This window comes from Bremerella sp. TYQ1 (genome assembly GCF_020150455.1).
GTDB classification, from domain to species: Bacteria; Planctomycetota; Planctomycetia; order Pirellulales; family Pirellulaceae; genus Bremerella; species Bremerella volcania_A.
This window is the reverse complement of record NZ_CP083740.1, coordinates 4,843,869-4,901,539: the sequence shown is the minus strand read 5'-3', so window position 1 is coordinate 4,901,539 and position 57,671 is coordinate 4,843,869. Positions and strand designations below refer to the sequence as shown.

Annotated in this window: 54 protein-coding genes (2 of these 54 cut by a window edge); 18 read left to right on the top strand and 36 right to left on the bottom strand. The window is 54.3% G+C overall.

Annotated elements, in window-relative coordinates:
* Positions 1-237: the final stretch of a BBP7 family outer membrane beta-barrel protein gene (locus tag LA756_RS19885; RefSeq protein ID WP_224436477.1), read on the top strand. 1,125 nt of this gene lie to the left of the window's left edge; 237 of the gene's 1,362 nt are visible here — the last part of the coding sequence; its start codon lies off the left edge, out of view; the stop codon is at positions 235-237.
* A gap of 135 nt (positions 238-372) precedes the next feature.
* On the opposite strand, the gene LA756_RS19880 is transcribed toward LA756_RS19885, so the two are convergent.
* Positions 373-1,278 carry an HDOD domain-containing protein gene (locus LA756_RS19880; protein ID WP_224436476.1) on the bottom strand — a complete coding sequence of 302 codons (906 nt, stop codon included), beginning with the start codon at positions 1,276-1,278 and terminating at the stop codon, positions 373-375.
* Positions 1,279-1,651: 373 nt separating this feature from the next.
* Between LA756_RS19880 and LA756_RS19875 the strand changes: the two genes are divergently transcribed.
* Complete coding sequence (locus LA756_RS19875; RefSeq protein WP_224436475.1) at positions 1,652-1,924, top strand: hypothetical protein; 273 nt, start codon at positions 1,652-1,654, stop codon at positions 1,922-1,924.
* Positions 1,925-1,940: 16 nt separating this feature from the next.
* Here the strand turns inward: LA756_RS19875 and LA756_RS19870 are convergent, their stop codons facing one another.
* The 11 genes from LA756_RS19870 to LA756_RS19820 form a co-directional block, all read right to left on the bottom strand.
* Positions 1,941-2,603, bottom strand: coding sequence for a response regulator transcription factor (locus LA756_RS19870; RefSeq protein ID WP_224436474.1), 663 nt, complete (start codon positions 2,601-2,603; stop codon positions 1,941-1,943).
* A complete protein-coding gene (locus LA756_RS19865; RefSeq protein ID WP_224436473.1) occupies positions 2,572-4,497 on the bottom strand; it encodes a PAS domain S-box protein in 1,926 nt (641 codons plus the stop codon). The genes LA756_RS19870 and LA756_RS19865 overlap by 32 nt, the downstream gene beginning before the upstream one ends.
* Before the next feature lie 64 nt (positions 4,498-4,561).
* Positions 4,562-5,005, bottom strand: a complete 444-nt coding sequence (locus LA756_RS19860) for a response regulator (RefSeq protein ID WP_224436472.1) — start codon at positions 5,003-5,005, stop codon at positions 4,562-4,564.
* Between the two features lie 42 nt (positions 5,006-5,047).
* Positions 5,048-5,494 carry a hypothetical protein gene (locus LA756_RS19855; protein ID WP_224436471.1) on the bottom strand — a complete coding sequence of 149 codons (447 nt, stop codon included), beginning with the start codon at positions 5,492-5,494 and terminating at the stop codon, positions 5,048-5,050.
* A gap of 12 nt (positions 5,495-5,506) precedes the next feature.
* Positions 5,507-6,577 (bottom strand): DUF1559 domain-containing protein, encoded by a 1,071-nt coding sequence (locus tag LA756_RS19850; RefSeq protein WP_224436470.1) that lies wholly within the window; start codon positions 6,575-6,577, stop codon positions 5,507-5,509.
* Positions 6,577-6,990: a hypothetical protein gene (locus LA756_RS19845; RefSeq protein WP_224436469.1), complete on the bottom strand. Its 414-nt coding sequence runs from the start codon at positions 6,988-6,990 to the stop codon at positions 6,577-6,579. Before LA756_RS19845 ends, LA756_RS19850 begins: the two co-directional genes overlap by 1 nt.
* Entirely contained in the window at positions 6,987-7,454 is a 468-nt protein-coding gene (locus LA756_RS19840; RefSeq protein WP_224436468.1) for a type II secretion system protein J, read from the bottom strand. Before LA756_RS19840 ends, LA756_RS19845 begins: the two co-directional genes overlap by 4 nt.
* Positions 7,451-7,873 carry a hypothetical protein gene (locus LA756_RS19835; protein ID WP_224436467.1) on the bottom strand — a complete coding sequence of 141 codons (423 nt, stop codon included), beginning with the start codon at positions 7,871-7,873 and terminating at the stop codon, positions 7,451-7,453. The genes LA756_RS19840 and LA756_RS19835 overlap by 4 nt, the downstream gene beginning before the upstream one ends.
* A gap of 17 nt (positions 7,874-7,890) precedes the next feature.
* Positions 7,891-9,135 (bottom strand): type II secretion system F family protein, encoded by a 1,245-nt coding sequence (locus LA756_RS19830; protein ID WP_224436466.1) that lies wholly within the window; start codon positions 9,133-9,135, stop codon positions 7,891-7,893.
* A gap of 38 nt (positions 9,136-9,173) precedes the next feature.
* Entirely contained in the window at positions 9,174-10,319 is a 1,146-nt protein-coding gene (locus LA756_RS19825) for a type II secretion system F family protein (RefSeq protein WP_224436465.1), read from the bottom strand.
* Between the two features lie 24 nt (positions 10,320-10,343).
* A complete protein-coding gene (locus LA756_RS19820; protein ID WP_224436464.1) occupies positions 10,344-11,399 on the bottom strand; it encodes a type II secretion system F family protein in 1,056 nt (351 codons plus the stop codon).
* A gap of 347 nt (positions 11,400-11,746) precedes the next feature.
* On the opposite strand from LA756_RS19820, the gene LA756_RS19815 reads away from it, so the two are divergent.
* The gene (locus LA756_RS19815; protein ID WP_224436463.1) at positions 11,747-12,142 is read left to right on the top strand and encodes a hypothetical protein; all 396 of its coding nucleotides are present in this window, start codon (positions 11,747-11,749) and stop codon (positions 12,140-12,142) included.
* 441 nt (positions 12,143-12,583) lie between these two features.
* A complete protein-coding gene (locus LA756_RS19810) occupies positions 12,584-14,314 on the top strand; it encodes a solute:sodium symporter family transporter (RefSeq protein WP_224436462.1) in 1,731 nt (576 codons plus the stop codon).
* A 104-nt stretch (positions 14,315-14,418) separates the two neighbouring features.
* On the opposite strand, the gene LA756_RS19805 is transcribed toward LA756_RS19810, so the two are convergent.
* The 8 genes from LA756_RS19805 to LA756_RS19770 form a co-directional block, all read right to left on the bottom strand.
* Positions 14,419-14,991 (bottom strand): RNA polymerase sigma factor, encoded by a 573-nt coding sequence (locus LA756_RS19805; RefSeq protein ID WP_224436461.1) that lies wholly within the window; start codon positions 14,989-14,991, stop codon positions 14,419-14,421.
* A 164-nt stretch (positions 14,992-15,155) separates the two neighbouring features.
* The gene (locus tag LA756_RS19800) at positions 15,156-15,521 is read right to left on the bottom strand and encodes a cupin domain-containing protein (RefSeq protein ID WP_224436460.1); all 366 of its coding nucleotides are present in this window, start codon (positions 15,519-15,521) and stop codon (positions 15,156-15,158) included.
* A 51-nt stretch (positions 15,522-15,572) separates the two neighbouring features.
* Positions 15,573-16,901: a prolipoprotein diacylglyceryl transferase gene (locus LA756_RS19795; RefSeq protein ID WP_224436459.1), complete on the bottom strand. Its 1,329-nt coding sequence runs from the start codon at positions 16,899-16,901 to the stop codon at positions 15,573-15,575.
* 33 nt (positions 16,902-16,934) lie between these two features.
* The gene (panC, locus tag LA756_RS19790) at positions 16,935-17,795 is read right to left on the bottom strand and encodes a pantoate--beta-alanine ligase (protein ID WP_224436458.1); all 861 of its coding nucleotides are present in this window, start codon (positions 17,793-17,795) and stop codon (positions 16,935-16,937) included.
* A 284-nt stretch (positions 17,796-18,079) separates the two neighbouring features.
* The gene (gene fba, locus LA756_RS19785) at positions 18,080-19,096 is read right to left on the bottom strand and encodes a class II fructose-bisphosphate aldolase (RefSeq protein ID WP_224436457.1); all 1,017 of its coding nucleotides are present in this window, start codon (positions 19,094-19,096) and stop codon (positions 18,080-18,082) included.
* A gap of 117 nt (positions 19,097-19,213) precedes the next feature.
* Complete coding sequence (locus LA756_RS19780) at positions 19,214-20,185, bottom strand: hypothetical protein (RefSeq protein WP_224436456.1); 972 nt, start codon at positions 20,183-20,185, stop codon at positions 19,214-19,216.
* 138 nt (positions 20,186-20,323) lie between these two features.
* On the bottom strand, positions 20,324-20,776 hold the full coding sequence (locus LA756_RS19775) for a hypothetical protein (protein ID WP_224436455.1): 453 nt from the start codon (positions 20,774-20,776) through the stop codon (positions 20,324-20,326).
* Between the two features lie 92 nt (positions 20,777-20,868).
* On the bottom strand, positions 20,869-23,976 hold the full coding sequence (locus tag LA756_RS19770; protein ID WP_224436454.1) for a PVC-type heme-binding CxxCH protein: 3,108 nt from the start codon (positions 23,974-23,976) through the stop codon (positions 20,869-20,871).
* A 265-nt stretch (positions 23,977-24,241) separates the two neighbouring features.
* Between LA756_RS19770 and LA756_RS19765 the strand changes: the two genes are divergently transcribed.
* Both LA756_RS19765 and ribD read left to right on the top strand, forming a co-directional pair.
* Complete coding sequence (locus tag LA756_RS19765; RefSeq protein WP_224436453.1) at positions 24,242-26,428, top strand: hypothetical protein; 2,187 nt, start codon at positions 24,242-24,244, stop codon at positions 26,426-26,428.
* 3 nt (positions 26,429-26,431) lie between these two features.
* Positions 26,432-27,535: a bifunctional diaminohydroxyphosphoribosylaminopyrimidine deaminase/5-amino-6-(5-phosphoribosylamino)uracil reductase RibD gene (ribD, locus tag LA756_RS19760; RefSeq protein ID WP_224436452.1), complete on the top strand. Its 1,104-nt coding sequence runs from the start codon at positions 26,432-26,434 to the stop codon at positions 27,533-27,535.
* On the opposite strand, the gene LA756_RS19755 is transcribed toward ribD, so the two are convergent.
* From LA756_RS19755 to LA756_RS19690, 14 genes are all read right to left on the bottom strand, one after another.
* The gene (locus LA756_RS19755) at positions 27,532-28,848 is read right to left on the bottom strand and encodes a DUF1501 domain-containing protein (RefSeq protein WP_224436451.1); all 1,317 of its coding nucleotides are present in this window, start codon (positions 28,846-28,848) and stop codon (positions 27,532-27,534) included. The two genes, ribD and LA756_RS19755, sit on opposite strands and share 4 nt — an antisense overlap.
* Positions 28,849-28,895: 47 nt before the next feature.
* Entirely contained in the window at positions 28,896-31,037 is a 2,142-nt protein-coding gene (locus tag LA756_RS19750) for a DUF1549 domain-containing protein (protein ID WP_224436450.1), read from the bottom strand.
* Between the two features lie 287 nt (positions 31,038-31,324).
* Positions 31,325-31,522, bottom strand: a complete 198-nt coding sequence (locus LA756_RS19745) for a CsbD family protein (protein ID WP_224436449.1) — start codon at positions 31,520-31,522, stop codon at positions 31,325-31,327.
* A 182-nt stretch (positions 31,523-31,704) separates the two neighbouring features.
* Positions 31,705-32,799 carry a PRC-barrel domain-containing protein gene (locus tag LA756_RS19740; protein WP_224436448.1) on the bottom strand — a complete coding sequence of 365 codons (1,095 nt, stop codon included), beginning with the start codon at positions 32,797-32,799 and terminating at the stop codon, positions 31,705-31,707.
* A gap of 364 nt (positions 32,800-33,163) precedes the next feature.
* Entirely contained in the window at positions 33,164-33,352 is a 189-nt protein-coding gene (locus tag LA756_RS19735) for a Rho termination factor N-terminal domain-containing protein (RefSeq protein ID WP_224436447.1), read from the bottom strand.
* Between the two features lie 59 nt (positions 33,353-33,411).
* On the bottom strand, positions 33,412-33,663 hold the full coding sequence (locus tag LA756_RS19730; RefSeq protein WP_224436446.1) for a hypothetical protein: 252 nt from the start codon (positions 33,661-33,663) through the stop codon (positions 33,412-33,414).
* A gap of 62 nt (positions 33,664-33,725) precedes the next feature.
* The gene (locus tag LA756_RS19725; protein WP_224436445.1) at positions 33,726-33,902 is read right to left on the bottom strand and encodes a hypothetical protein; all 177 of its coding nucleotides are present in this window, start codon (positions 33,900-33,902) and stop codon (positions 33,726-33,728) included.
* Between the two features lie 231 nt (positions 33,903-34,133).
* Positions 34,134-34,562: a hypothetical protein gene (locus tag LA756_RS19720; RefSeq protein ID WP_224436444.1), complete on the bottom strand. Its 429-nt coding sequence runs from the start codon at positions 34,560-34,562 to the stop codon at positions 34,134-34,136.
* A 63-nt stretch (positions 34,563-34,625) separates the two neighbouring features.
* Positions 34,626-35,330, bottom strand: a complete 705-nt coding sequence (locus LA756_RS19715) for an AIM24 family protein (protein WP_224436443.1) — start codon at positions 35,328-35,330, stop codon at positions 34,626-34,628.
* Positions 35,331-35,432: 102 nt separating this feature from the next.
* Positions 35,433-36,086: an RNA polymerase sigma factor gene (locus LA756_RS19710; protein ID WP_224436442.1), complete on the bottom strand. Its 654-nt coding sequence runs from the start codon at positions 36,084-36,086 to the stop codon at positions 35,433-35,435.
* A 113-nt stretch (positions 36,087-36,199) separates the two neighbouring features.
* Complete coding sequence (locus LA756_RS19705) at positions 36,200-37,222, bottom strand: hypothetical protein (RefSeq protein ID WP_224436441.1); 1,023 nt, start codon at positions 37,220-37,222, stop codon at positions 36,200-36,202.
* 201 nt (positions 37,223-37,423) lie between these two features.
* On the bottom strand, positions 37,424-39,478 hold the full coding sequence (locus tag LA756_RS19700) for a serine/threonine-protein kinase (protein WP_224436440.1): 2,055 nt from the start codon (positions 39,476-39,478) through the stop codon (positions 37,424-37,426).
* 93 nt (positions 39,479-39,571) lie between these two features.
* Positions 39,572-40,162 carry an FHA domain-containing protein gene (locus LA756_RS19695; RefSeq protein ID WP_224436439.1) on the bottom strand — a complete coding sequence of 197 codons (591 nt, stop codon included), beginning with the start codon at positions 40,160-40,162 and terminating at the stop codon, positions 39,572-39,574.
* A 289-nt stretch (positions 40,163-40,451) separates the two neighbouring features.
* Positions 40,452-41,306, bottom strand: coding sequence for a hypothetical protein (locus tag LA756_RS19690; protein ID WP_224436438.1), 855 nt, complete (start codon positions 41,304-41,306; stop codon positions 40,452-40,454).
* Positions 41,307-41,909: 603 nt separating this feature from the next.
* Between LA756_RS19690 and LA756_RS19685 the strand changes: the two genes are divergently transcribed.
* Positions 41,910-42,113, top strand: coding sequence for a hypothetical protein (locus LA756_RS19685; RefSeq protein ID WP_224436437.1), 204 nt, complete (start codon positions 41,910-41,912; stop codon positions 42,111-42,113).
* Positions 42,114-42,141: 28 nt separating this feature from the next.
* Here LA756_RS19685 and LA756_RS19680 read toward each other — a convergent pair whose 3' ends face one another.
* Entirely contained in the window at positions 42,142-43,143 is a 1,002-nt protein-coding gene (locus LA756_RS19680) for a DMT family transporter (protein WP_224436436.1), read from the bottom strand.
* Positions 43,144-43,242: 99 nt separating this feature from the next.
* Here LA756_RS19680 and LA756_RS19675 point away from each other — a divergent pair, with 99 nt between their 5' ends.
* The 11 genes from LA756_RS19675 (at position 43,243) to LA756_RS19625 (ending at position 56,327) form a co-directional block, all read left to right on the top strand.
* Positions 43,243-44,406, top strand: a complete 1,164-nt coding sequence (locus LA756_RS19675; RefSeq protein ID WP_224436435.1) for a hypothetical protein — start codon at positions 43,243-43,245, stop codon at positions 44,404-44,406.
* A gap of 237 nt (positions 44,407-44,643) precedes the next feature.
* The gene (locus tag LA756_RS19670; RefSeq protein ID WP_224436434.1) at positions 44,644-45,690 is read left to right on the top strand and encodes an ROK family protein; all 1,047 of its coding nucleotides are present in this window, start codon (positions 44,644-44,646) and stop codon (positions 45,688-45,690) included.
* Between the two features lie 93 nt (positions 45,691-45,783).
* A complete protein-coding gene (lepA, locus tag LA756_RS19665) occupies positions 45,784-47,595 on the top strand; it encodes a translation elongation factor 4 (protein WP_224436433.1) in 1,812 nt (603 codons plus the stop codon).
* A 110-nt stretch (positions 47,596-47,705) separates the two neighbouring features.
* On the top strand, positions 47,706-48,959 hold the full coding sequence (locus tag LA756_RS19660; RefSeq protein ID WP_224436432.1) for a hypothetical protein: 1,254 nt from the start codon (positions 47,706-47,708) through the stop codon (positions 48,957-48,959).
* Positions 48,960-49,119: 160 nt separating this feature from the next.
* The gene (gene lepB, locus LA756_RS19655; RefSeq protein ID WP_224436431.1) at positions 49,120-50,871 is read left to right on the top strand and encodes a signal peptidase I; all 1,752 of its coding nucleotides are present in this window, start codon (positions 49,120-49,122) and stop codon (positions 50,869-50,871) included.
* 23 nt (positions 50,872-50,894) lie between these two features.
* Positions 50,895-51,665 carry an LPS export ABC transporter ATP-binding protein gene (gene lptB / locus LA756_RS19650; RefSeq protein WP_224436430.1) on the top strand — a complete coding sequence of 257 codons (771 nt, stop codon included), beginning with the start codon at positions 50,895-50,897 and terminating at the stop codon, positions 51,663-51,665.
* A gap of 24 nt (positions 51,666-51,689) precedes the next feature.
* Positions 51,690-52,715, top strand: coding sequence for a bifunctional 2-polyprenyl-6-hydroxyphenol methylase/3-demethylubiquinol 3-O-methyltransferase UbiG (locus LA756_RS19645; protein ID WP_224436429.1), 1,026 nt, complete (start codon positions 51,690-51,692; stop codon positions 52,713-52,715).
* Positions 52,716-52,827: 112 nt separating this feature from the next.
* Positions 52,828-53,313 carry a hypothetical protein gene (locus LA756_RS19640; RefSeq protein ID WP_224436428.1) on the top strand — a complete coding sequence of 162 codons (486 nt, stop codon included), beginning with the start codon at positions 52,828-52,830 and terminating at the stop codon, positions 53,311-53,313.
* Between the two features lie 215 nt (positions 53,314-53,528).
* Positions 53,529-53,924 carry a BlaI/MecI/CopY family transcriptional regulator gene (locus tag LA756_RS19635; protein WP_224436427.1) on the top strand — a complete coding sequence of 132 codons (396 nt, stop codon included), beginning with the start codon at positions 53,529-53,531 and terminating at the stop codon, positions 53,922-53,924.
* On the top strand, positions 53,924-55,447 hold the full coding sequence (locus tag LA756_RS19630; protein ID WP_224436426.1) for a M56 family metallopeptidase: 1,524 nt from the start codon (positions 53,924-53,926) through the stop codon (positions 55,445-55,447). The genes LA756_RS19635 and LA756_RS19630 overlap by 1 nt, the downstream gene beginning before the upstream one ends.
* 91 nt (positions 55,448-55,538) lie before the next feature.
* Positions 55,539-56,327, top strand: coding sequence for a class I SAM-dependent methyltransferase (locus LA756_RS19625; protein ID WP_224436425.1), 789 nt, complete (start codon positions 55,539-55,541; stop codon positions 56,325-56,327).
* A gap of 19 nt (positions 56,328-56,346) precedes the next feature.
* On the opposite strand, the gene LA756_RS19620 is transcribed toward LA756_RS19625, so the two are convergent.
* Positions 56,347-57,671, bottom strand: the 3' portion of a protein-coding gene (locus LA756_RS19620; RefSeq protein ID WP_224436424.1) for a mechanosensitive ion channel family protein. It continues 517 nt past the right edge of the window; only the last 1,325 of its 1,842 coding nucleotides appear in the window; its start codon lies off the right edge, out of view; it ends in the stop codon at positions 56,347-56,349.

Genomic DNA, 57,671 nt, shown 5'->3' with positions numbered 1-57,671 from the left:
GACGCATCGCGAAGCCGCGTCTCGTTCCTCGGCGAGTTGGACCTCGGTGTCGACTACCGCATGTTCCAATGCTTCACCGTCAGTGGCGGTTACCGAGCCGTTGCCGTTACCGGCGTTGCCCTGTCGGCTGACCAGATTCCACAAAACTTTGAAGACTTCGCGATCATCGAATCGACGCAAGCTTCCAGTGACCTGATTCTGCACGGTGCTTACTTCGGCGGCGAGTTCGTCTGGTAAGCCAAATTCACGACCTGTTATGCCAAACAGAAAAAAGCCGCTCCTGCTGGGGCGGCTTTTTTTAGTTCTTGCTTGGCGAAACGGATTGTTTCGAGGTGTGGTCGCAGCAACTTCTCGGTTGTCAGCGTCGGCGAGTTACGTCGCCGCTTTCTCTTGGCTTTGCTGATACAGTTCAACAAGCGTCACTGACGGATTGCTCAGCTTGAGGACGGGAGCGAACTCTTCGTAATCCTTGTCGACTTTGTCCAAGGTTTCTGCAACCGTAGGACCGCCGTTCATGACTTTGTCGTGAGCTGCTTGGAAGCGTTCCAATTCGCTCCACGATTCATCGGCCGTTGCCGGTAACAATGCCGACAGAGCAACTGCAACGCGGCCAGGCTCTTGATTTGGATTCTCGAGATAGTCTTCCAGATCCAAGTGCGATTCGATCAACTCGGCGAAGGCTTCCGGCAAGCTCCAGCCACGAGCGATCACGCCGCCGGCTTCCGCGTGAGTCCAACCGAACGTATCGCGTTCCAGGTCGGACATGCGGGTTTGGCCTTCGCAGCGTCCTTCGATCAATGTTCGATATTTGTCGCCTAGTTCCTTGGCCAGCAGTGGAACGGCCATGTCTTGCAGCAATGCAGCGGCGAAGAGATCTTCAGCATCTTTCAAACCTAAATGCTTACCAACGGCACGAGCAAAGAGGCCGCGGCGAAGCGAATCTTGCCACAGGCTTTTAAGATCAAAAGGGCCGCTCTTAGGGTTGGGCATCAAGCTAAAGACAGCACTCCAGAGTGCAAAGTTCTTGATGGTACGAATGCCAACGAGCGTGATGGCGAGTTTTACGTTTGAGATTTCGCGAGAGAATCCGAAGTACGACGAATTTACAAACCGCAATACCTGTCCGGTCAGGCCAGGATCGGCTTCGATCGGTACCGCAAATTCGGCAGGGCCATTTTCTGGGTCCTGAGCAAGTTCCAAAAGTCGAATGGCACTTTGAGGCAACGCTGGCAACTGTGCCCCTGCAAGCAGATCTTTGAGAGAAGTATTCTGAGTCATTGTGATTTCCGTCCCGTCATTTCTGGAAGAGATATCCCCCGGTCGCTCTGTAATTCAATGCGAACCACACGTGAAATAAATAGGTCACTCCGCCCCCAAGAGCAAACGGGCAGGGACAGAAGAATCGCCTTTCCTGCGAATCGAACCGTTGTCGTCGAACCTCATGATTCAATTCCGCAACGAAGACCTATGCAACGTGTCGCAAAACGTCATCATCGTTTCTAGTGACGCTTGTCACAAGATAGACCGAAATCGCAGTCGGCCAACGAGTTAGAGAGAACTCGTACAAAAAAGACAGTTCCTGGCACGGCCCCTGCAAAATCGTTAAGGCAAAACCAATTTGCCTCATTGATTTCGCAGAAAAGTCTGCCAAGTGATGCGTCTCCTCCTGAGTAGTTTACTGATCCTGATTGCCTTGTGGCTGGGAACCTCCGTTGTCTTGCCAACGAGAGGTCCTGCGGCACAAGACGAAGTGACCGTCGTTTGGCGAAAAACGGACGAAGGCTGGCTCAGGGCAGAAGGCTGGCTGATCCAACGAGATTATCTGTACCAGGAGCCGAGCCCTCCTGTTTACCCCATGACGATCCTGCCGATGATCGTCACGCTAAGCATTGCAGCGTTAGTCCTGGGCCAGCCCCAGGACTAAACGCAGATCGAACAGACTATTCTTCTTCCTGCTCGTCGGTGGAATCGGGAATCGATTCGATCTCGGTACGCAGTTCTTCAATCTTCATCGCCAAGCGTGTCAGGTCGGGAATGTTATCCACTCCCATCTTCTTGAAGACATTGTGCCGTCGAGCCTCCACGGTCCGCAGACTCACATCCAGACGATTGGCGATCACCTTGTTGGCTTTACCAATCATCATAAGCTTCATCACGTCTCGCTCGCCGGCGTTAAGCTTTTCATAGTTCTCGCGTGCTTCGGCCGATTCCTGAGCCTCTTGCCGCCAACGTGCATCCAAGGCGATCGCCTCGTTTACCGCATCGATAATCTCTTGCTGTTGGCAGGGCTTTTCCAGAAACGTAATCGCCCCGTTCCGCATGGCCTTCACTGCGATTTGCATATTCGCGTGGGCGGAAATCAGGATCACGGGAATACGTTCTCCCATCTCGACGAGCTGCTCTTGAAGTTCAAGACCGCTCAATCCAAGCATCCGCATATCGGTGACGACACAACCGGGACGGCTTGCCTCGAACGATTGCAAGTATTGTTCAGCCGAAGCAAAGGTCTCAACTTGAAGCCCGAGCGAACGGATGAGCATTCCAATCGATTCCCGTGCCGCTGGGTCGTCGTCAATGACAAACACGGTCGGATTCGTCGGCATGGCCTGTAACCTGTTGGATGGAGGTAGGTAGCGTAAAGAAAAAGATCGTACCGTGCGGAGAAGCTGGTTCAACCCAGATCTTCCCTCCGTGCGATTCGATAATCGTTCGACTGATGGAAAGTCCCATTCCCATACCCGATTCCTTCGTCGACTGAAATGCCTCGAAGACATCGAAATTTGGGGGAATCCCAATCCCAAAGTCTCTTACCGAGATTTGCACCATTGGCTCTTCCTTGGTTTCAACCAGGGAAGCTCGAATCTCGATAACGCGTTGCGAATTGGTATCGTCTATCGCATCTGTCGCGTTGCTGATCAAATTGATCAGCACTTGTTCTATTTGAATTTTATCGACAAAAACACTCGGAGTCGAAGGTTCTATGTCCATCGTGACTTCGATGGCCTGCTCTTCCATCAGCGGCGTCAGCAATGCCACCGAGTCACTTAAGAGGTCTCTGATCTCGGAGGCCTCGACTTTAGGAGCCGTGCGGCTCACGTAATTTCTCAAGCGGCGAATGATTTCGGCGGCCCGACGTGCTTGCTGCCCGATCCGTGTCACACATTGCTGAACGCTAGGCTTGTCGATCTCATCGGCAGCCTTCAGCAGGTTTTCGCATGTACCTGCATAGTTAGAAATCGCATATAGCGGCTGATTCACCTCGTGTGCCAAACCGGCGACAAGTTCGCCCATGGCCGTCAGACGCAGAAAGTGAGCAAGCTCAGCATTTCGGCGGCGGATTTCCTCTTCGGCGTTTACCTTCTCGGTAATATCATGCACAACGCCGACAACGTGCGTGCTAAGACTTTCCGAAACATGCACAGGAGAAATCGAGATCTCGACCCAGCGATAGGCTTCCCCCTCGGTGTAAATCCGAATCGTATCGCGTGCCGGTTGCCTTGAATGAATGCCAGCGACGATTAACCGAAACCGAGCCTCGTAACGTGAATCGCATCGGATGACGTTGACCCCTTGCTGACGAACAGCGTCGCGTTGGCAGCCGACGATCTCCAAGAAGGCTTGATTACAGTCGACGATTTTCATCTCTTCGTTAGAAAGCTGGACGATAAAAATCCCATCACTGGCCGAGGCGATCGCGCGGTCGCGAATCCGCATCTCCGTCTCCGCTTCTTTCCGCAGCGTAATATCTTGAAAAACGTACTGCGTTGCCTCTTGGCCGTAGTAATCGACCGACGTCGTCATCAACTCGACATCCAGCAGCGTCCCATCGACTTGCCGCAGGACATATTCATTCAATTGTCCAGGCTTCCGATCGGTCGGGCTGGATTCGTGCGATTTATCGAGAGCTTCGACATCAGGAATTTGAAAAGCCTGGATCGTTTTGCCGACGACTTCCGAAGTCGAGTTCGCCCCCAGGCACTTCTGTGCCATGCTATTGGCTAGGACAATCTTTCCTTCACAGGCAACGACAATCGACGTGGGCGAGTGGTCGATCAACGCACGGTAGCGCTGCTCGCTATTTCGTAAAGCTTCTTCCGCTTCAACTTTTTCTCGCTGTAGATTCCATTCTCGAATCGATCGACGCGCCAAACGTGGCAGTTCAAAGAAGCCCGATTCTGATTTGACAACGTAGTCGATCGCGCCACGCTTCAGAACGTCGACGGCAGTTTTTTCGTCACCCTGGCTGGTGATGATCATCACCGGGTAACGTGCTTCTTTGCCCTGTGGTTCGATCAGGTCAGCCCCAAAGCCGTCAGGAAGCGATAGATCGACGATCACCAGGTCTGGCACCGATTCCGCGATTGCGGCCCTGGCATCTTTCAACGAGAAATGGGTCGTCAGCTCGAAGTCGTCTACTTCCGTTCGAAAGCCGCGCACAATCAGCCGCGCGTGAGCGGGATCGTCTTCGACAATCATCAAACGCAGCTTGGTTCCCATTCGTGCCCCATCTATGAAGAATAAGCGTGCTCTTCGAGCCTGCCAGGTTTCGCAGGTATCTGTGCTATGACTTCGACCCCGGAGACTGATTCATCTCGGTCCAATACTCGCCTACCGACCGCATAAGATTCACGAATTGCAGGTACTCGATTGGCTTGACGAGATAACTGTTAGCAAATCGATCGGTGGCGCCGCGAACATCCGAGTCTGCATCGGACGTCGTGAGAATAACAACGGGGATGTGCTTTAGCTCGGGATCTTCTTTTATCCGACCTAAAACCGTTAAACCGTCGAATTTCGGAATTCGCAGATCGAGAAGCACCAAGTGTGGCTGCGATCGGCGGTTCTCGTACTTTCCCTTGCGGAACAGATAGGCGAGCGCGGCTTCACCATCGCTCACATGTTCGATATCCAGCGACTCACCAAACTCGTTAAGCGTCCGCATCATCAGCTTCGCGTGGGCCGGGTTATCCTCGACCAACAGAACTCGACTGATATTGCTGACCATTACATGTCCTCTTTCAAATGCTTTCAAGCCGCCAAGCGATCATCACGCTTCGTCCGAATTCTCCTGCAATACTCTCACATATTCACCACGACGGCTTTGATTGCAGTAACGACGTTCAATCAGTATCGTCCCGAACGTAAGCAAAATCAACGTGATAAAGATCCAGGCCAAGTCACATAAAGCAGTTAACGCGGCAGGTACAGCGAGAAAAGGAGTACAAACAGCACCAATAACACTTCCCAGAATAAACCCGACAATCGCGCCAGGCCAAAAACGCTCGCGAATCCAACCGATGATCAAGCCGACGAATGCGCCGGTAATCACCATCGCCGCACTCCAGGAAACCCATTGCTCGGTCGCCACGGCCGAGCCATAGACTTCATTTGCTTGAAACGACTGAACAATCGGCATCGCAATGCGTGCCAGGATCGCCGAGAATGCGACTAGCAGCATCAAAAATATCAGAGGAAACGACTGGCCCCGCAGCATCAACAATCTTTCTTAGTACTCGCCGACTCGAAGCTGACCGTCGGCACGGTGGCCGAGTTGACGAAATGTCACCGCCCCGATCGTTTCCGAGACAAATCGCACGCTTCCATCACCTCGAGCGACATTTACGCCGCCGGGATGGTGACTTCCAATACCACCCACAAACAAAGTCGGATCGTTAGGCACCACACCAAATACACTTCGCTTCAGGGTCGGCAGAGGCAAATTCTTACCCTCAAAATCCATAAAGTCTTTTTCGGTGAACTGCTGCGGTTGAGCGTTGTCTTTCGCTTCCGCCGGCTTTTCGCCCTCTTCGGCTACTTCTTCCAGTTCCTCCTCAAAATCATCGACCGGCAAATCCATTTCGTTTGGTGTGACTTCCAGCGTCGAAAGCCATTCTGGGTCGGTATAAACATTGGGCAATGCGACTGCAGCACCACCATTGGGCGATGTGCCCGTATTGCGTAGTGTCGCCCTGGTTCCACTCATCCAGCCTAGATTGCTGGAGGGCGTAATATTGGACTCTGAAAGAAAGAGCGTAAACGCAATCCCATCGGTAAACTGATTCGCCGCTAAGGGCTTGTTCAAGATAAACGCCCCAGTATTCGACTCGTCGATAGGCAATTCGCAGTGATTATGAATGCCGTTGTAATGCGAGATTCCGACTCGATTATTCGCGCGACTTACGGGACTCGATGGACATTCCAAGACTTCCAAGCTTAAGTTCCGCGGACCGTTCTGGGCTTTGTCGTAGACGCCTTTGCTGAAATCGATATGTTCGTAGGTGGTGGTGTCACCCAAGTAAGGAAGGATCGCCGAGATCCAGTTTTGGTGATAACCCTTGGGCGCGTTTCGAATTGGCCCGGTGTCGTTAATCGTTCCGGCCGGAAAGTACTGATTCGCCGACTCATAGTTATGAACCGCAAGAATCAACTGGGCCAAGTGATTTTGGCATGAGATGCGCCTCGCAGCTTCTCGTGCCTGCTGAACGGCGGGAAGCAGCAAAGCGATGAGCACGCCGATGATGGCAATCACCACCAACAGCTCAACCAAAGTAAAACCGCGGCGTTTCCACGAATTCATTATTCTTCCTCCGACTCAGGGAGTGTGATTGTTTTTGTTCGCTGTTGACGTATGGTCTGACCGACCGACTCGCCTGCTTCGATGTCTACTTGAATCTCTCGGCGATTCGCTTCCTCGCCAGGAGATACTTTAACGACAACAGTTGCCGAGCCGCTTTGCATGTTGCTGGAAAGAGCAGCCTCCCACGTCTCCCCAGTGTAATTGGCATCGGATGCCAATCGAATTTTGGCAAGCTCGATTGCCGCCTCGCTTAATAAATCGATTTGTGGACCACTCGCTTTGCCTGATTCGCGTCGAGTTTGCTGTGCAACGTGCGTCAGGGAAGCCATGGCGATCATCGTCGCGGCAACCATGGCGATAAGGACCAGTACGCTGACAAAGCCGTTCCGATCATCTATGGCACACCGTTTCATGGCTGCCCTCCGATCGCTTGCTCGATGAGGTAATCCTCTGAGGAATACTCCAGATTACCGACGACTACGAGAACACGAGCATTGCCATCTTCGGTTTGTGAGAAAGTGACCTGACTATTTGCCAGGCCGTATCCTTCTCGCGATACTTTCTTCGTATCGCGTTCCGTTTCGGTTCGCGTTATCAGTCCTTTCTCGGCGGCAAACACGACCATGGAATCGGCTAACGTCAACTCCAGCCTACCATCGCTGGGGATCTGAATGCTTTCTGCTTCGCGTGCATCACGACGAAACTGTTCATCCAGCCTGCGAATGCCGACCTGAAGGTCTAACGCTTGCTGAGCTTCGCGGGCCCGGATCTGGCTTTCGTGGACGAGCTTAATTGCCAACGTTGCAATGACGCCTCCGACAGCCATAATCACTAGCGTCTCTATCAAGCTTGTCCCGTATCGTCGAGAACGGCTCATGGGCTGGCCTCCGCGGTTTCTTCCATCGCCCCTTGGAATCGCCAGACAGTAAGCGAATACTCAGGCAGCTTTGGTGACTTCGGATTCCACGTCAAATCGATGCGAACCCCCGAAGCTGGATCAGTGATTATCTGCACATCTGCATGAAGCGTTTCCGGTGGCAATTCCAACTCTTTCTCTTGGGCGTCGGCCCATTGGCCGATCGCTTGCTGCGTGACGATATCGACGTCTGCCGATTGGATACGCTGCGCAAGATTATTGAGCGTTTGCTCGGCGGTTAATTGGTGCTTTGCCAAACCAAGACGCGCCGACTGGACAACGTGAATTGAGAGCAATGTCGTCAACATCACGGCCAGCACCGAGAGCGCAACAACGCACTCGATTACGGAAAGCCCAGGTTTTGAGACGGGACGAATCATTACAAAAACGACAAACGCTATAACGACAAATTAGTAATCAGGTTGATAATTGGCAGGAAAACCCCGATAGCGGCAAACAAGACTGGCATTGCGGCCAGAATGACCAAAACCGGCAATGCAATTTTCATTGCAGGAGCCATTCGCTGCAAATGACGCCGGCGTTTGCCGATGGAAATCTCCTTCAACGCCCAAGCCAAGTTGCCGGCTTTTTGAGCCGAGGTGGCCAGTGCGGCTTCTCCGCGGTTCAAGATACGCTCGGCGCGCAGCGCATCGATCCAATCGCCCCCTTGTTGCTGCTGGTAATAAACATGGCGTGCCACTTTGCGAATTCTGCTGGAGGGAAACTTCGCTTTAATGACTTCCAAGGAACTCTGTAGGGGCAGTTCAGCCGCAACGACGACCGACAGGACATTTAAAAGTCGACACTCATTGATCGGCCCATGAACCCAGCGTAGTCGCCACGGAAGTTCACTCATCCAGCCAAATTGAACTATCACCATTAAAATGAAAAACAGCGAGGCGACTGGGATGATGAAATACAGGCACCATAAAATAATTTCCGTCGACCACTCGCTCCATCTCCACAAAGCGGGGAACCCACTCGCGTTGAGATCGAACTCTTCCATGATCTGATATAAGTACGGTTTGATTTTGCGGTCGGTAAATGACAACAACGCCAGCTGAAAACTGCCAACCAAAACCACGGTAATTAAACCACCAAGGAACAAGTCCAAGTTACCGTAGTTGGTCGTATCGTCGCGAGTAAATTGCTTCGAATGCCGATTGATGTCGTCGACACTTCCCAAAGCGCGGCCGAGCTCCAACGTCATGAGCGTTTCCGCAGGCAGAAATACTCGCGCAACACGAGCCGCTTCGACGAGCGTCATACCAGCGCCGAGCGCCTTGGCGAAACGATCTGCCTTGCGTTGCTGCATGCCAACCGCTTCCTGACGATATGCCACGGCACTAGAAATCGGCGAGATCCCTTTCTCCATGCCTGCCATAACAATGGAAACGAGACTGCGGTTTTCCATTACCCGGTATCGCTGAAGCCCGAAACCGAAAAACACCAGGCTAACTACCGGAACGAGAATGACGGCGACAAAACCGGAAACACCGATCCACCATCCCAAACCACCAATACAGATGAACATCCATGCTGCCAGACGCAGTGAGCGTCGCAGAAAGGAAGAGCCTTCATGGGTAGTGCTATCCCACTGATTCGCCAGGATCAGAAGCACTATCCCAAGCAGGACTGCCATCCAAAGGTTCTGTAGGTGATAAAGCAATTCCATACGTCTTACGTCAACGCTTGAATAAGGTCGATCAGTGGCGACACCAACACGGCAAGTCGAACGGCAGCCCAGAATAGGGCCGCCAAAACGATGATGGTAATAAATGGCGGTCCGATCTTACGAATCAGCTCACGCCGTAATGCAAGTCGCTCTTTCAACAATAACTCGGCGCTTCCTAACGCGTCATCCAGTTGGCTGGTCGTTTCTCCCCAGCGAATGAGCGGCAAAATCGATGTCGGAATATCGAGCGAGTCTTGCCATACTTCGGTAAGCTTCTTACCTCGCTCCATTTCCTCGGCCCATAGCGGCACAAGCTGAGCAAAACGTCGGCTTGCGATGGCGCCTTCCAACAACCGCAGCGCAGTCGGCGTGGCGATTCCCTGGGCAACCAAAAGACGCAGCTTGATAATCAAGTCCAACGATTCGTACCACCAGAAGATCTTGCCAATCAGCGGCATGCTCCTTCGCAGCATCGATGTCTGCGCAGGCGTCAGAAATGCAGGAATCAAAAAGATGCCTACCACGCCCAACAAAAAGAAACTGGTCCAAGAGATCGTTGGCGACTGAAAAATGGCAGGGTCGAATGACAGATCTAATTCGAAGTCCTCGTAAATCGAAAGGAATTGCGACTGAATCATGGGCATGATAAAGACGTTCAACAGATCAACCACCAACAGCGTGACGGTCGCCAATAGCATGGGATACGACAATGCCGCCCACAAGTCTCGCCAATATTCGCTTCGCCAGTTCTCCTCTTCCAGTAACTCGAACAGCGTATCTCCCAAACGCTGCGACTTGATACCCGCGATTAAGATGCACTGGTGATACTTGGGCAATCGAACGAAGCTCAGTTCATGCTCCGCTAATGGGTTTCCCCCGGAACGGACTTCCTTGGCCAATTGCCGTAGCGTTTGCCGAAGCTTTCGATGAGAAATTTCCTCTGCAAAGGCCTCTAGCCCGTCGTCTAACGGAAGGCCAGCTTTCGAAAGTTCTCCGATATATCGCAGCAGTTCTAACGACTCGGCATGACTAAGTTTGATCGGTGATGCTGGCTTGGGCGTCGCTTCGTCTTTCGAAACATCTACCGTCGACGCGCCGCCGAGGGACGAGCGATCAGGTTCGTGATTCGAGGAATCGGAAGGTGACGGCATGAACGAAACGCGGAAGGAAAACAACTAAGCGGGAAGAACAAGTACGTGCCGCATAATTCCGATCCAAGGAATGAACAGCATCATGGCATAAAGAATGACGACGAAGCCACCGATGACCAACGTGGCATAAATAGGAAGCTGATTTTGGATCCACAAGCTTTGGCGACGAGCTTTCGCGTAGTACCGCTGGCCTGTCAACGCAAGACTATTCGCGAGCGCTTCCGGTTCCTGCTGAGATCCTAACAGCCAACGACTAAGCGGATTCAGTTCCTCAGGCGCTGACTTGATATCCCCCTTCTCAATCCGTTCGGCCCATTCGCGTCCGAGCTGCATCATGCGGCGACTTCCCGTGGCTTCGGTCGCCAAACGAACAGCTTCCGGCAATGGGCACTCGTGCCGAATCATCAAACCCATCAGGTCAAATACCATCGCCCACTGGCAGTTACGAGCCACTTTCTTGGCGCCTGGAAGTAGCCAAACCACGAAACCGTCTCCTAAAAAAAGAAACGACGGCCACACTTGCAACAAGGTGATACAAAACAACAACGCTCCCCCAAGAGGAATCAGCGCAATAAACAGGGGCTTGAGCGCCGAGAAGAAATCAATCGAGCGAACAATGTAGGACGTCTCTGGCAGGAACGAATCGACGCAGATCTCGCGCATCATTCGCAGCTGCTCCATGCCGACGGTCATTCCAAACAGGCCCGCTAGAATCAGCAGAATCGCGGGATAAACCGAAGCGGTCAGGTACGAAATCCGTACTTTCTGAATACGACGAGCCGTCGCGGCCACATCTTCTAGTGCAGAGGTAAGCCGACCACTTCGCAGTCCGGCAGTTACGACGGCCCGATACATGGGCGGAAACCCGCTGCCCAACTCATCGATCGCTTCGTCCAGGGGCTGACCGCTGGATAATCTCTTCGACAGATCTTCACCCAATTGGCGAAGGCGGCCGGAAAGCTCTTTGCTCATCCGCCCTAAATGCGGATCGAGAGGGAGTTCGACACGCGATAAAGAAATAATCTCGGCGTTTAAAGCCAGAATATCTTCCAAACGGTATGATGGACGTGTCGAAGCCACACACAGTCTTTCCAGGGGCAAGAATAGAAAAGTCGCCGCTCCTTATTCTAACAACGAATCCCCCTCGACGGAAGAAAACCAACACTTTGTGCAAATTCAATTTTCTTCTAACATTGCTCGTGGCATTGCCGATTTGGGGCTGCCAACGGTCTGCCCCAGAACCAACGACGCATCAGCCCTCGCCGATTCGAACGACCAACGCCCAGCCTGAGGGCCCAGACGCACATGCAACTCAAGCGGACAACTCGGCATCTACCTCAGAAAAACAGGCGCCTGTCATCTTTCAAGATTCCAACGGTTCACTCCAACTCTCTCCCCTCACCGCCCAGCTTTCCGGAGAGAGCCTAATGCTCGACGATTGGGATCAAATCACCGGCTTCCAACATCGAGACCAGCAGGCGATCTGGCGAGCGAAGATCACCGCGGCAGGCAATTACCGCATCGAGGTCGATGCGATTTGCACCAGCCCTACACAAGAGGCCCGCATGCGGATTTACGTGGGGGAGAAGCTTTTCGTGGAAGACTTGCTCTTGCTGAGCGATAACCCGGAATCGGTGGCGACGACAACTCTCGGCGAACTGCCGCTCGGTGCCCCGGAAACGTACCTGATTTCCGCCGAGATGGTAGGACTTCCATTGATCGGAAAATTGGCGATTCGTGAGATTCGCCTGATACCGACGGGGGCTGAAGCTTCGCCATTGCCGAAGTTCTCGATTACGGAAGATTCGGCGGGGACAAACTAGCAAAAGCCAAAACTATTTTTGCTTTCGCTGCTGCTGAAGAATCGAAACGATAAAGAACATCGGTCACCTCTCGCTATTAGTTCTGTGGCTGAAACTTATTCTAGGCACAACCAAAACAGCTGCACTGTGGTTTGCCGAATCTCGACGAGAGTGGGTCTCTACTCTATCCATCGGCCAATCTCGGCGGCGTTGATTGGACAAAACGAAAAGTTTTCTTTTCCGAGGTCCCTGCTGCACAAACAATCGCCAACCGCAACTCTCGTTTTCGTGACCTAGCCAGTAAGACGCTAACGCTCCGGTGCAGGGGGATTGCATGGCGCCAGCAAATTTCGCAAGATTTCTCAAAGCCCATTGCACTTTTCTCATTGTCTTGCTCCTTGTACGGGTTAACCTCAACAGTTTGCCCGCTCGTCATGCCCCGCAACCATTCACAGGCACCCCATGCTTGATACGGTCATCATCTTAGGCTCCTTCGTCTTTTTCACGGCTTTAGTCGGTTTGATTACCTGGCTGCTGACACGCAAAGACGACCATGGATCTTCTGCTGGCTACTTCCTTGCCGGGCGGTCCCTTACCGGCGGCTATATCGCAGGCTCTTTGATGTTGACCAACCTGTCGACCGAACAGTTGGTCGGCTTGAACGGTGCTGCTTTTAAAGACGGGATTTGCGTGATGGCCTGGGAGGTCCTCGCCGGCACGTCGCTCGTGATCATGGCCCTTTACTTCCTGCCGCGATACTTAAAAAGCGGGATCGCCACGGTTCCCGAGTTCTTGGAGGAACGCTTCGGCGATTCAACGCGAGCCATCACTTCGCTCATTTTCATTGTCGCTTACGCCGCTATCTTGCTTCCGATCATCCTTTACACCGGAGCCACAGGGCTGACCGGCATTTTGGATGTGAAAGGGATCCTTGGCTTTGAAGACGCGGCCGTTGCCGCGGACGCATCTTCCGGTGCCATGTCGACAGCTGACTACACGATCCTCTGGGGTGCCGTCTGGATGATAGGTATCATCGGTTCGATCTATGCAATTTTCGGTGGCCTTCGAACCGTTGCCATTTCCGATACGCTCAACGGGTTCGGCCTGTTGGTGGGCGGGTTTCTGATCTTGTTTTTTGGTCTGAATGCCATCAATAGCGAAAGCATCTTCGGAGCTGTCGAAGAGCTCTATCAAGCCAACCCCGAAAAGTTCAACTCGCTCGGTGGACCAGAATCGTCGGTTCCTGTTTCGACACTCTTTACCGGCGTTCTGCTGCTGAACTTGTTCTACTGGTGTACCAACCAGCAGATCATTCAACGAACCTTCGGAGCGAGCAGCCTCAAAGAAGGCCAAAAGGGCGTCTTGCTGGCAGGCGTATTGAAGATCCTTGCTCCGCTGATTCTCGTTATCCCCGGCCTGATCGCTTTTCACCTGTATGGCGAATCGATCGCTAAGAATGACATGGCTTACGGAACACTTGTCAGCAACGTGCTTCCGACTTGGCTGGCAGGCTTTTTTGCTGCTGTCATGGTGGGTGCCATTCTCAGCTCGTTCAACTCGGCACTTAACAGCACCGCGACTCTGTTCAGCCTGGGCGTTTACAAGCAAATGCTGCATCCCGACGCCTCGGACGAAAGCGTTATTCGATCGGGCAAAATCGCAGGCACCGTGCTCGCATTAGCTTCGATGACGATTGCACCGCTGCTTGCCGGGCAAACAAGCATTTTTGGCTATCTTCAAAAGATGAACGGGCTGTACTTCATCCCAATTTTCTCGGTCGTGCTTGTCGGCATGCTCTCGAAGCGTGCTCCGAAGATCGCGGCAGACATCGCGCTCATCTTTGGCTTTATTGCCATTGCAGTGTTCTACTTCCTGATTCAGCCGATGACCGATGGAGCAGCGGTCGACTTGAACAAACCGTTCTACGACTTCCACTTCCTGGGGCTGATGTTTGTGACGCTAGTCGGCTTCCAGCTGATAATGGCTCGCGTTAGTCCGCGTGATACACCGTACGAACAAAAGGATTCTGGCGCCGTCGATATGACCCGTTGGCCGTTGGCGAAACCACTTGGCATTGCCTTGATTGTCGTCGTGTTCGGGATCTACTCGTTCTTCGCGCTGATCGACAAGATCTTCCCCGTAACGCCAGAACAGCAAGCCGAAGCGCAAGCACAAGCGGCTCAAGTCGACTAAACGATCCGCATTCGATCCACCCGAGAGGGCTTGGGCTTAACGGTCTGGCAGGACGTCGGCTCAAGTCCTCTATTTTTTTCTTGGCGATGCGATCAGCACCGCCCCTACGGCATACCACGCTCGGACTGAGCGATCATCACTTCCAGGCACTCCTTCAAGTGACTTCGAGCACGATGCAATCGGCTGCGAACGGTTCCGACAGGCAGCTCCAGCACTTCCGCGATCCGGTCGTAGTCCATTCCTTCTAACTCGCGAAGTACCAGGACATCGCGATGCTCTTCGGAAAGCTTCGTGAGTGCCTCGTGAACCTGACGAATACTTTCCTGTTGTTCGATTCGATGGCCGGGCCCTTCGCTACGGTCGATTGGCTCGCTGCCAACTTCCTCGCGAACTTGATCGATCGAGTGAACCTTCTTGCGTCGACGACGATGACTTATCGCGATATTGAACGAAATACGATACAGCCAGGTATAAAACGCACTGTTCCCCTGAAACGTGCCGAGCTTTAAGTAGGCCTGAACGAACGACTCCTGGACGACATCTTCGGCATCTTCCTTCGATCCGAGAATGTGGACCATCGTGTTATAGAGCCGCTGCTGATAACAGCGCACAATCTCTTCGTAAGCGGACGAATCCCCTTGAAGAATACGCTGGATCAGGAGCGAATCGTCGGACACGAACGAAGCTGCCGGGGTGGATGGATGTCGGAGGAGATTGGGATTTTAGAGTTCTCCCCGAGGAACTCGATTGACCGCGCGTTCCGGCTCGACGGGGAAAGGGAAGACTCGTTCTATCGTAGCCGAAGTGCCCCCTTTTTTCGAGCACATTGCACCCCTCAAACTTACTCAGAATCGCGATTTACCGTCTCTGGTGAGAATGCAGGCAAGCAAATGGCCACATATTCCGCACCATCGGAATGCGGGCTACTGTAGCGAACCCATTCTCCTTTTTTCACGATTATTGCCTGACCGGCCGAAACCACGTGGACACCTTCTTTCGACTCGACCGTCAGCTCTCCTTTGAGCACCAGCGTATACTCGTCGAACTCCGGCGTTTGCCCTGGCTCGACCCAGCCGCTGGGACTGACCATTCGAGCAATACTGACGTCGTCCGTTTGCGAATTAACGCGGCCAATAAACTCTTGAATTATCTTCGGCTTGTTGCCGGCAGCTTCAATGACCGAGGGAGCGGGAATCGGAATAGGCATGCGTGGGTTTCCTTCAACGAGCCAGAGAACTCTCCGAGAAGTCACCCATTGTTAAGCAGCACTGCGAGGCCAGGCAAGAGGCTGCTTTCTTAGCCGAGCATAAACGAACAGTACGATCGAAAGCAGCAAGATCACCACGCTCACGTTCTGCGAAATGGTGAGACCCGTTCCGCCGATCGCATACTCGTCGGTTCGAATCACTTCCAGCAGAAATCTCGCGATCGAGTAAAGCCCCAACGTCAACGCAATGACTTCTCCGTCGACTTTACGAAAGGGATAGTAGGCCAACACCAACAGGCAAAGAATCAGGCCGTTCAAGCTGCTATAGACTTGCGTCGGATGAATGGGCAGCGAAGCCTTCGGCATCTCGTCGACATGCAGCGCGACATCTCCTTTGTCGGCCAACTTGATCTCAAGCGTCCCTTGCTTCGGGTCTTCTTTCATCCATGAAGCGAGGAAGCGATTCTTCAGCACTTCCAGCGGTGCGTAAGGCTGCCCTTGAAGTGGATAGCCGTCGATGCTTTCGACGACGTCGCCCACTTCGATCTTGCCGGTCTTGCTGGCCGAAGACTCTGGCAGCACATTCGCCACGATGACCTGACCCTCTTCGTCTTGCACGAACAGCAATCCGTAGAACGCACCATTTTCCAGATGCCGAACGTAGGGGGGCGTATACTGCGGAGCGACGCCTTGCGGAAACTGAACTGCCAGCGGAAGCATGCAAAGCCCTCCGTAACAGCAACCGTTCATGAAGCAGCCGAGTCGCCCGAAAAACATGCCGATCATCAAGCTGGGGGCAATCAAGTCGGCCAACGCCAATGCGTTGATTTGCTTGCGGTAACAAAACAGGGCGAACGCAACCGCGGCACCGATTAAAGAACCGTACACAACGATCCCGCCCTCGGTCACTTTAAAAACCTCTTTGAGCGTTCCTGCCATGTCGCCGGGGCGATAGAAGTTCTCCCAGTACTGAATCACAAAGAAGACTCGGGCCCCGACCACACCGCAGACGATCAATATCATCGCCAGTGAATAGATGACCTCAGGATTCAGCCCCATCCGCTGCGCACGATAGGCGGCCAAACCGACTGCCGATACAATCGCGAAGACCAGCAGCACGCCATAGCCGCGGACCGGGAATCCGATCTGCCCTCCTTCACTCACGCGAAGCATCGGCAAGACAAAGACGATCGCCGCGGCGACGACCGCGAACAGCGGAACGTGCCCTAGCAGTTCTTGCTGAAAGTCTGGCTTCTTGGAAAGGAGGAATATCCAGACGGCAACGATCACCCCCCAAACAATCAAAAGCCAACCCCATCCAACCACAGGCAGGCCAAACAGGTCGTCCGGAACGGGAATGAGAAATAGGGTTCGTTGCACGATCGGTTTCGGGGGTTCGGTTTTCGTTCTATCTTACGCGGCGGGCGTTACCAACATGTTGTCGATCAGCCGCGTCGAGCCGACTTTGGCAGCCACCAGGATAACGACCTCGCCGTCGATTGTCTTTACTGATTCCAGCGAACGCGGATCGGCAATCACCGCGTATTGCAACTGCATGCCAGCATCTTGCAGAGCCGCGTTCATCTGCTGTTGAATTGGGGCGGGGTCGGTTTCGCCAGACTCAATTCTCGCTGCGGCAGCCGAAATGCTTTGTGAAATACTTAACGCTTTCTTCCGTTCTTCTTCCGATAAGTAGCGATTCCGCGAGCTCATCGCCAGGCCGTCCGTTTCGCGAATGATCGGACAGCGGACAATCTCGATCGGAACGATCAAGTCGCGAACCATTTCTTCGATGACTCGGACTTGCTGAAAGTCTTTCTGACCGAAGTAAGCCGCGTCGGCTGGGGCTGCTTGAAACAGCTTCAACACAATGGTCGCCACGCCATCGAAATGGCTCGGCCGGAACGTCCCTTCCAGCGGCTTGGCAATCTCCGGAGCTTGCACCACCGTCGTACTCCCTGTCGGATACATCGCTTCGACTTCGGGGACCAATACCCAGACAGGATCGAACGCCGACAGCAACTTCAAGTCAGCATCGAGCGTCCGCGGATACTTCTCGAAATCTTCGCCGGGGGCAAACTGGGTTGGATTCACGAAGATCGTCACGACGGTCACGTCACATGTCTTTTGCGACTGGGCAACGAGACTTAAGTGGCCTTCGTGCAGGGCGCCCATGGTAGGGACCAAACCAACTTTTTGCCCTTCGCTTTGAGCTTTACGAATGGCGGCTCGAAGCGCTGCGGGGTCGTGAAAAACCTGAGGGGCTGCGGTCATTTCCAGGGTCCTGAAGGCCATGCTCGCGAAGGACGAACACGCCTCTCTCATTGTACAAGCTTACACGTCCAAGTGCCTAAGACTCTTTCCCTGAGACCGCCCTGAGGAATCAACGCCCTTATTTTTCGGCGTTTTCGACCTCGATTTGGCCTCTTTCTTGACACAAGTACACTTACATGAGATCAATACTTTATCAACACTTCTCGTAAACTTCGTTACGATGAAAGAAAAAGGGCTGCGCGAGAAGCACAGCCCTTTTTAATGGTCTCGATTGTCACCTTGGTTTAGACCAAGCTGGCTTCACGCATCTTCGAGGCTTGACCGGCCTGACCGAAGGCGACCATGCGATCGATACAAACCTTCTTCATGGCTTCGCGAGCCGGAGTCAGGTAAGCACGTGGATCGAATTCGGAAGGCTTCTCGGCGAGCACTTTGCGGATGGCACCGGTGATGGCCATGCGGTTGTCGGTGTCGACGTTGATCTTGCGAACGCCGTGCTTGATACCACGTTGAATTTCTTCAACTGGTACACCGTAGGTTTGCTTGATCTCGCCGCCGAACTGGTTGATGATGTCTTGCAGTTCCTGAGGAACGCTCGAGCTACCATGCATCACCAGGTGGCAGTTTGGCAGACGCTTGTGGATCTCTTCGATACGATCCATGGCAAGCACGTCGCCGGTTGGTGCTTTGGTGAACTTGTAAGCACCGTGGCTGGTACCGATCGCAACGGCCAATGCGTCACAGCCGGTTTCAGCGACGAAGCGTTCCGCTTCTTCTGGATCGGTCAGCAGTTGGTCGTGGCTCAGTTCGCCGACAGCACCATGGCCATCTTCCGCTTCGCCAGTTCCGCTTTCCAGCGAACCCAAGCAGCCCAGTTCGCCTTCGACGCTCACGTTCTTGGCGTGGGCCATTTCGACGACCTTCTTGGTGACGGCAACGTTGTAGTCGTAGTCAGCTGGGGTCTTGCCGTCTTCTTTCAGCGAGCCATCCATCATCACCGAAGTGAAGCCATTTTCGATGGCGCTCATGCAGGTCTCAGGGCTGTTGCCGTGGTCCTGGTGCATGACGATTGGAATTTCTGGATACAGTTCCGAGGCGGCCAGCATCAGGTGACGCAGGTAGTTGTCTTGCGAGTACTTACGAGCACCACGCGAAGCCTGGACGATCACTGGGGAATCCGTTTCCTTGGCGGCTTCCATGATCGACTGGATCTGTTCCATGTTGTTGACATTGAAGGCAGCCACGCCGTAAGAATTTTCGGCTGCGTGATCCAACAGCACCCGTAGGGGAATCAAAGCCATGAGGTCTCTCCCGAGCTAAAACGTTTAACACGGCTGCATGAGGATTCCAAAAGCCCCCTAGGGCAGCCCGACTCTTCAATTGAAAGTCGTTATTATCAGAGAGTTTGCGGCGTGGGGTCAATCCCCTGTTGACGCTGCTTCCACTTCGTCGAAGAACGAGGGCAGTTGACCATCCGTAGAGTCGTCATTAAGGGGCAGATTTTCCTTGACAGACGTATGCGTCTGAAAAAGATCGTCGAATTGCGAGCCAGACACACGAATCATCAGCACCTGACGCCGGGAACTGCCGCCACTTTCTCGCTCGAAAAAGGTCTTTCCAAGCCCCTTAGACTCGGTAGTTCCTGATAGCATGACGGTTTGTCCTGGCTCGACCATCGCCGAAAACGCGACTTGCTCCAGGACTTTCACTTCCCGTCGAGTCTCGACGCGGAGCATGCCTTGGCTTCCCTCGACGCGCTGCTTCGCTTCGCCGTGGTGAATCTCAGGCGTGACCATAACTTGCACGCGGCCATCGTTTTGAGGGAACATTTTGATCGCCAGTTTGCACTCGGCATCGTGGTACGTCTCACCCCGCAGGGCTCCGTCGACTGTTTCCAAGAGCGAAACCTCAGGCCGTAGCGGAACCATCACGTACTCGCCCCGTTTCCCGCGGGGGAAGCGACGATGATTGATGGCCACCTTATCTTCGCCGGTAACGCGGATCATGTCGCTGTTGACCGAATCGAGTTCCCCTTGTTCGGCCTTCATAATGCTCCGCAGCGGGGCCGGCACATGAAAGTCGATGACGCCGACACGAAATCCGTTGGCAGCCAGCTCGCGGCGTTTATCGAGCGGAATCGCTTGCTCGTCGATCTCTTTCCAGACATCGATCATCGCGATTTCGTCATCCATCGAAAGCGAGATCCGCGCCATTTCCAGCGAGACGGAATCTTCGGCCTGACGCCGTTTGGGAAGCTCGCTCGGCGGAATATCTTCGGTCGTCTGCCACAGCGCACAACCACTCAACACGACACAAGTCGCGGTCAGCAGAACAGCGGCAATCGTTCGAGCATCCATGCCAGAAACGTCTTCTTCCAAGGAAATTCGCATGCGCAGCCACGCGCAAAACACGCGGCGGGCAGATAATAGAGAAACGGTCAATCGCAAGCAAGCGATGTTTACCGCGTGCTAGCAAAGCGGACAAAGCTAAGTCTCCAAAGGCGCGGCACCCATGAATCAACACCATGGTCACCAATTGGTAAGCCCCAGCCAGGCACGAACCGCATGAATCAGAAGATGGCCAACAAGCAGCGGCACAAAGGGAATGGCCAGCATCATTGGTATCGAAACAAACAGGCCGTACATCCGAAATGCAAACGTCGTGTCCCCAGGGTCCACGACCCCCAGGAGATTCATGATTTCAAAATTGACGAGCAAGAATGCGAAGACCGACCACATCGCAATATAGCCCTGGCCCCACCACCGCACGATCTTCCAGACATTGCTGGTATCGTCTCGTTTTCGATGTCTTTTCAGCGGACGGCCCATGCAACGGCTGTACCAGATTCGATGCGAACGCATTGGCATTTTGAAAGGAAAGCGAAAGACCGTAGGGCCTGCGTGTCGCAGGTCGTTAAGAAGGTTCGCCACAGAGCTCACAGAGAGCACCGAGGCATGATAGACATTTCGACGCTCACTCACTCGGTGTTCTCTGTGCCCTCTGTGGCTAATCGATCTCGGAAGCGTGTGCCCGTGGGAACGAGGGCATGCGCCACGGTTTTGGACAGCCGAGGTTATTCTTCCCCTTCAGGTAGCGGGACTTGGCTTGGGTTTTTCAGGTACGAGATCAAGTCGATGAATTGTTCGTCGGTGAGCAGGCCTCCCTCTTCATTCGGCTTGGCTCCCAGCTGCAAGTCAGGCATCGGCGACAATGCCGTTTTCTTCTGGGCTTCAATACCTTCTTTTTCAACGGTCACGCGATCGGTCGGCGTTTGTAGCGTCAGCGTTTTATCGGTTTGTTCGGCCACGATCCCGCTCAAGACGCGGCCGTCGTCCATTTGCAGCACCGACATGCGGTAGTCGGCACTGACGATTGCGCTAGGGTCGATGATGTTTTGCAGCAGGTAATCGAGATTGCTGCGGTTGCTGCCGGTCAAGTCAGGTCCGATGCTGCTCCCTTCGCCGTATAAACGATGGCACTTTGCACAGAGTCCCTCGAACACGACGCGGCCGCTGCTCATGTTGGCTTGGGCCAAAGTCTCGTCGGTCAGGCGTTCTTTCCAGTAGGCCATCGCTTTCTGCTTCTCTTCGCTCGACTCGCGGACTTCGCCCCAGACATCGTTGACCCGTTTGGATAACGCTTCGTCCCCCAGGTTTCGCATCTGCCGCACATGAAATGCGGTGACGTCCGATTTGCGAATTCGGTTCTTTTCCATGGCATCCAACAGCACGTTGGCCGATGCAGGTCGCGAGAGCAAAATGGCCAACACCTCTGGTCGCTGCGGCTCGCGGAAACGTCGGTAATTGTCGACCAGCAACTGCGCGGCGGCCGGATCGTCGAACAACGCCAAGCCCCGAGCGGCGACGACGTTCAAGTTGGAAACACGCACCAGCTTCTCGCAGATGGCACGTAGATCGTCCGGCTTGGCTTCGATCAGTGAAGCGAGCGCCGACTGACGAATCTGCATATCGGTATCGTTATCCATGGCCAATTTGCGGAGTTCGTCGAGCGCGCGGCCATCGCCGAAGAGGGCCCCTAACTCTCGAAGCTTCTGCTGAATCGCCTGGTTCTCGACCCCTTCCAGCTTCGCGACCAGTGCGTCCCAGCTTTCCGGCTTGGGTGCTTTGGACCAACCACGAAGTGCTTCGCTCATCCCTGTCAGCACGTCGTTGGTTTTGTCCTCATTAAAGTCGATCGTGGCCGCGACCAGCTTGTTGATCGGAACCGGGTTCTTTTCGATATCTTCCGACAAACGCCGTGCAATCAGCTTGGTGGTCGTCGGCCAGGTGGAGGCTGTCGCAACCTCGTTCAAATGCCCTGGATGCTGCTTTCCCACGGCCATCAAGCCGTACCAAACCATCAGCGGCAAGTTGTGATCGTTGGCGTATTCGGCATGCTTCACCAATTCGACCGCCAATGTCTGCCGCATATCAACCGGCAGACGCTGCAGCGTCGATGAAAGCGTGAGCAACACCAGCCCCGACTCATCCTCCTGAGCCATCTTGATAAGTCGCGAAAGGAGTTTTCCTGCTTCGGAACGGACTTTTAACGCTTCTGCGGCATCGTAAGGAACCGGTCCCATGATTCCATCGAGCGGCCACTGTTCGGTCAGCAGACGGATGGCCCAGGCGCGGAGATGTTCGTTCTTATCGTCAAGCAGCTTCACCAACAAGTCGTGATCGGTGCCGCCAATCACGTGTAGCGTCCACAAGTATCGCAGGCGATTTCGGTCATGCGTTTCTTGCGAGGTCAGAGCTTGCTCAGGCGTTTCTTCCTGCAGCATCTCTTTCAGCAAGTTGGCCAGCGGGGCCAGGTCTTCGCCATTGAGGTATTTCTCTTGCAAGACGATGCGTGCAATCCGCGGTGCCCAGTTGTTATCCAACTGCTGTACCATGGGGTTCAGGAAGTAGGAATCGCCTGGCGGTGGGTTCGGGACCTGATTAGCTCCTTTGTATGAGACCCGATAGATTCGCCCGCTGGTGCGATGCACGCCGGTGTGATCGTGGCATTCGCCGGTGTCGCTCCAGTCGATCAAGTAAACGCTTCCGTCCGGGGCCGTACTGAGTTCCATGCCGCGAAAGAACGGATCTTTGCTGAGCAGGATATCTTTGCCATGCCTGCCGACGTAGCCGCTTCCTTCACGCTCGAGAATCTCTTGATTGACCCGCATGCCGTGCATGTTGACGGTGAAGAGATTGCCGCGGTACGACTCGGGCCAGTTGGTGCCTTGATAGATCATCATGCCAACATGAGCGTGCCCGCCACCGAATTCATTGGCGGCTCCGGCGCGGGAATCTTGCCAGCGGCCGGTAGTGTCGAAGTGCCAATGGTCGGCGTGGTGATTGATCAGCTCGTAAACGTGTGGGTTCTTATCGAGCGTGAACGCTTGCTTGAAGTGAGCCCCCGGGATGGCATGCCAGAGGTGGCCATTGACCGTATTAATGAAGAACAACTCGCCATGCTCGTCCCAGTCGTGCCCCCAAGGGTTGGTTGTGCCGCAAGTCAGCACTTCGACCTGTTTGGTTTTCGGATGATATCGCCAGATACCGCCGTCGATCGGTTGGCGACGTTCGTCCGGTGTTCCAGGTACTCCGATCAGCCCAGGACAACTGTGACCGCAGCGACCATACAGCCAGCCATCGGGACCAAATCGCAGCCCGTTGGCAAAGTTGTGGTAGTTGTCCTTTGCAACGGTAAACCCATCGAGCACCACCTCGGCCGGACCATCCGGTTTGCCATCGTGATCGGCATCGGGGATGAACAAGACCTGGGGTGGGCACATGAGCCAAACCCCGCCGAGGCCGACTTCCACACTCGTCAGCAATTGAACGTCGTCGACGAAGACGTTTCGCTTGTCGAGCTTGCCGTCGCCGTTGGTATCTTCAAAGAAGAGGACGCGATCGCGCAAACTGCGATCGAACCGCATGCTTGGCTGATCGTAGGTATAATTCTCGGCCACCCATAAACGGCCCTGGGCGTCCCAGTTCATCGCGATCGGATTTTGAACGTCCGGTTCGGCGAACACGACTTCCACTTGAAACCCTTCCGGCACATCGAAGCTAGCCGCGGCTTCGTCCGGAGGCATCGGCTGGGCAGCCTGATCACGTTCCGAGTTATGAATCTCAGGAAAATCGCCCAGAACAGGGGCTGCCAGCAAGAGCAGAACGAGAAGGCTTCGCATGGAGCTAGTTGGGGGGTAGGGGATGATGGTGAGCAATGGATTGGATCGTCAGGAGAAATTCTACTTTACTCGAAAGAACTGAGGGGCTGCAAACTTGGGGTAAATCGCCTCTGGCGGGCCTCTGGATGCGCATAAAGCTTCTCGTCAGCAGGACATATATTTGTTACCATCCGAGTTTCCCATCAGGAAATCCGCCTGAATAAACGTAGGGCGGTTACCAATACGCACTGGCGCATCACCAGATACTTCAGCAACGGAAGTCGGCATGACTATCGACACGTACTCTTATCCCCCGTGCGGGACCAACAAGAAGATCAAGTTCTACTGCCCCGACATGGTCGCCGATATCGAGAAGATCGAACGCATGTTGCAGGGCGAGCAGCGTGTGGCGTGTCTCGACTTTGTGCGCAAACTGCTGGAAAAGCACCCAAACCACTCGGTGCCGCTGTTCTATAACGCGATTCTGAACTTGCAACTTTCCGACGAACACAAAGCGGAAGAAGCCGTCAACTTGTTCCTCGAAAAGCATCCCGAGCTGCCAGCTGCCCACGCGCTGAAGTCGACGCTAGAAGCTTCGCTCGGCAAAGCGGACGAAGCGATCAACGAGCTACAAACGGCTTTGGAAAAGACAGAAGAACGTCTTCACCCATCGCTGTACGATGCCTTCGGTGCGGTCGGCCAAATGTTGCTGATGACCGGCAAAGTGCTCGGTGCCCGCAGCCACTTCACGCTGCAGTCGAACCTCGCCCCCGAGGACGACAACATGCCGATGCAAATGCTCATGCGGTTGAACAACTCGCCGGAGATTCCGATCTTCCTGAAGCAAGATCTGAGCCTGGCCGAATGCCCCGCTGAATTCCCCAAAAAGGACGAGTTCAACAAAGCCCTGCAAGACGCCGCCCAAGGTTTGTGGCGCAAGGGTCTCGCACAGTTTGAAGAACTCCGCAGCGGTGCTCCTCGCAACCCAGCGATCTTGGAAAACATTGCCGCGCTGCAGTTCAGTCTCGGCCAGGACGATGTCGCCGCGAAGACGCTGCATACCTATGCTTCGGCCGAACAGCGCAGCGACTTTGAAGCCGCCACCGAAGCGGAAGCCCTCGCCAAAGCGCTTTCCGATCAAGACGAAGAGCAGATCGACGTCGTCAACGCTTCGATGCCGATTAAAGAAATGGAACCGCTGCAGGAGAAGCTGCGTGTCGAAGAACGAGCCGAGCACCTGCCGATCGATCTTTCGCAGCTGGGCACCGAAGAATCGCCTCCTCCGCGAGCCGCTTACCTGCTGCTCGACAAGCCGCGTGCTGCTTCTGGCGTTGGTTTGACGCTCGAAAACGTTTCTAGCGTTCTCGGCGAACTGTTGATCTACGGCAAAGAAACCGACCGGGCCGCACGTGTTGAATTCACCTCGGCCAAGGGTCCACTGTTCGACGAAGCAGTCAGCACGCTGAAGGACATCTGCGGCGATACGATCGAGCCGAACGTCGAAGAAAACGTGCAAGGCCGCATCTTTGCACTGCAAGACTTGATGAACTGGCAGTGGCGTCTGCCGGACGATACACCGAACGACGTTCGCAACGAACTGATGACGCAGAAGCGTCGCGAAGTGATCCTCGACAAGTGGGTCAACTTCCCGCTGCAAACGCTCAATGGCAAAACACCGCTGGAAGCCTCGAAGGATTCCGAACTGCGACTTCCACTGGCAGCCGAAGTGCTGACGCTGGAAATGGTCGGCCAGCAAGAGAAGTGGAAGTTCGATTTCAGCGAACTCCGCGAAAAGCTGAACCTCCCAGGGGCTGGCACGCTGCCAACCGAAGGTTTGGACGTGTTGAACGTGCCGATCACTCGGCTGCACCGCTTGCCGATTTCCGAGCTTTCGGACGAAGACTTGATCCAAGGATACGGCCGTAGTGTGATCCGCGGCTTGAGCAAAGCGGTCGAAATTCTTGCCACTGAATTGCTGCAGCGTGAATCGCTTGCCGGCCAGATCGACAAGTCGCAGCTTTACGGCGAACTGGCACGCACGGCCAGCGACAGCGATCAAGCCCTCGGCTACCTGAAGAAGGCCCAGGAAGAGTCCCTCAAGCAAGGCACTTCGCCTGGCTTGTGGATGGTGGCCGAGCTTTCGATGCGATTCGAACGCCGCGAAATGCAAGAAGCCCAGATGTTGATGCAAACGCTGATGTCGAAGCATGCCCAGGAACCACAAACGGCTCAGGCATTGTTTGGCGTACTGCAGCGATTCGGGCTGATCACCCCGGATGGACGCATGGTCGGCGGCATGCCAGGCGGCCCCGGTGGACCACCTCCTGCCCCAAGCGGCCCCGAAGCTGGCGGCGGACTATGGACGCCGGACGCTCCTGCTGCTCCTCCAGCAGCACCTCCGCAAGGAGCTCCACCTGCTGCCGGTGGTGGCGAAGAGAAGAAGTCCGGGTTGTGGCTGCCAGGAATGGACTAAGCCATGGCCAACGGCGCGGACGATGAACACTTCATGCGGCGAGCACTTGATCTCGCCGAACAGGGTCGGGGATATGTCGAACCGAACCCGATGGTGGGTTGCGTTATCGTTCGTGACGGGCAAGTCATCAGCGAAGGGTATCACCAAAAGTTTGGTGGTCCTCACGCGGAAGTAAACGCCATTGCCAACGCCGGCAATGCTTCTCTGGAAGGCAGCACCGTTTATGTGACGCTCGAACCATGCTGCCATCATGGGAAAACGCCTCCCTGTACCGATGCTCTTTTAAAGATCAAGCCAGCCAGGGTCGTGATCGCCATGCAAGATCCGTTTCCCAAAGTTCAGGGTGGCGGGATCCAACTGCTCGTTCGTAGCGGCATTAACGTGAGCGTGGGCGTTTGCGGTGACCAGGCGAAGCAGCTTAACGCTCCGTTCGTTAAAGTGCATCAAACCGGCAAGCCGTGGCTGATTGCCAAGTGGGCGATGACGCTGGATGGCAAACTGGCCACCGCCAGCGGCAGCAGCAAATGGATCAGCGGCGAAGCGGCACGCGCCGAAGTGCATCGAATCCGGGGCGTTTGCGACGGCGTGATGGTCGGCAGCAACACCGCGAAGCTGGATGACCCACTGCTGACAACGCGTCCAGCGGGACCTCGCACCGCGGCCAGGATACTCATCGACAGTCAGGCCACCCTTAGCGAGTCGAGCCAATTGATCGCGACGTTAGATCAAGCGCCGGTGATCGTCGCTGTTTCAAGTTCGGCTCGGTCGGAACGGCTCGAACGCCTGGCCCATGCGGGCTGCGATTTGATCGTCTGCGAAGGGGCAAACCATGTCGAGCGGATCGACTTCCTGCTCCGCGAATTGGCCCAACGAGGCATGACCAACATCTTGGTCGAAGGAGGCAGCCAACTGCTAGGGCTGCTGTGGGACACGAAAGAGATTGACGAGGTGTACGCCTTCGTCGCCCCGAAGATCGCCGGTGGTCACGACGCCATTTCTCCGGTCGGCGGGCAGGGCCTGCTGAACATGGAAGATGCGACCAGTCTGGTACGTACCGATCTCCGGTCGTTCGGCGAAACCATCTGCCTGCACGGCTTTGTGCGTTAGAACAACTCTTTAATTACCTCGCCCCCTTTGACCAGCGCAAGCGGTTGATCTTGGTCGGTCACGTATTCGTCGTGCGGGTTCATGCCCAGGACGTGACAGAACGTTTGGAACAGGTCCTGCACTTCGACCGGACGATCACTGACGTGGACGCCTTCCTTATCCGTTGCCCCGATGACCTGCCCCATTTGGACACCGCCTCCGGAGAGACAGGTAATCCAGCCATCGGAGTAATGTTCGCGTCCGCCATCTGGCTTGAACTTCGGCGTTCGACCGAACTCACCCATCCAGACGACGAGAGTATCTTCCAGCATGCCGCGTTGTTCGAGATCTCGCAGGAGCATGGCGTAGCCTTGATCGACGCCGCCGGCCAGCTTCGGGTTTTCGTCCCAACCTTTTTTATGGGTGTCCCAGCCTTGATCGCTTACGTTGCCGGTGCTGAAGACTTCGATGAAGCTGACGCCTGTTTCGACGAGACGACGAGCCAACAAACAGGCCTGACCAAATTCGGTGCGGCCATAAGCGTCGCGAATCGGCTCTGGTTCGTGATCGAGGCGAAACGCTTCGAGCTTGGGGCTAAGCACAAAACGTTGTGTCTGCTGGTAGATCTCCTGCTTTTCGTGAACGCGCTCAGCACCGCCGCTTTGGGCGAACTGCTGATCGAGCCGTGCCGAGAGATCGAGTCGACGGCGCAATCGTTCTTCCGGGACCGTCGTCAGGACGTCTTCCGGCAGCGTGCCAGCTTGACTGATTTTGAACGACTCGTAACGCGGGCCCAGCACGCCGCTGTTGATGTCGCGAGTCTTGATTCGTGGCTTGCCGATGCGGACGAACGCCGGCAGATCGTACGTTGGATCGAAACGTTCCCGAGCTACAACGCTGCCCCACGTAGGATACTGAATCGAAGGATTGATTGGGTAGCCACTGCGTACCAGCTTGATGGCGCGGAAGTGATCGCGTTCGCTGCTCTTCATACTGCGAATCAGTGCGATCTTGTGCATCATCTTCGCCGTTTCCGGCAAGTATTCTGCAATGTGCACCCCTGGCAGGGACGTTGGAATCGAGGTGGCTGGTCCCTGGTACTTCGAGCCGATCTTCGGATTGAACGTCTCAAACTGGCTTGGCCCGCCATCCATCCATAAGAGGATCATCGACTTGCCGGTCTTTCGCAGTTCGCTGGCACGAGCGATCATCATGTCGCGCCAGGAAAGTGTCAGCGTGCCGGCAGCGGCGGTCGTCATCATCTGCTTGAGAAACGCACGGCGGTGCGAAACGTGATCGCGTCCGGTCGCCAGGTTCCAGAAGGGACGAATCATAGTGAGTTTCCTCAGGTGGGATGTTTCATGCGTGCGTGGTTTCGAGGTTACTTACGCGTGGTGAACTCTGCCGTGTTGAGCAAAGCCCACAGCAAGTCCTCGAACGCTTCGTAGCGGGACTCGATCTCTTGGACGTACTCGTAAGCGACTTCCAGTTCTTGCTCTTGCGGAGCGCGACCGAGCACGTTGACATACAACCGCTGGATCGCCTGGCGGTCGTCGAGCGTTTCCTTGAGCATCTTGGCCAGCTTCGTTTCGTGGTCGTCCCCAGCTTTCACTTGGGCCTGCAACTGGCGATTGTTCATCAGGAACATGGCTTGCTGCATGGTTTGCGGCCGGAAGTCTTTGCCCAGCGAGGGATCGTAGCCGAACACTTCGTTGACGATATCTTGCGTGCTTTTCGGCGGTGGCGGGAATCGCATCTCGGCGGTTGGCTTCATTGCTTCCCCTTTGACGTTCGGCAACTCGATGGCGGTCTCGAGGTTCTTGAAGACCACATCGCCGCGCATCTTGCGAAGCTCGGCCGAGGTAAGCTGCCCGACCACTTCGTCTTTCGCGTCGAGCTCGCGCTGGTAGGCTTTTGTGTTGAGGATTAAGCGGAACAGCGGCTTGGCGTCGTAGTCGTTCGCGGCAAAGTGAGCCGCCACGGTGTCGTGCAGCGTCGGAAGCGTGGGGTAGCCAGCTTCTTCGGTGATCTCGTCGATTGGATCGCAGAATGGCTGATCCATCAGGCGTTCCCAGACACGATTGACGTAGGCTTTGGTGAAGAGGGCGTTGTCAGGACTGACAACCCAGTTGGCAAGGGAGACGCGGCGATCGATGTCGCTGGCCCCTTTTTCCATTTCGCTACCGGAGAAAACGGCCGGCATCATCATCTGTTTCGATTCCGGCATCTTATGCTCGCCGGCATTTTTGCTGCTGACGATAATCTCGCTGCTATCGTTCCACGGCAACTTGGCACTCGTGCGAACAAAGAACGCAGCCATCTGGTGGAAGCGTTCCTGCGGAATGTCGACGAATGGGTGATCGTGGCATTCGGCACATTGGATTTGGGTACCCAGGAAGATGCGAGTCGTTTCGCCAGCCAAACGCGAGGTGCTGGCCTGGTGATAGCCGACAAAGAAAGCGGGAGGGTTATCGCCCACTTTTCCAGTGGCAGTCAGGATTCGGTAAGAAATTTCGTCCCAGCCGGTTCCTTCGTTCAACTGGTCGGCCATCCAATCCTGGAAGACTTCATAGCTGAGAAACGTCAACTCTGGCTGAGGAATTCGATAGCTAAATACGTCGCTCCAGTAATCGGCCCAGTTCGCACCGAACTCGGAACTGTCGAGCAGCTTATCGATCAGCAGTGCCCGTTTGGCCGGATTGGTATCGGCCAGGAAATCGGCCCGTTCCTGTTCGGTCGGAATACGCCCGATGACGTCAATGGTCACGCGGCGTAAGAACGTCTCGTCGTCAACGACCTCGGTTGTTTCAGTCACGTGAGCTTCGGTGGTGATCAGTTGGTCGAGTTCTTTTGGCGAAAGGAGCGTCACGCTGGCCAGCTTGGCTCGCTCGAACGCAGGGGCAACCTCCTGCTTGGGCTCATCTTTCTTCGCCGTCTTTGGTTCGGCCGGCTTGGTAGTCAGCTTCTTGGCGATGTCGTCCAGCTTGGCGACTTCCTTCTGAGGGACGAACAACAGCGCGTCGACGATAACGATTCCCTGGGCGTCTTTGTCCGAGATCTCAACGACCGCTTCCTGATCCGCTTTGAAGTTGAACTCGCCAAGCGGATGAAACAGAGCTGGGCCCTGGGGAGCTTTGCGCTGGTTCAGTTTCAGCTTTGCTGCGCCGTCGGCATGTTGAATCTCGATCGGAGCGGACGCAGCGCGGTTGGTGTTTGAGTTATAAGCGAGGTAAACGGTGTACTTACCAGACGCGGGAAGCTTGTGACGGAACGTGAGCGACTTGGCCTGCTTTGCGACAGCATCGCCAGGGATACCGCTGTGAACATATCCGTCGCCAACGTACGGCTTGGTATGCACCGACGGCTTCCATGGCCCCATCATCTGGGCAGCCGTATTGTCGAGCAAAATGCCTGGCAGCAATTTCGTGTCGAGCGAATCGCCGGCGCATAAGATGGTCGGCAAAACGAGCAGCAGGGCAACACTCGCGACGCGCACTGGGAAACCTGAAGGCTGTAACCGCATAGGTTCACATTCCCATCAACAAAGGTGAGAAGATCGTTGCCCCCAAAGGAAGGAGACGGGTAGGAATCACCAAGTGTAAGAAAAAAACAAAAGTAACGTCAATCTAAAAGTGACGAAGATTGTTTAGCACTATTAGCAAGGGCTGTTTCGATTCCCTTAAATGATCCATCGCTAGCAAAGATGGAAATGTAGATACGACTTTAACGACAAAAGCCCGGAGCCATGGCCCATGACTCCGGGCTTCCGCAGGGGGGATTCCCCCAAAGCTTTTATTTCCGCAGCGAGGTTTATGCTGCGTTTTCGTAATCGCGGATCTGCCGTTCGGCTTCGTCCTTGGCGATTCCGTATCGTTCCTGAATCTTACCGCAGAGGCGGTCTCGCTTACCGGCGATCACTTGCATGTCGTCGTCGGTCAGCTTTCCCCACTGCTCACGAATCTTTCCAGAGAACTGCTTCCAGTTCCCCTCAATCGTATCCCAATTCATGGCTGGGTTCCTTTATTGAAGAAAAGATGGGGTGTAAATGTAAGCCAAGCCTTGAGGGAAATCGTTCTAGGAACGTCTCCCCCAAGGCGTTGGCCCAACAACCACTTCGCAAATCCATCTCAGGTGTGGTTAATTCTGAACGTCCTTGCCAGCGTTCATCCAGTGAACATCAACTTCCTGAATTACTCAGCGTCGACATCCGCATCGATCACGCTCCCAGGAACGTCATCGTTGACTTCGACGTCGACACCGGGGGCTTCGATGTCAGCATCGATGGCCGGACGACTGTCATCGACCGGGCGGCGGTCGTCGACTCGGTTCGCCTGGCCATCGAAGTTCTTATTAGCTTCCAGTGGCCAGCTGTTCTGATCGAAACCTTTTGCCTTTTTCAGCGTTTCAGGGTTCGCATTGAGAACCAACTGGTTGGTGTCGTTCTGCGCGTCGTGATTCAAGCGGAAGTTGTTCCAAGCGACGGCGTGCATCGTGTCACCGATACCAGCCAGACCACCAACAGAAAGGGCTGCATAGCGAACGTCACCGGTCGCGGTGTCGATCATCAGATCGCCAATCGTACCGACACGTTCGTTCTCGTTATTCACAACCACCATTCCGTTCAGGTCGCCAGCACGATGGATGGCGGCCGTATTGGATGGCTGTTGAGCGGTTCGGTCTTTGCGATCGACATCAACGTCGACGTCTACCGGACCAACTTTCACGTTGACGCCACCATCTCGATCGGCATAGTGCTTATCGATTGCGGCAGCAAATTCCTTCGAGGCCATGTTGGGCCAGTTGTCGGCGTCGAAACCGGGAGCTTTACGCATCATCTCTTCGTTTAGATTGAGCAACAGAACTTGCTCGCGATCTTGCGATTCTGGACGATACTCAAAGGCGTCGAAAGGAACGGCAAACAGCTTCGATCCTAGCCCGAGAAAGCCACCATAGGCGACCGCAACATACTTTACTTTGCCGTGGTCGGTATCGATGACGACGTCGCGAACGTTACCGAGATCTTTACCGGCTTCGTTCTGAATTGTCATCCCTTGCAGTTGACTCGCACGGACAGCCATAGCGGACTTGGCCGCTCGGTCAGCGCGATCGGTATCGATGTCGGCGGAAATGACCGGCTTCTTTGCTTCGACATCCGAGTTGGCGTCTGTCTGGGCTGGCGGAGCAAAGGGGTCGGCCGTTGGGTTGTCATCGGCGTAGGCAGCTGAGGTGACGCTCCCAGCGGCCATCAGGGCAGTAGCAACGACTGCGGGAATTGAGCGTAACATAGAACCTCTCCTTGAACTGAATTGGCAGATGGTTGATGGGTCGTCGTACTGTTCTGCCATGTTTAATACGACGGGCATTGGGGCGATCACTCGCCAAGGGCTCGAACAAGTTCAAGCGTTACCGCCTCCTTGTGCGAGTATTCCAACTTGCCAACTATGCGTTGCACGTCTCGTTCCAACGATGGACAAAGTCTTCGGAATCTTTGTAAGTCCCTGCCAATTACCGCAGTAATTCTTTTCAAAAAGAGAAGGATGTACGATCGCATGACGCGTTAGCTTTCACTTGGTGGTTCGAACGACAAAGGCCTGGTCGCGTAACAACCAGGCCCTTGCTCGTTCGTGTGTTTTTAATCGACAGGGTGATTTACCAGCGACGGCGAATCACGCAGATCAGCTCTTCTTTGTGCATCAGCTTACTACGACCGCGAATGCCAAGTTCGCTGGCCAGTTCACGGAGTTCTTTGACCGTGCGGTCCTCTAAACGTTTGTCGGATGCTACCGTGGCATGGTCGTTCTCAGTGGCGGTGTTAGGTTGAGCGATCGTTGTTGTCATTATCGAATTCCAGCAAGAGAGTGGCGTTGGTGAGTTTCCGAAATCGTTGGACGCTTAAATTACAGCATGACCCAGATACGAAGCGCGATGCCGGCCACCATGAGCATTCCAATCGAGAACCAAAAGAGGCGGTCTAACGTCACCGCTTCACGGTGTCGATCGACGGCTTCTCGTGGTTGACGTTCTGAGTGGATCGCATCGACTGGATCGTTAACGGGCAGCAGTAACGATCCGTCCGGCAGAGGCGGTTGAATTTTGGTCGCTCTCAAGCAAGCGGAATCGGTCGTGCGGTGCATCTCAAGATTGCTCATGACGGCAGGCTCTAGCGCTTATCTATGTTCCGGGGGAAAGGGGGCGGCAGTGGGCAAATGGATTACTCCATCGCCTCGTCTGCTTCATGGTCAGGATCGGTGTCGATGGTGGTCGATGGGTTCTCGACTTCATCACCTGGCGTGACCGCAGGAGGATCGCCTGGCACGTCTTGCGGTGGCGGCTGACAGCCACTTCCAATCACGAGACCGACCATGGCAACACCAAGGGTCGAAGCCATTCCGAAAAAGTTTTTGATGTTCATAACTCCACCTGACGTGGTTGAGGTGCTTGATTGGGTTTAGAGACCCCGGAGTTGCAAGCAGTGTGCCAAAAGAGTCGCTCGTCGTAAGTTCCTATAACGAGCGGAGATGGGCAGAGAATTGCGGCGAGTTTTAGGTCAACGGGTTAATATTGACTCGTTTGAGCGGTTGCCGATCGTTCAAGCTGAGCGCCGAGCGTGCAAGCACGACTAGCTATCGGTCTTACGAATTCGACCAACACTGGACTGAAAATACTTCCGGCGACGTGTCGAATTTTGCTCCTGATCGGCCGACTCATCCGACTCTTCCGATGCTTTGATCAAATCGGCCAGGTTTGCCGCGCATAGCCGGCAACCGATCTGTTCCAAGTGGAACGTGATATAGCTTTGCTCTTCGGTCGATGGCATCACGCCGAGCAAGTATTGCTGAAGCTGCGGACGCGTTGGGCAAGTGATTCGATGCCGTCGCCAAATTTCGCCGAGACTATGCACCCCGGCATCGCGGCGCGAGAGAATCTCGAGCAGGCGTTCTTTCAGTTCAGGTTGTTCGCGGATTTGCTCTTCGACGAGGGTGGCCTGTTCGACGGCCAGCTCTTCGTTCAAATAGGCTTCTAAATCAGCGAAGGTGACGGTATGCATGGGACTCTTCCAAGCCCCTCTCCCCACAAATCGGGAGAGGGATATCGTGACGGGTAAATGAAACTACGCCTCGGCGTGGTAGACCTCTTCAAATGGCTGGACGACAACGAAGCCGTTGCCGACGAACTCCATCTGGAACGATTCACCGCTCGAGCGACCGATCAACGTGCGGAACGAAATGTCGGTCTTGAAGTTTGGCTGTAGCGTTCCGCTCCATGCGACGGTGGCGTTCGGATCGGTATAAACCGGTTGGTCCGGAGTGACCACCAGCGTCAGTGGTTCGTAATGAGTCGTGATGGCGACCATGCCGGTTCCGCTGAGGGTCATCTGAAACAGACCACCAGCCATCATGGAAGAGATCCGCTTCATCATCTTGATGTCCCAATCGACCGAGTCCTCGAAGGCGAGGATATCGTTCGCATTGACGACGATCTCTTGGTTCTCGAGTCGCAAGATCTGGATCTTCTTACCATAGTCGGCCAGATAGACTTTCCCGGTGCCGGTGACTTTGGTCAGTCGAGCGCCTTCGCCGGTGATGGCCTTCTTGAAGAAGCCGCCGAGGCCTTTGTCGAGCATCCCTTCTCGCTCGAACTTCATGTTGCCGAGATACGAGATCATCGACCCCATTTTCGACCAGACGAAGTTATTCTTCAGATTGACTTCGAGAATACGGGGGCTCTCCATTTCGAAGAAGCCTTCGCCGCGATCTCGTTGTTGGGTCTGCTCGACAAACTCGCGAAGCGTGTATCGGTTTTCTACTGCGGACATCGTTGGTGTTTCCCCCAGAAACGTTTTTAAGAAAAGAATTGGAGTCGCCGTTTGCCTCGAGACTCTGTTTTCAATGTGAGTTGGTTGCTGGTACCGAAGGTACTAGGAATATAGCTCAGGAAAGACCTCTTCGCTGAGCTGTTGATTCTTCACACTTCCGCGAAGTTTGTTCGTGAAGTCATGTTTATAATTCGCGACATGTTGCTCGGTGATCTCAAGCTTCGCCGCAACATCTTTGTTGGCCCAGCCGCGAACGAACAGCAGTTCCATGCACTGAATTTTGACCCAGTCGCCACGTTCTTTCCAACGAACGATCTGCTGCTGAATGGCTTCAACGAGCGCGTCTTCTTCCATACGGCGACGCTCGCCGCTGCGTACCATGCTCGACGCTGGCCGTGCTGGTCCTTCAAGTTCCCACGTATCGCTGCTCGACTTTCCGCCGCCGGCGGAACTTAGTGGTAGCACCGGGCGACGTCCTTCACGACGCAGATGGTCGGTCAGCTTGTAGGCACAAATGGCGAAGAGGTAGCTTTCCAGGCTACGTCGACCGTCGTAGTTGGGCAGACTGTTAAGAAATCCGATGAACGTCTCTTGAACGACATCTTCGCTATGAGCTCGGCGGCGAAGGCGGCTCTCGACAAACGCCAACAGGCGACCTTCATAGCGATCAATCAGATCTTGCCAGGCATCTTCGTCCCCGTCGCGGATGCGACCAATCAACAGGGCATCGGTTTCTGAAACGCGTGTGGTTGGCACGGGCGTAAGCGTTCCTTTCGTGGCCAAAGCAACGGGAAAAGCGGTGTCTCGGGCAATCCTGGCAAAGCCAGTCGTGCGGCGAGCTTACGTCAATCGAAAGGTCGTCACCCAAGTTATAACATGGGAAATGACCGGACGAAAATCACTCCTGCAGCGAAAAGGCCACCTAAAGCGACCACACTTCCTGCGGAGACTAGCCAGGGAGAGATTCGCGAACCTTTTCCGGTCAGCGACATTCCAGCGTAGAAAGTAGACATAAGACCAAGCAGGAACAGGAAGCCTGCCCCGATATAAACGACACGGCTGATGCGTTGTTGGGCGATCCAGAACTCACGAATTTTGCCTTGAATCGCGGGATCGAACTTCAGGAGCGAATGCCACTGGTGCATAATCCCGAACGAAGGAGTCAGCTCTTCCTGGTACGTTTCCGCAACAATGTTATGGTGCAGCGATTCAAGCTCTTCCCCGATCAGCGCCGGGGCATCCTCGCTCCCAGTTAACTCAATCGCGAATTGATCGATCGCCTTGTCGACTTCGAAGTCCAACGCCCTTTGGCAATCCATTCCGCGATCATACGGACCGGAGCTAACGGCGACGTAATAGGTTTGATCGTGGGTCCAGTGAGGCGTCTGTTCGACCCAACTTGGACGACCCGGCGGGATAATTTTGGACGGATCGAGATCGATCTCGCCTGACTTCAGCTGGTTGCGGAAACCTTGATAGAGCGATCCGGCCCATTTGCCGATCGATTTACCTGTTGAAGCAGTCGATTCTTCCGACAAAGAAGGGGAGGGAACTGGATACCGGGCTGTCTCGAGTCGTACTTGTGGCCGCTCGGAGGCTACCATGTGCGTCTCAGACACTGAGTACGGATGCTCTTGAACTCCAACGCGGCTGTATGCAACGCTTTTGTCCGACGTCATGGTTTGGGTTGTGCTGTAGCCGACGAAAAAGAAACCACCGCACAGCAACATCATGCCCAGAAACGCGATCGTTAATCCGGCCGCTATCTTACTGCCATACTTGCCGCCAAAAATGACCGCCAATATCGCTGCAGCGAAGAGCCCGACCAAGATAAGCACTGGTAGCAGGATCAGAAACAGGCTGACGTTCAGATGTGATTCAGTTTGGACCATGTGATTTCTTGAGTTGAGTGGCTAACTGTCTTTCGCCAGACAACTGCAATTATTGACGTCCTCGCGAAAAAATCGCGGCAAATACGACAACAAGCGCCAGCACGGCAATCACAAGCACCCCAGCCCCGGCCAATAGCATGAACCAACTCATTGATGCGTCCATCCTTTCACTCTCCCCTATGAATGATCAAAACGCGAAACCTACTTGGCTCCGCTGACGGTCGTCTCTTTCAGTTCCTGTTCATATTTACGACGTTCGACATCGCGGCGTTCCTGGCTGAGCCAAGGGGCCGAAAGCTGAACCGTTGCGGCAACCGCACCGATTAACATAATTGCCCACGGCTGCAGGAATGGCCAGAACGTTGTCAGGATGCCAGCCCAAACAACATACATGCCGGTATTGAAAATACTGAGCCAGGTTCCGCGCAACGGATCGGCCAGTTTCCACCATCGTGGCACCAGAAATGCCAGCCCGAAGAACAGCATCAACGCGCCGACGGAAGATTGCTCGCCCATCGCGAACCAAGGGGTCGTCAGATCCATCTCGCCGGGACTGCCGGTGAAAACGAGCATCGAACCGAACCAGGCTGCAACCCCTAAAGCAACGCCTACCATTGCCATCACGATGCGGCGACGTGCCTGATCGCCTCCCTGTTCTTCCCACAGCTTTGATGTGATCAACACGGCCCAAGAGGCGAGTATCGTTAATCCGGTAAAGAAGACATAGGCAGGTCCAATCGTCAAAATGGCGGACTTCGTAAACGCTTGTTCGCCCACAGAAATGACCAACAACACGAACGAAACCAAGATCGATGAAACGCCACTGGCGATCAACGAACCGAGCAGTTCGCGAATCTTCTCGTGCGTCGGACGCAACGCGATCGCGGCACGTTCTCGATCTTTTCGCTTGGGATGCCAGACGGCATCTTCCGAGACGCGGTGCTTGCGTCGCATCGCCTCGGGATGATAACGACCGCTGGAGTCTTTCTTATTGGGAGCACCACTTCCGCCAGGCGTTTCGTCCTGTACCGTATTCACCAAAAGGCGAATCAGCAGATATGCCATGTAGACCGCGCCACCGACGAAGGCCAGCGGCACGAGGAAGTGGAGATTCGTTACCACGCCAAACGCAATCGCTGTCAGTACGATGACTTTGACCGGAAGGCTGGTGTTATTGTGGTTCCACCATCCACGAACTTTCTGAGCGATCCCAGTGACGGCCTGAGCGATCGGTTCGTCGTCGAGAGTTCCCTTAGCTGCTGGTTGTTCGACATAGCCGATCTTCGCTTTAACTTCCGACGCTGGCAGCGATGGTGGAATAGCGCTCGGCGCGGCAGCCGGTCTTACGGAGTCGATCGTCGAGACATACCCGACATTTTCTTTCAGCCCCAATTGCTGAAGCATTTCTTCAGCGCTGCTGGTTCGCTTGTCGGGGTCTTTCTCGAGCGCAGCGGTCACTACCGAGCGGAATGGCTCACCCAAGTCGCCTAAGTCAGGACTCGCGGTGAGATGCTTCATGATGATTTCTTGGCTGCTTTCTCCTTCAAATGGAACGCGGCCGGTGAGCATCTCGAACAGCAGGATGCCTAACGCATAGACATCGATTTCGCGGCCGTATCGACCTTTGCCGATTTCAGGGGCCATGTAATGGAACGTGCCGACGCTTTCGGTCTGGCCACTGCGGCGGCTGACCGAGATAAACTTTGACAAGCCATAGTCACCAATTTTGACGGTGCCTTGGTCGTTGAAGATATTGCCGGGCTTTAAGTCGCGGTGGACGATTCCATGATCGTGCAGGTAATTCACAGCCGAGGCAATCGCTTTGAACCACGACAACGCCTCTTCGCGTGGCATCCCCTGGGGATGACGTTCGATAACATCTTGCAGGCTGTCGCCATGGACGAACTCCATGACAATCCAGCCTTCCCCTTCGTTGTCGTAGCGAATGTCGTAGAGCGACACCAAGTGCGGGTGCTTCAAATTCAAGCAATGCTTGGCACCTCGCATTTCGATTTCAAGATTCCGCTGAATATGCTTCAGCGCGACTTCTTTGCCTGATTCGGTCGTGGCGTAATAGACTTCGCCAAAGCCGCCGGCGCCTACGCCCCGTTTGATGGTATATCCATCTAACGGAGAGGACCCGCTTTTGTAAGTAAACCGCATGGGGCTTTCTTTCGGCTTGGCTAGTTTCGCAGGGCCGACTTCATCGTCCCCCGGTTGGTTGTCCGGAGTAATGGCGGCTGCCGACTGGTTCATGGTCTAGTCCCTGGCCAACGGATAAGTGATAAGTTGCTTCCATCTCTTGCTCACTCGCCCCCGGAGCCGGGGAGAGAGAACAGGAAATGCAATTCATGCTCGGCCAAGTGGCTCTAAGCAAAACGACACCTCTTCTCCTTGGACCGTTTCTCCTATTTTGATCGAAGTTGCTGGCTGGGTCGAATCGCTTTGATAAAGGGGCGTTTTCGATTTCAGCAAAAGCTTGCTTCCTTGCCGATAAACGACGACATCTTGCTGCCACTGAGGACAAACGATGTGATTGTTCGACTTAGCCCCCATCAACAGCGAGTCGGCTAACAGCACAACTCCATCGCATGCCGGCTCGGTCCGGTGCCGGCTGACGATCTTGAGCACAGCCGACGTGCTGAGGGGATGAGGCTGCGTGAATTGCAGCTTCACGCCTCGTCCCAACGTCATCACATCGCGATGCTTGAGCAGGGCCGGTCCGCCGACGACCTGGTCGTTTAATTTGACATCGGCGAGTGGCTCGATGATGTACTCATCGCCACTTCGCTTGATCGCCGCATGCCGACGGCTGATATCTCCCATGATGGGAATATCGACCTGGGCGGAAGCCATGGCCTGGCCAACATTGACGCGATCGGCCAGCAGCAGCATGTAGCCACCGACCCCATCGATCCACATTTGCAGGCGATCGCTCACGTTTCCTCTTCGGTAGGCGAAATTTGATTCCACAATAGACATAGCGACTTTGGCGGGTTCACTGTTTCAAGTTTAGCATGACGGGAAGTGCCCCCGATGTTTGGTGATTCGTAATCGATCACGATTTCTTGCCGCTTCTCGCTACGGTGCCCTGATCCGTAGCTTGGGCAAATCTTCTGTTTCCATGCGAAAAGCACGCGATCTTCACTCGCGCGTGCGAAATGGCGTCGACTTTTTCGAGTCGCCGCCATCCCGCTTCGCTGGAGATTTCCAAGGGTCAATCCGTGCCCTAGTTCAGCTGAGAAAGCTCAATTCGCTTGGTCAGCTTCTCGGCAGCCTTCGTGTCTACGTCGGCAAGTTCTTCGTCGTCCAATTCGATCTCGAGACCGAAGTACGACGCGACTTCATTGCTGATGTCGGTATCGACTTGTTCGTCCAACTGGATTTCGCCAGCCAGTTCGCCGTCGACATCAACCATGCGTTCAGCCACATCGATTCGTGTACGGATGTCGTCGATCAGACGCTTCGTCTTGGAAAGGTGGCTATCATCAAACGCGAATTTGCTCGACGTTTGGGCTACTTCCACCATTTTTTGGCGTGCTTCCAAGTTTTCGACATCGACTTCCAACTGACGGCGAGCGGTCAGCATGCTGTCGAGCTTGGCCCGAGCGGCGTCTAACCCTTGTTCACGAGCACGCAGAATGCTTTCCAGCTTCACGCGAGTGGCGTCCTGCGTCTTGAAACGCTCGAAGCGACCTGCCAAATCGGTTTGGACAGCGTTTCGCGAGTACTCGTGGCCGGCGTACGTGAAGTAAGTGCTACCACTGTCGAGATCGTTCTTCAGTCGCATGATGTCGGCTTTATTGGAAGAAAGCTTTTCTTCCAGATCACCCACGCGAGACTGCAGTTTCTCGACTTCGACTTCTTCTTTCGCAATCAAATGCATGTTGCGACGAATTTCAGGCGTCAGATCCTGAATCATCTTGCGAGCCCGATCGAGTTCAAATTCGACAGGAACGCTGTTTTTAACATTGTCGCTCACACGACTCGCGGTCGTGGAGATGTAGCTGTAGGCATCGGTTCCAAACACGAGCCCAGCAAGCATGGCGGCACCAATCCCAGTGCATGCGAGTTTCTTGATCATGACTCAACCCTCTCTGAAATAAACGGAATGACCCTTGTACTTTTCCTGCCCGGCACGGCTTTCCGGATCGTTTACAACGCCGTTTCCGAGCGGTTAACTAGCAGGCATAGATAGGACTTCGCCGCCAATTTGCCGATCTTTGGATTTTTTTCGCGTTTTTTGACATGCTGTCAGCAGTGTGCATGTCGAGAGCAGAAATAGGCCGAAACGATAAACCTCCGGCAGTTCGCCTGAGGGGGATTACAACCGCCCATCGCCAAAATGACTCCCCTTAACACGCAGTGAAAGTTGAAGTTTACAACTGCAATTTTCAACCTAGTGAAAGACAGTTAGGATGGCAGGCGGTGCGAAAACTGTTGATGAAAATGGCAGACGTTGCCAAAAGAGCACACAGGACGCACTTCGGCTCCCCGCAAAGCGATTTTGCGGTCGAAAGCCCCAACTGATTGGTACTGTTCACCTTACGAAAGATTCCCGACGCCCCATTAAGAAATTGTGCGAACTTGGCACCACGGTTGCGGTGTCATGTCGAGACCAGAAGCCGTCCACTTAAACGAGCACCTCTCTTTCGAGACGTCGCTCGATCGGATAGGAGAAAATTCAATGGATCACTCGACGCCATTCAAGCTGGTTCACGAACCACCGAAGAACCCTGCCGGGAACTTTGTGGTTTACCAGCCACTCCCCGAAGATTCGCTGGCTTTGTTGTCGGATTGGATGGATCACGCACTCGAGATCCTAGAAGACGAAAACGCTCATTTCGTATCTCCTAATTCTTCCCGAAAACATTTGGTCAGCAGTCGTTAGATCAATTCCACCATATCGCCTGGCTTGTTTATCGGCCGTCTTCCGGGGCGGCCGATGCCAACTCAGGTTTCTCTGCAGAATTCTCTGCCAGATCGGCTGAAGGCTTATCTTTCAGCCCCATCATTACCACGCCGATCACTGTCAGTACGACACCAAAAGCCAAGTTCGTGTTGAACGCTTCGTGAAACAAAATCACTCCGGCAAGTGCCGAAAGCGGGTTCTGCAGGGAGTTCGCCGCATTCCCAATAATGACCGGAGCGTATCGAAACGATAACGTCAGCGCCACGAAAGCTCCCGCATTCAGCAAACCCGCAATTAGCATCACGCCATACTGAGCTGACGTCGTTTGAGCCATTCCCTCAAAGCCGGCCGTATAAATGCTGAGCGGCCCCAGAATGGCCATCCCGACGGTACAGATAAGTGACGTCGTCATGAACATGCTCACTTCGCCCGAGACGCCACGACGGATGGCCACGCTTAAGAATGCGTAGGAAATGCCCGCCAACATTGGAGCGAAAACGCCCGCGCCGATCAAAAGCAAGCCAGTTTGCGTATCTACCACAGATTGAACCGCATTTCGGCCAGCAAGACTCAAACTGACCAGGGCCAGGACCAATGCCCCCGTTCCCCACCCCTGCCAGCGGGTGAGGCTTTCCTGCAGCATCCACTTGCTGATCACAACCCCTACGACAAGCATCGTCCCTAGGCAAAGGGGGACACTCATGGCAACCCCCACAACACCGAAACTCCACTGCAGCATGGCATTACCAAACAGCTGACTGGAAATCGCGGCGATGATAAGAATGAAGAGAGACGAAGCCTTTGGGAAAGGAGATCGCCCGGTTCGGACTTGCCAGATGGCAATCGGCGCGAACATGGTGACCGTGGGTATCGCCTTAAGAAACGAAACCCAAACCGGATCGAGCGTCGTCAGCCAGCGCAGGCAAATATTCGCCAGCGAGTAACCTACCGCGGCAAGAACACCACAAATTAACCCAAGCCAGGGATTCGGAGTTGTTCGCTGCGTCATATACTAAAAAGTAATTCGGTCATGTGCCCGCAAGACGTGTGGTCGACAGCCTAACGTTTGCGGTCTATTCTTTCGGGGGCATGGGATAGGGAATGGCCAATGAATGAGACAATTACCCATCATCTAATTCGGCAACTTCATCGCTCGCCATGGCGAATGGCAGCAGTCGTTACCGGCGGCGGAAGTGAAGCACTAAGCCAATTGCTAAGCCTTCCCGGTGCGTCGGACACCGTGCTGGAAGCAGTCATTCCCTACTCGAGTGCTTCTCTAGAAGATTATCTCCGCTACAAGCCAAGTCATTATTGTAGCCGCGCCACTGCCCAGGCCATGGCGATGCGGGCCTTTTTCCGTGCTCGAGAACTACAATCTCGAATTTCTCCCACAGATATTGATGACATGCACTTAGTGGGGATTGGGTGCAGCGCCAGTTTGCGGAGCTTACGCCCAAAGAAGGGGCAGCACCGAGTTCACATCGCGGTGCAGACGGCCTCTAGCAGCAGCATCGCCTCGCTCGTTCTGACCAAAGATTCCCGCGATCGTGGGCGTGAAGAAAACGTCGTCGCAGCACTTATCCTCAATCGCTTGGCTGACGCCACAGGCATTTCCGATCGTATCTCGCTCGATCTTTTGCCTGGCGAACGTGTCGATGAGACCTCAGTGGAAGCTTGGCCTTCCTGGACAGAACTGATGCTTGGAAATCGGACGGCTGCGTGTGCTCCTCAGAGCGAGCAACATGCGTCACTCGATTCATTCAGTGGTGTCCTATTTCCCGGAGCTTTCAATCCACTGCACGAAGGCCACCAAACCATGGCCGACGTCGCCGAAGCAATCACCGGACATCGTGTCGACTACGAGATTTCTATCGAAAACGTCGACAAACCACCGCTCGACTTCTTCAGCATTAAAACTCGCGCGGAACAATTTGAGCCTCCTCAGCGATGCTGGCTGACGAAAGCTCCAACGTTTCTGGACAAGTCGAAGATCTTTCCAGAAGCCACATTCGTTGTTGGTGCGGATACCATCGTGCGAATTGCCGAACCTCGCTATTACCAAGACTCGCTCCCGCTGCGTGACGAAGCGATACGTGAGTTTACCCAGCAGAACTGCCGGTTTCTTGTTTTTCCCCGAGTCGTGGAAGGAGACTTTCTTTCCTTCGATCAACTCAACCTTCCGCCGGCACTGTCCAACTTGTGCGAACCGGTCCCTCCCTCGCAGTTTCGCATGGATATTTCGTCGACCGAGATCCGAACTGGGGCCATCTAACGCAAAGATTCTCAATTCCTCCAAGCTTGGCCGTCTCAGCCGGTCGCATCTTCATTTCCAGCCGGCAAGCCCACGAGGGTGACACTCACGAGATATGCCGCCATCGAGCAATGATCCACCTTACGTGTCGGATGCGGGAATCAATGGGGCGGATTGCGGCTGTAACGTCGCTACTCTATGATGACAATCGCTCGGCATACAGCCGTTAATTCGTCTATCGGTTTGGAAGGCAATTTCATGACGTCGGTACCACACATCGAACCAGGCAAAGAGACTCTACCACTCTTTTGCGGCGTCGACGTCGGCGGCACGAATATCAAGATCGGCCTGGTCGACGATCACGGCAACACGGTCGAATACGAGAAGATTCCGACCAACGAGACCGAAGGTCCACAACGTTACATGGAACGTTCGACCGAAGTCATTCAGAAGATGATGAATGTCATCGGCCGCCCGATGGATAACATTGCGGCAATTGGTCTCGCCACGCCAGGCACGATGGACATTAACGGCGGAATGCTGCTGGAACCCCATAATCTGCCGAATTCTTACAACTTTCCGATCCGCGACTGCCTCTCGAAATTGACGGGGCGCCCTGTTGTTTACGCCAACGATGCCAATGCGGCCGCATTTGGCGAATATTGGCTCGGGTCGGGCAAGGAATTCCGCAGCATCATCATGCTAACCCTGGGTACTGGAGTTGGCGGCGGGATCATTGTCGACGACTTGTTGATCGACGGCGAGCACAGTCACGGGGGCGAGTTAGGGCACATTATCATCGATTTCAGCGAGAATGCCCGAACGATCCCAACTGGTCAGCGAGGCCACTTAGAGGCCTATGCCAGCGGAACAGCCATTATCAAACGCACCGACGAAGCGTTGGTCCTGGACCTCCAAAAAGAGAGCACACTGCATGCTCGGATTGCCGGAGGCGAGAAACTGTCGCCGCTGATGGTGGCCCAGGAAGCTGAAAAAGATGACAGTCTTTCCATGCATATTGTCATGGAAACGGCTCGTTATCTGGGGATCGGGATCGTTTCGCTGATGCACACCATCGACCCCGGTGCGGTCATTCTCGGCGGTGCCGTCAACTTCGGGGGGCACGAAACCGAACTGGGACGCAAGTTTTTGGATCGGGTCCGCCAAGAGGTCAAATCCCGGGCTTTCCCGGTTCCAGCCAAGCATACGGTGGTCGATTTCGCCAAGTTAGGGGGGGACGCAGGCTATCTGGGGGCTGCAGGCAAGGCCCGAGTCGTTGCCCACCGCGATTCCCTGACCACCTAGTCCTGATGTATAATGGGGCGTTTACCCGAAGCATTCGGACAACCGCCGGGTTCACACTAGAACCACCCACCAGCCCAGGGCATCTTCATCACGATGGCAATCATCGACCAGAAGTACATTCGGAATTTCTGCATCATCGCGCATATCGACCACGGCAAAAGCACGTTGGCCGACCGTTTGCTGGAAAAGACGGCCACCGTCAGTTCGCGCGAAATGAAAGAGCAGCTGCTGGACGACATGGAAGTCGAACGCGAGCGTGGTATCACGATCAAAGCCCGCGCCGTGGTGATGAAGTACATCCACGAAGGGCAAGAGTACCAGATCAACTTGATCGACACGCCTGGCCACGTCGACTTCCAATATGAAGTGGGCCGGTCGCTGACATGTTGTGAAGGAGCGGTGCTATTGGTGGACGCCTTCCAAGGTGTCGAAGCACAAACCGTGGCCAACGCGTTCATGGCAATGGAGCACGATTTGGAAGTGGTTCCTTGCTTGAGCAAGATCGACTTGAACCATGCTCGACCGACGGAAGTTGCTGAAGAAATTGAGCACACGCTGGCTCTCGAAGCAACGGATATCTGCGGTATCAGCGGTAAGACAGGGGAAGGGGTCGATGCCCTGTTGGCTCGCCTGATCGAACGCATTCCACCACCCAGCGGTGATCGCAAAGCCACACTGCAAGCGATGGTGTTCGATTCGCACTACGATAAGTTCCGCGGTGCGATCACCTACGTTCGCGTGATGAACGGCTCGATCAAGAAGGGCGACAAGATCCGTTTCATCAAAGGTGAAACGAACCACGATGTGCTGGAAGTCGGACAGTTCACGCCACGCCCGATGGCTCGTGACGAACTGGCTGCCGGGCAAGTGGGTTATGTGATCTGTAACATCAAGTCGCTCGAGCTGGTCAACATCGGTGATACCATCACCGTTCAAGGGGACAAGGGAGCCAAAGCGCTGCCAGGTTACCAGGAACCTAAACGGATGGTTTTCTGCGGGCTTTACCCATCCGATGGCCAAGACTTCGAGCAACTGCGTGACGCGTTGAAGAGCCTTCGCATTAACGACCCGAGCTTCACGTTCGAGCCAGAAACAAGCGACGCATTGGGCTTCGGTTTCCGCTGCGGATTCTTGGGCCTGTTGCATATGGAAATCGTTCAGCAGCGACTGGAACAGGAAGCTGACATCGACCTGGTTCAAACCGCGCCGAACGTGACCTATCAAATCATTAATCGCAACGGCGAAACGGTCGATATCCACAAGCCGCAAGATGTTCCTGAAGCAGGCGATATCGAGACGTTTCTGCAGCCGATCGTCCGCGTCAGCTTGATCCAGCCATCCGATTACATCGGCCCGGTGATGCAGCTGTGTAACGAACGTCGCGGGATCCATGTTCGTACGGAATATCTTTCGCCGACGCGTTCGATGTTGGTCTACGACATTCCACTCGCGGAAGTGATCTACGACTTGCACGACAAGCTGAAGAGTGCAACGCGCGGCTACGGCACCATGGACTATGAAATCCGCGGCTATGAAGAAGCGGATCTCGTGCGTATGGATATCCTGGTCAACGGCAAACGCGTTGATGCATTGAGCATCATTTGCGATCGTGCCGATGCCGACCGACGTGGACGAGCGGTGGTGAAAAAGCTGAAGTCGGAAATCGACCGACACATGTTTGAAGTGGCCGTTCAAGCCGCTATCGGTACCAGGGTCATCGCTCGCGAAACAGTCAAAGCTTTGCGTAAGAACGTGACCGCCAAGTGCTATGGTGGTGACATCTCACGTAAACGAAAACTGTGGGCAAAGCAGAAAGAAGGTAAGAAGCGAATGAAGTCGATCGGTTCGGTCGATATTCCGCAGAAGGCCTTCATGGCGGTGCTGGAAACCGGCGAAGAACGATAATAATCGTTCAAATCTCCCATCAACGCAGCTAAACTAGAATCGTCGCCTGGCATGCCCCACCGGCTAGGCGAACGCGTTGCGATTGATTCCCACCGTTCATGAGGCTGTCCATGCGACTTGGCCCGCTGTTAATCTTGCTGATCTTTACGCTATGCGTGGCCGGGTTCGGGCTGGCAACCGCAACTCCTGAGCCTACGTTCCGTGTGGCCAGCGGTTCGATGGCTCCTACACTGCGTGGCCCCCATGCATCTGTGACTTGTGAACAGTGCCAGTTCGTGTCGATTCTCGATGGGAACGAGCTTCCCGATGTTGCCACATGCAGTAATTGCGGTCACCAAGAGAATCACGTTGATCGTTCGGCGATTCGTCGGGGCGACGCATTGGAATGGGAAGAAGTTGCCCCTGACCAACTAAAACGCTGGGACATCGTCCTCCTGCAAAACGATCAAGACGCCTGGCAAATTAAACGAGTCGCTTTCTTGCCCGGAGAAACGCCACGCATTTCCGCAGGCGAGCTATACCAGGCACAGTCGATTATCGAAAAGACGCCACAAGAGCGCGAGTCGCTCAAGCAGCTCGTCTTCGATCATGCTTTCGAGGCAGCCAAGCATCCCCGATTTCTTAGCGAGCGAGCCTCGGGGAGTGGCTGGAACGTCCGCCCTGGTACCCTTGGCTTTGCCCCGATCAGCGAGACGACAAACGCTGCCGAAGACTGGGTCGTTTATCATCACGAGCGCTGCCTGCCTCCTCCGAGCCCCGTTGGAAAGAATGCCACACCGCTGGATAGCTATGGATACAACCATAGTGTCTCGCGAGAACTCTTTCCGGTGGCAGACCTTTGGATTGAAATGAAGTGCGAGCATTGGCAAGCAGACCGCCTGACGATTCGCGTGAACGGAGAGAACACCACAGCAACGTTTGTGCTTGATGTCAGCCAACAAATCGTTCAGTGCGACTACAACGACGCGACGACCGAGTTTCCATTGGTGCTTGAATCACTTGAGGACGCAACGATCAGGGCAGGAGAGTGCGACGGCCAGCTTTTCTTTGAACTTGAAACGAACCGCCGTCATGTTCGTTTTCCCTTCGGGTCGGCTGAAATGTCCTTCAGCAACCAGCCGTTTGCAATCAAAATTGACGGTGGTACGGCCGTTTTGCGAAAAGCCAAAATCTATCGCGACATTGTCTGGCTTGGTGCCCAGCGACGGCCTTCTTCTTGGAGCCTTGGTCGCAAGCTCGAACCGCACGAAATCTTTGTGTTAGGAGACAATGTGCCGGTCTCGGATGACTCGCGATTTGAACTCGGCCCAATCGACATGCGTAACAACCTACGTGGCAAGCTTTTACGCGTGCTAGCAGATTAGCCCACGAGGCATCCTCACCCTGACCGACCCGCGCTGCGTCAGATTCGCGGATTAGGTATAGTGGAGGGTCTCAACAGCTCCGGCGGAGTTTGACGTTCGCGATTGATTTCCGCTCATCCTTTCTCCATCTCTTGTCCTCAGGGGCAAGGGGAATTGATTCATGGTCAAGAAGAAACGCATTCAAGCGATTTCCGGGTCGCAGAAATCGAGCGAATCGAAGTCCTCACAAAGTGCCGGCGAATCGGACCACTTTGCCGTGACGCGAGAGTTTGTCGAGTCGTTGGTGGTTGCCATCATCTTGGCCCTCTTGTTTCGCGCATTCGAAGCGGAAGCATTTGTCATTCCCACTGGGTCGATGGCGACAACGCTTCTCGGGCGACATAAAGATATCGTCGACGAGTACACGGGCTACGAATACACCGTTGGCTCTAGCGGCGAGATGGATCGCACGACCAACAAGCAATTCCAAAACGTCGTGGAAGCAGTCGATCCACTTTACCATCGACTTACCGATGTCAGCGAAAACCCTTCGTATAGCGGCGACCGCATTTTGGTCAGCAAATTCGCATACGACTTTGCCGACCCTGCTCGTTGGGATGTGATTGTCTTCAAATACCCCATCGAGCCACAAACGAATTACATCAAACGTTTGATTGGCCTGCCTGGCGAAACCGTTCGCATTTATCACGGCGACATCTACATCAAAAAACCTGGCGATACCGAGTTCACCATTGCTCGAAAACCGCCGGCCAAACAGCTGACACTTCATCGCCTGGTTTACGATACAGCCTATCCATGCGAAATCCTGGAAAAGGCCGGCTTCCCTGATCGATTAGAAACCTATCCCGCGGACACGCGTGTTTATTGGGTGAAAGGGGAGAACGGTACATGGACATGTAATCCGAAGGGACAGCCGACCTGGCTGCGATATCGGCACGTGTTGGCCGACAACGGAAAGAACGTTCGTTACTGGGCTCTTGCGGAAACAGGCCAACGGATCAATACGCAGCAGGCACGCGATGAATGCAGCCAGTTGATCACCGACTTTAGCGCCTATAACACCGACACCACGACTCATTACCGAAATCGCCGGACATCGTCCGGTCTACACTGGGTCGGCGACTTGATGCTTGAGTGCACCTCGGAAATCAAGTCGGAAGAAGGGGTCCTTTCGCTCGACTTAGTCGAAGGCGGCACTCACTTCCGCTGCGACATCGACGTCGCTACCGGCAAAGCGACTCTCTCGGCGGACCAGCCGACGGTTACATTCGACGAAGAAGGTACCATCGAAGCCCAAACGGTTGTCCAAGGACCGGGGACTTACTCTTTCCGTTTTTCCAATACCGACAACGAATTACGCCTGTGGGTCAACGGAAGCTTGATCAAATTCAACGTCCCAGCCACCTACACACCCAATCAGCCGGTCGTTCCGAAATGGAGCGAGCAAGATCCTGGCGACTTGCTGCCGGTCGGGATCGGAACCGACTCGGTCCAAATGACATTGACCAACGTGCGTGTGCTACGAGATACGTACTACATCGCCGATGGCAAACAGTATCACCATGGTCGCGACACGATGACCCTTCTCGACTACCAGGAAGGGGAGCACTTGGGTTGGAACATTCCGACCGACGATGAGATCATGGAAGTGCTGACTGACCCAAGTCGCTGGGCAACGACCAAAATCTTTGAATCGCGTCGCGAAGCGGTCTTCAGTCTTGAAAACGGACAGTATTTTCCTCTTGGAGATAACAGTGCCGAAAGCCAAGATGGACGATTGTTCCCGATCGATAACCAGTTTGTGCCAGAGCATATGCTCATCGGTAAGGCGTTGTTCGTTTACTGGCCACACTCAAAGAACACTCCGGTGCCGTTTTTCCCTAACTTCAGCCGGATGAAGTTCATTCAATAACGTACGGAAGGACCTACGGATTCATGGACGAATCGACGATTCTCTCCGCTCAAAACCTGGTCAAGACCTACGGCCGACGACGCGTCGTTGATGGTGTCAGCTATGACGTCAAACGAGGCGAAATCGTGGGTCTACTCGGATCCAACGGTGCTGGCAAGACGACCAGCTTCCGTATGACCTGCGGGATGGTGACTCCCAACGAAGGCCGTGTCGAACTCAACGGCAAAGATGTCACGCTCTGGCCGATGTTCAAGCGTTGCCGCGATGGTGGCATGGGCTATCTGGCGCAAGACAGCAGCGTTTTCCAGAAATTGACCGTCGAGCAGAACCTGTTGGGAGTGATGGAACTGCTGCGGATCGATTCGTATCACCGAAAGATGCGCTGCGAAGAATTACTGGAACGATTCGACATCACCCATATTCGCAAGTCGAAAGCCAAGAGCCTCTCTGGTGGTGAACGTCGCCGACTGGAAATTGCTCGGTGCCTGGTTTCCGATCCTGAAATCATCATGCTGGACGAACCCTTTACCGGGATCGACCCTGTCACCGTCGACAGCATTCAATTGGTGATTCGAGAGCTCCGAGAGAGTGGAATTTCAATTCTGATTACCGACCATCAGGCCGAAAAGACGTTGGAGATTGTCGATCGCTGCTACGTTGTGCATCGTGGAAATATCCTTTGCCATGGCTCGCCCGATGAAGTGGTGCGACATCCAGAAGCGGTGAAATACTACTTTGGCAATCTTTCTCGCAACAACTTTGGCGAACGCGGAGACATGGACGCCGCCGCTTAACTTTCGCTTGTTGGATATCGGCCGATGGCACATCGTGTGTTTCAAACATGGGACGGCTCGAACGGAGAGATCGGTCAAGACATCTTGGCCAACGCTCCCTGTGCCATCTCAGGGACACACGATGCCAAAGTCGTCTTTCACCGCGACCGCTACGGTTTTCCGATGCGGACGGTCATCTCGCGTGCGACCGGATTGGTCTATACCGACCCCCGGCCGACCGAAGAAGCAATCGACGATTTCTATCGAAGCACGTATCGTCGCTTCTACAAGTCGTCCGTTCAGCCGAAATGGAAGCACACCGCTCGAAACGCGCGAATCGCCGCCCAACGGATGGAGACGATTCAATCCTACGCCACGAAAGGAGCCGCAATCCTGGACATCGGGACAGGCTCCGGAGAACTTCTCCACGTCGGCAACCGTCTCGGCTTTGAAATGCAGGGCATCGAAGTTGATCAAACATATGCCCAGTTTGGCCGGCAAAGCTACGGCGTAAAAATCATCAACCAATCTTTGAATCGTGCCCCGCTTGCTTCGCAGTCGTTTGATGTAGCGACACTGTATCATGTGCTAGAACACTTCGCTGATCCGGCCGGGGCGCTGCGAAAAGTGGCGAATGCTTTAAAGTCAGAAGGTATCATCTTTATCGAGGTGCCAAACGTCGAATCGATTGACACAGGCTTTCGCCAGAAATGGCATGCAGGGCATCTGTTTCACTTCAACTGCCACACGCTGCCGGCATTGGCGAATGCATGTGGATTGGAAGTCGTCTCCGTCAATACTTGTGCCGGCAGAAATGTGGTCTGGGCAACGCTTCGCAAGCCACGACAGCCGATTAGCTTGAACTGGCAAGAGACCACCGTGGGGAATTTCGAACGAACGTGGCAGTTGCTGCGAGAACAGGCCGATCGCAGACTTTTAGGTGAAATCCCTGCTCGCGTTCGTCGTGCCGGACGCAAATTAAAACGCAATCTGCACGAATGGACGGCGACCGTTTCCGCCACGAATCGACGTAATTTGGTCGATAAACTCACCCAGAAACGTGTGGCTTAGGCGGCTCGCATTTGCCTGGGCCTGTCCCGCGAGATATCATCACCGATTGTCGATCGCACTCGGAATCGGAATCTCTTAACGACCATACGTCAATCGACGTTTAGCAAGAGCGATGCCTTCAGCCCACAGTGCCCCCAATCCGTATCGCAGCCCGGCCGAAGCGACTTCGACGTCGTCGAATCCCCCTTCGCCGCCCGAAACCCCTGGCGTGGGTATCGCGTCGATGGTGATTATGACGTGTGGCGGAATTTATCTATTGGCGGCTGTTTCTGCAGTGCCCCTTTCCATTCTTATGTTTCGGGCCGTTTCTGCAGAAGGCGAGTCCTACACACGTCCTTCGTTTTATGTCGACAGCGCGATCAAAGCGATCATATATGAGCTGGCATTTGCGGCGATTGGTAGCCTTCTCTTATATGCTGGCTGGTCGGTGCGTAAGCGAAAAAATTATTGGGTAGGCATCATCGGCTCGGTGGTAGGGTGCCTTCCGCTGCCTCTGGTCGTTCTGTCATTCTTCCCTTCCGCATGGGTTTTATGGAGTTTAACTCGGCCGAAACTCCGAAAGCAGTTTGGCAATCATTCGCACCCTAAGAATCGCTGACATTTGATGCATCAATTTTTTCTGACTAATCACAAGTTCGTTGGAACATTATGGCATGCCAGGTAGTCAGTATTTTTGTTATGTTTAACACCAACGTTTCGGGGGACGAAACTTTCTACCAAACTGCGGATATGCGCGGATCTAATGCTTAGGGACGAAAGGATTTCGATTGGTAAATTGGAACTCTGATCAGAACAGAAATAAAACCACTCAAAATGGCACGCCCTAAACAGGAAACTCCCACCTCAGGCGAACTGGAAGTCCTTAAAGTCCTTTGGAAACGAGGCCCCAGCACAGTTCGCGAAGTCTTGGAAGAGCTCAACTCCCAAGGCCGAACCCGAGCATACACGTCCGTCATGAGCCTGATGAATGTGATGGCTGACAAACAGCTTCTCGACCGAGAACCACTCGGCAGAGCTTTCCAATATTCAGCCCGACGTCCCCAGGAAAAAACCTTGGGAGGCATTGTGAACGATATTCTCGGCCGCGTTTTCGAAGGTTCTGCACCATCTTTGGTTGCCCACTTGCTGGAAGAGTCGAAGCCAAACGCGATAGAATTAGAAGAAATCCGTAAAGCCCTGGAACAATACGAAGAGGAGAATCGCGCTTGATGTGGAGCGTTTTGCAAAGCCCCATGGGGATGAAGCTGACGATTGTTTTGCTCCACTTCGTGTGGCAAGCAACGCTTCTTTACTGCCTCTGGCGGCTTATCAAGACCTTCGCTTCAATTCGATCTCCACAACATCGCTATGGTGGGGCTCTGGGCGTGCTGATTTTAATTGCAGCCTGCCCCGTGCTGACTTTTGTCTGGCTGGACGATCACCAATTACCTGTGGCAAGCGAGCTAGAGTCGCTAACTGGTATCTCGGTCGATTCATCCTCCAAGGCATTCCTGGTCGATGATCCCGATCCCAGCCTGGAAAGTCACGGCAATGCGACGACGGTTGCTGCTGCGACAGAATCGCGCGCAGACGCAAACTGGCTGTCGGGTATTGCCTATGCGACCGTTGTTATCCAGCCGTACCTCATGCTGCTTTGGACGTGCGGCGTCATCGTTCTTGGTCTGCGACTTTGCCTGAGCTATTTCGGGACCGTTTGGCTGCGCCGATTTGGATTGACGCCGATCGAATCCTCGCTGCTGGTTCGTTACTCCGACTTAGCGCATCAACTTGGTTTGTGGCAAATGCCGTCCGTCGCTTACTCTTCACACATTCGCCAAGCGATGGCGGTTGGTCTTTTGCGGCCAATGGTTTTGCTGCCGGCTGCCTGGATGACCGAGATCACTCCGCAAGTGCTTGAAGCTGTCCTGGCTCATGAGTTGGCTCATATTCGCCGACAAGACTTGTGGATCAACTTCCTGCAGCGTGTCGTGGAGACGATCTTTTTCTATCACCCGGTCGTCTGGTGGATTTCTTCCGAGATTCGGCACGAGCGGGAACTCTGCTGCGATGAAATGGCCATTGGGGTTCTCGGGCAGCGACTAAGCTACGCGCAATCGCTCGAGCAAATCGCCCATTGGCAAGTCGACCACTCGCAGGCCTCGTTGGCAACTCCGTTTTTGGGTCAAGGACAAAGCCAACTCGTCGGGCGAATTCGGCAAATCCTGGGTGCCCCATCTGCCCAGCCTGGCGAACGTTCCTGGCCGGCCGGTTTGGTTTTGGTGATGATTCCCTTGGTACTATGGGTTGCTTCTGCGATTGTCTGGTCGGAATCGGCATCGCCTGTTTTGGCTGATGAACCTGACATGTCTGAGACGATTGAAGAGGACGAATTTCTTTTGCCAGGGCATCTCCGACGTCGCCCCGCTCACCATCCTCCTCATCGTCGTCCCAATGCCCCACTTGGCGTTCCCCCTCGTCACGAGCACCGACCGCCTCCCCACCATCACATGGAACGTTTGCTGCAAGATTTGGAAGCAGCACTCCCATCGTCCGAGGCCACCGATGCATTGCCACGGGAGGATGCTGATGTCATCGAAGCAATCGAGGAATTGCGTGACGAAATTCGTTTGCTGCGGGACCAACTGACTGAACTGCAACATCGTCCGCCACATGCCCCCCCTCCTCCTCACCGTCATGGGCCACCGCCGCATGACCGAAGACCACCGCCACACCGGCATCCACGCGAACGTTAACGTGCCGACCTGTTTGGCCCGGTTTTCTAAGTGGGCGAACCATTGATAATAAGGAATCGCTTTTCGCTTTCCTTACTTCTGGTGCATTTTGATGAGTTCGTCGTCCTCGAAACCAAGCTGGCAACTACCAACCGGAGTCACTCGCGGTTCGCTGGACTACATCGAGTCTGCCGCAATTGCCGACGGCTATGATGAAGACATCGCCTTCGGAAGTAACTTTCAGTTCGACGAAGAAGTCGTTGCCAATTTCATCCCACGGACTGGGCAAGTTGCCGACCTAGGCTGTGGCACTGCTCGGGCTCTGCTTCCACTTGTACGTCGCGGCAACACCGGTCTCGCGGTTGATTTGTCGGACGAAATGCTTCGAATCGTCGCAGAGAAAGCGAAGCAAGAGAATCTACCTGTGGAATGCCTGAAGGCAAACCTCGTTGAGCTCGACGCGATCGCCGATCAATCGGTGGATCATTCGATTTGCATGTTCAGCACATTGGGAATGATCAAAGGCGCAGACAATCGTCGGCGATTTCTGGACCATGCATATCGCATACTCAAACCAGGTGGACGATTTGTCGTCCATGTCCACAACTTCTGGTTTAACTTTTTTGAACCAGACGGTGCATTCTGGTTGGCATCTCACTTAGTCAAATCGCGGTTCACGAAAGGCATGGAGCGGGGCGACAAATACTACCGATATCGCGGCATTCCTAACTTCTTTCTGCATGTCTTCAGTCGCAACGAATTCTCTAACGCATTGAGTCAAAGCGGCTTTAAGGTGACCCAACTTGTCCCTTTGCGAATGGATCGCCAAGGAGAATTGCCGCGACCATGGCTGCTGGGCGGACTCCGTGCGAGCGGCTGGATTGCGTTGTGTGAGAAATAGCCTGGCCTTCAACGGGAAACTACTTTTTCCGTCTTCGAGAGTCGATATCGTCGTAGAAGAACGGGCCAGGGAAGTCGACCAAACCGCGGCGTTCGTTCGGCATCGGCAGCGGCCCAGCGATCTCTGCCGCATGACGTCGACCTGCTTCTTCCGGCAGTTCCTTCGCCCCTTTGACCGGTTGGGCTTCTTCCTGATAAAGGTGAATCGTCTGCGTTGGAAATGCGAACTGAACCCCAAGCCGCTTCGCCAGTCGTACGATGTCAATAAACAACCGGTGCCGTTCGCGTAGCTCTACACTCCAGTCGTTACAGTCGAGATAGACGTTCACCAAAATATCGAGCGAGCTCGCATTAAACTCGTTCAGATAAACCTGGTAATAATCTTTTCGCGTGTAGGGCTGGCGACGAATCAATTCGCGGATCCCCTCGCAAAATGCATCGATCTGCTCAGGAGTCGTATCGTACTGCACAGCGACCATCGTCTTGATGCGACGAAACGTCCGTCGCCCCATGTTGTCGACTTTGGCAGTGATCAACAAACTGTTGGGGAGCGTTACTAAGCTGTTGTTAAACGTGCGAATCTTCGTACTGCGGAGGCCCATCGTTTCGACGGTACCTTCGACACCTTCGGTGATAATCCAATCGCCAATTTCAAATGGGCGATCAACCATTACCGTCAGCGAACCAAAGACGTTACTCAGTGTTTCTTTGGCTGCCAAAGCAATGGCAATACCACCGATACCCAGTGATCCCAAGAGACCAACAATCGGCAGCGAAAATGTCTCGGCCAGGATAAGAATCCCAATGCAGACCGAAAACGTTTTCAGCGTTTTGCTTACCGCAGGCAGCAGCAAGTCGTCGTACTTTTTCCCACGCTTCGCGGCTGCATGAATTAAATGTACGATTACCAGATCGATGATGCGGAAGAAGAACCAAATGCCTGCGACGATTCCAAATAGCTGAACTCCATAAATGAGAACAGCACGGAACAAGTCAGGCAGCCGAAACAGCCACAAACCGGAATACCACGTGATCGCCATCGCCGTCAGCCCGATGGGCGTCCAGGCGTTCTCAAATGCTTTACGAAGATCTTCCTCTTCTGCTGTGCGAGCAAAGCCAATACGGCGAATAAATCGTAAGATCCACTGCACAACAACATCGACCAGATAACCAGCGACGATCAATAGTAGCAAGCAGATCCACTGATAGGTCGGAAGAATAAAATGCTCTTCCCGATAGAATGCTGGAATCTGAGACTCTAGCCACAGTGCGAATGTCGGCTTAGGCTTTGGCTCTCCATTACCATTCTCGGCGTCCCGCTCTTCTTCCGCTTCGATGTCGGGAG

Excerpts from the sequence above, each read along its gene's own strand:
- LA756_RS19880 (WP_224436476.1), bottom strand. The coding sequence starts at position 1,278 with ATGACTCAGAATACTTCTCTCAAAGATCTGCTTGCAGGGGCACAGTTG.
- LA756_RS19870 (WP_224436474.1), bottom strand. The coding sequence starts at position 2,603 with ATGCCGACGAATCCGACCGTGTTTGTCATTGACGACGACCCAGCGGCA.
- LA756_RS19865 (WP_224436473.1), bottom strand. The coding sequence starts at position 4,497 with ATGGGAACCAAGCTGCGTTTGATGATTGTCGAAGACGATCCCGCTCAC.
- LA756_RS19860 (WP_224436472.1), bottom strand. The coding sequence starts at position 5,005 with ATGGTCAGCAATATCAGTCGAGTTCTGTTGGTCGAGGATAACCCGGCC.
- LA756_RS19855 (WP_224436471.1), bottom strand. The coding sequence starts at position 5,494 with ATGCTGCGGGGCCAGTCGTTTCCTCTGATATTTTTGATGCTGCTAGTC.
- LA756_RS19850 (WP_224436470.1), bottom strand. The coding sequence starts at position 6,577 with ATGAATTCGTGGAAACGCCGCGGTTTTACTTTGGTTGAGCTGTTGGTG.
- LA756_RS19845 (WP_224436469.1), bottom strand. The coding sequence starts at position 6,990 with ATGAAACGGTGTGCCATAGATGATCGGAACGGCTTTGTCAGCGTACTG.
- LA756_RS19840 (WP_224436468.1), bottom strand. The coding sequence starts at position 7,454 with ATGAGCCGTTCTCGACGATACGGGACAAGCTTGATAGAGACGCTAGTG.
- LA756_RS19835 (WP_224436467.1), bottom strand. The coding sequence starts at position 7,873 with ATGATTCGTCCCGTCTCAAAACCTGGGCTTTCCGTAATCGAGTGCGTT.
- LA756_RS19830 (WP_224436466.1), bottom strand. The coding sequence starts at position 9,135 with ATGGCAGTCCTGCTTGGGATAGTGCTTCTGATCCTGGCGAATCAGTGG.
- LA756_RS19825 (WP_224436465.1), bottom strand. The coding sequence starts at position 10,319 with ATGCCGTCACCTTCCGATTCCTCGAATCACGAACCTGATCGCTCGTCC.
- LA756_RS19815 (WP_224436463.1), top strand. The coding sequence starts at position 11,747 with ATGCTCGACGATTGGGATCAAATCACCGGCTTCCAACATCGAGACCAG.
- LA756_RS19810 (WP_224436462.1), top strand. The coding sequence starts at position 12,584 with ATGCTTGATACGGTCATCATCTTAGGCTCCTTCGTCTTTTTCACGGCT.
- LA756_RS19800 (WP_224436460.1), bottom strand. The coding sequence starts at position 15,521 with ATGCCTATTCCGATTCCCGCTCCCTCGGTCATTGAAGCTGCCGGCAAC.
- panC (WP_224436458.1), bottom strand. The coding sequence starts at position 17,795 with ATGACCGCAGCCCCTCAGGTTTTTCACGACCCCGCAGCGCTTCGAGCC.
- fba (WP_224436457.1), bottom strand. The coding sequence starts at position 19,096 with ATGGCTTTGATTCCCCTACGGGTGCTGTTGGATCACGCAGCCGAAAAT.
- LA756_RS19780 (WP_224436456.1), bottom strand. The coding sequence starts at position 20,185 with ATGCGAATTTCCTTGGAAGAAGACGTTTCTGGCATGGATGCTCGAACG.
- LA756_RS19770 (WP_224436454.1), bottom strand. The coding sequence starts at position 23,976 with ATGCGAAGCCTTCTCGTTCTGCTCTTGCTGGCAGCCCCTGTTCTGGGC.
- LA756_RS19765 (WP_224436453.1), top strand. The coding sequence starts at position 24,242 with ATGACTATCGACACGTACTCTTATCCCCCGTGCGGGACCAACAAGAAG.
- ribD (WP_224436452.1), top strand. The coding sequence starts at position 26,432 with ATGGCCAACGGCGCGGACGATGAACACTTCATGCGGCGAGCACTTGAT.
- LA756_RS19755 (WP_224436451.1), bottom strand. The coding sequence starts at position 28,848 with ATGATTCGTCCCTTCTGGAACCTGGCGACCGGACGCGATCACGTTTCG.
- LA756_RS19750 (WP_224436450.1), bottom strand. The coding sequence starts at position 31,037 with ATGCGGTTACAGCCTTCAGGTTTCCCAGTGCGCGTCGCGAGTGTTGCC.
- LA756_RS19745 (WP_224436449.1), bottom strand. The coding sequence starts at position 31,522 with ATGAATTGGGATACGATTGAGGGGAACTGGAAGCAGTTCTCTGGAAAG.
- LA756_RS19740 (WP_224436448.1), bottom strand. The coding sequence starts at position 32,799 with ATGTTACGCTCAATTCCCGCAGTCGTTGCTACTGCCCTGATGGCCGCT.
- LA756_RS19735 (WP_224436447.1), bottom strand. The coding sequence starts at position 33,352 with ATGACAACAACGATCGCTCAACCTAACACCGCCACTGAGAACGACCAT.
- LA756_RS19730 (WP_224436446.1), bottom strand. The coding sequence starts at position 33,663 with ATGAGCAATCTTGAGATGCACCGCACGACCGATTCCGCTTGCTTGAGA.
- LA756_RS19725 (WP_224436445.1), bottom strand. The coding sequence starts at position 33,902 with ATGGCTTCGACCCTTGGTGTTGCCATGGTCGGTCTCGTGATTGGAAGT.
- LA756_RS19720 (WP_224436444.1), bottom strand. The coding sequence starts at position 34,562 with ATGCATACCGTCACCTTCGCTGATTTAGAAGCCTATTTGAACGAAGAG.
- LA756_RS19715 (WP_224436443.1), bottom strand. The coding sequence starts at position 35,330 with ATGTCCGCAGTAGAAAACCGATACACGCTTCGCGAGTTTGTCGAGCAG.
- LA756_RS19705 (WP_224436441.1), bottom strand. The coding sequence starts at position 37,222 with ATGGTCCAAACTGAATCACATCTGAACGTCAGCCTGTTTCTGATCCTG.
- LA756_RS19700 (WP_224436440.1), bottom strand. The coding sequence starts at position 39,478 with ATGAACCAGTCGGCAGCCGCCATTACTCCGGACAACCAACCGGGGGAC.
- LA756_RS19690 (WP_224436438.1), bottom strand. The coding sequence starts at position 41,306 with ATGATCAAGAAACTCGCATGCACTGGGATTGGTGCCGCCATGCTTGCT.
- LA756_RS19685 (WP_224436437.1), top strand. The coding sequence starts at position 41,910 with ATGGATCACTCGACGCCATTCAAGCTGGTTCACGAACCACCGAAGAAC.
- LA756_RS19680 (WP_224436436.1), bottom strand. The coding sequence starts at position 43,143 with ATGACGCAGCGAACAACTCCGAATCCCTGGCTTGGGTTAATTTGTGGT.
- LA756_RS19675 (WP_224436435.1), top strand. The coding sequence starts at position 43,243 with ATGAATGAGACAATTACCCATCATCTAATTCGGCAACTTCATCGCTCG.
- LA756_RS19670 (WP_224436434.1), top strand. The coding sequence starts at position 44,644 with ATGACGTCGGTACCACACATCGAACCAGGCAAAGAGACTCTACCACTC.
- lepA (WP_224436433.1), top strand. The coding sequence starts at position 45,784 with ATGGCAATCATCGACCAGAAGTACATTCGGAATTTCTGCATCATCGCG.
- LA756_RS19660 (WP_224436432.1), top strand. The coding sequence starts at position 47,706 with ATGCGACTTGGCCCGCTGTTAATCTTGCTGATCTTTACGCTATGCGTG.
- lepB (WP_224436431.1), top strand. The coding sequence starts at position 49,120 with ATGGTCAAGAAGAAACGCATTCAAGCGATTTCCGGGTCGCAGAAATCG.
- lptB (WP_224436430.1), top strand. The coding sequence starts at position 50,895 with ATGGACGAATCGACGATTCTCTCCGCTCAAAACCTGGTCAAGACCTAC.
- LA756_RS19645 (WP_224436429.1), top strand. The coding sequence starts at position 51,690 with ATGGCACATCGTGTGTTTCAAACATGGGACGGCTCGAACGGAGAGATC.
- LA756_RS19640 (WP_224436428.1), top strand. The coding sequence starts at position 52,828 with ATGCCTTCAGCCCACAGTGCCCCCAATCCGTATCGCAGCCCGGCCGAA.
- LA756_RS19635 (WP_224436427.1), top strand. The coding sequence starts at position 53,529 with ATGGCACGCCCTAAACAGGAAACTCCCACCTCAGGCGAACTGGAAGTC.
- LA756_RS19630 (WP_224436426.1), top strand. The coding sequence starts at position 53,924 with ATGTGGAGCGTTTTGCAAAGCCCCATGGGGATGAAGCTGACGATTGTT.
- LA756_RS19625 (WP_224436425.1), top strand. The coding sequence starts at position 55,539 with ATGAGTTCGTCGTCCTCGAAACCAAGCTGGCAACTACCAACCGGAGTC.